A 56,193-nucleotide genomic window follows, 5' to 3' on the forward strand; every position below is an offset into this window, starting at 1 on the left:
GCCGCGGCGGCCGCGGCGCCGGCCGGGCCCCTCGCCTACGAGGTGATCGAGGAGCTGCCCGCCATCCTGCACGCGGATGCCGCGCTCTACGAGGACTATGCCCTGGAGACCCTGCGGATCGAGGGCGCCCACCCGCACCCGACCAGCCTCGTGCAATCGACCGCCATGGCCTCGGTGCGGCTGCCCCGGCCGGCCTACGCCCCGCACCTGCCGGCGGCGGTCGTGTCCGGCGGCCTGCTCTCGGATTGCCAGCTCGAGACCGTGATCTATGCCGGCGCGGCCCATACCCGCCACCTCCCGGGCTGGTGGACGCTCGACGAGACCGGCACGAAGCTCTCCGCCGCGGCCCAAGGCGCCGAGGGCGCCGTGCGCTTCCGCCAGGGCTTCTTCCTCGGTGACGGCACCGGGGCGGGCAAGGGCCGCCAGGTCGCCGGCATCATCCTCGACAGCTGGATGCAGGGGCGCCGGAAGGCGCTCTGGATCTCGAAGAACGAGGCGCTCCTCGAAGACGCCCAGCGGGATTGGCGCCACCTCGGCCAGGAGCCGCTCCAGATCGTACCGCTGTCGCGCTTCGCGCCGGGCAAGCCGATCGTCCTGCCGGAGGGCATCCTGTTCGCGACCTTCGGCACCCTGCGCGGGGCCGGGCGCAACGGGTCCGGCTCGCGCCTCGACCAGATCGTCGACTGGCTCGGCGCGGACTTCGACGGGCCGATCGCGATCGACGAGGCGCACTCGCTGGCCAACGCCGCCAGCGGCTTGGGCGAGCGCGGCGTAGTCGAGGCCTCGCAGCAGGGGCGGGCCGGCCTCAGCCTCCAGCACCGCCTGCCCGACGCCCGGGTGCTCTACGTCTCGGCCACCGGCGCGGTGACGGTCGAGAAGCTCGCCTACGCCCACCGGCTCGGCCTGTGGGGCGGCGGCAGCTTCCCGTTCCCGACCCGGGCCGACTTCGTCACCGCCATGCAGCAGGGCGGGCTCGCGGCGATGGAGGTGCTCGCCCGCGACCTCAAGGCGCTCGGCCTCTACACCGCCCGCTCGCTGTCCTATGCCGGCGTCACGGTCGAGATGCTCGAGCACGCGCTGACCCCTGAACAGACGGCGATCTACGACGCCTACGCCGACGCCTTCCAGATCATCCACACCCACCTCGACGCTGCGCTGAAGGCGTCCGGCGTCACCGGCGAGAGCGGCACGCTGAACCGCCACGCCAAGGCCGCGGCGCGCTCGGCGTTCGAGTCGAGCAAGCAGCGGTTCTTCAACCACCTGCTCACGGCGATGAAGTGCCCGAGCCTGATCGCGTCGATCGAGGCGGGGATCGCGGCCGGCCACGCCGCGGTCGTCCAGGTCGTCTCGACCGGCGAGGCGCTGATGGAACGCCGGCTCGCCGAGATCCCGTCCGACGAGTGGGGCGACCTCCAGGTCGACGTCACCCCGCGCGAGTACGTCATCGACTACCTCAAGCACGCCTTCCCGACCCAGCTCTACGAGCCCTACAGCGATGCCGACGGCATCGTACTGTCCCGGCCGGCGCTCGACGCCGACGGCCAGCCGATCCAGTGCCGCGAGGCGGTCGAGGCCCGCGACGGCCTGATCGAGCACCTGTGCGGCTTGAGCCCCGTGCAGTCGGCCCTCGACCAGATCCTCCACCACTTCGGGACCGGCGCCGTCGCCGAGATCACCGGCCGCTCGCGCCGGATCGTGCGACAGGCGGGCTCGGACGGGGTCGACCGGCTCGTGCTCCAGAACCGCCCGGCGGGGGCCAACCTGTCCGAGACCCAGGCCTTCCAGGACGACGAGAAGCGGATCCTGGTGTTCTCGGATGCCGGCGGCACGGGGCGCAGCTACCATGCCGACCGCGGCGCGAAGAACCAGCGCCTGCGCGTCCACTACCTGCTCGAGGCCGGCTGGAAGGCCGACGCGGCCGTGCAGGGCCTGGGCCGGACCAACCGCACCAACCAGGCGCAGGCTCCGCTGTTTCGCCCGGTGACGACCAACGTGAAGGGCGAGAAGCGTTTCCTCTCGACCATCGCGCGGCGCCTCGACACCCTCGGGGCCATCACCCGGGGCCAGCGCCAGACCGGCGGCCAGGGCCTGTTCCGCCCCGAGGACAACCTCGAGGGCCCCTACGCCGCGACCGCGCTGCGCCAGCTCTACTGGGCGATCGTGCGGGGCGAGATCGAGGGATGCTCGCTCCAGGAGTTCGAGGCGTCGACCGGCCTCTCGCTGACCTCCGACACCGGGGCGGTGCACGAGGAGCTGCCGCCGATCGGCCGCTTCCTCAACCGCGTGCTCGCGCTGCGCATCGCGATGCAGAACCGCCTGTTCGAGGCGTTCGAGGAACGGCTGGCCCAGGTGATCGAGGGGGCGATCTCGGCCGGCGTCTACGATGTGGGGGTCGAGGTCCTGACGGCGGAATCCTTCAAGGTCACCGCCCGCGAGGTCGCCTACACCCACCCGGCGAGCGGCGCGCATACCCGCCTCCTGACCATCACCGAGCGCCGCCGCCTCCAGCCGCTCGATCGCGCCGGCGCCCTCGACCTGATCGCGGCCGGCTTCCGGCCGGTCGTGAACGCCACGACCGGCCGGCCGGGGCTGATGGGGAAGGCGGCGAGCGAGACGCGCGAGGACGGCTCGGTGGTGGAGCGGGTGCGGCTGGTGCGCCCGCTCAAGCGCCAGCTCTTCGACCGGGCCCAGTACGCCCGGTCCTCGTTCGAGGAGGTGCCGGCCGAGGCCTTCCTGGCCGCCTGGGAGGCGGAGCTGGCGGCCCTGCCGGAATTCGACGAGCGAACCCTCTACGTCGTCACCGGCCTGCTCCTGCCGATCTGGGACCGCCTGCCCGGTATCGACATGCGCGTTTTCCGCCTCGTCACCGACGACGGCGAGCGGATCGTCGGGCGCGTGGTCGACCCCCACGACCTGCACGTCACCCGCGAACGGCTCAACCTCGGCGCCGGACCGGCCATGGACCCGGCCGAGGCCTACGCGGCGGTGCATGGCGGGCGCACGAGCCTCCAGCTCTCCGGCGGGCTCCAGGTGCGGAGAGTGAGAGTGATGGGCGAGCACCGCATCGAGGTGATGGGTGCGAGCGAGAGCGCGCGGGCCGGCTTGAAGTCGATCGGGCTGTTCTCCGAGGTGATCTCGTTCCGCACCCGCCTGTTCATCCCCGTCGGGGAGCGCGGGCCCTCGATCCTGGCCGCGATGATGGAGCGACATGCGCTCTTACGTTGCGTCGCCGCCGCCGCTCACGCTCAATGATCGAACCTGTCGGAGGCTGACCATGACGACCCGTCCCACCCTCGCGGACCTCTCCCGCCAGCTCGCCGACCGCGCCGAGGCGTTCTGCCGGCGCTACCTGTCGAACGGCTACCGCTCCGGCCGGTTCTGGTGCGTCGGGGACGCCTACAACTCCGAGGGGGCATCGATGTATGTCCGCCTCACCGGGCCGAGCACCGGCAAGGGCGCCCGCGGCAAGTGGACCGATGCCGCGACCGGCGAGCACGGCGACCTCCTCGACGTGATCGCGCTCCAGAACGGCAACCGCTGGAAGGAGGCCCTGGCGGAGGCGAGGGCGTTCCTCAGCCTGCCCGAGCCTGCGGTGCCCGAGCCGGCCCGCAACGTCTCGCCCGCCTCCGATACGACCGAGTCCGCCCGGCGGCTGTGGGGCTACGGCCGCTCGATCGCCGGCACCCCGGCGGCGGCCTACCTGCGCTCACGAGGCCTCGAGCATGCCGTCGGCGAGCCCTCCTTGCGCTTCCACCCACGCTGCCTGTACCGGCCATCCCAGAAGGAGCCGGGCCCCGACACCTGGCACCCGGCCCTGATCGCCCGCATCACCGACCTGTCGGGCGCCGTCATGGGCGTGAGCCGGACCTGGCTCGCTCCGGACGGGCGTGGCAAGGCCGCGCTGCGCGACCCGCGGCGGGGGCTCGGCCAGCAGCTCGGCCACGGCGTGCGCTTTCGCGGCACGGTCCCGGATCTGATGGTGGCCGGCGAGGGTGTCGAGACGGTGCTGTCACTCAAGCTCCTCCTGCCGGCGGTCCCGCACGTCGCCGGTCTCTCGGGGGGGCACCTCGGCGCCCTCATCCTCCCTCCCGGCCTGCGCCACCTCTACATAGCCCGCGACGCCGATCCAGCCGGCGAGCGCGGTGCCGCGATCCTGCGCGCGCGCGCCGAGGCCGCCGGCGTGCTGGTAAGCTACCTCGACCCCCGCGAGGACGACCATAACCGCGACCTGTGCCACCTCGGCCCGCGGGATCTCGCCCTGCATCTCGCGCCCCAGCTCGACCCGAACCACGCGGTGGCCCATCTCCGGTTCGAGGACGGGGAGGCGGCTGCCGCCTGAGGGCGGTGTCTTGGTAGGGTTTGACTCGCTTAGACATACGGAAAACAGGTGTTTTCCGACATCCAAGATGGCCAGCGGGGCATGTTGGCTGAGGCCTGAGAGCGCGTATGGGTCTGCTCCCGACCCTATCCGGTCATGCCCCGATCGATCCGTGGGGGGATCGGACAATTAATATCCCCCTAGGTCGTCTTCTACGTTGGCCTCTTTGCAGGGCAGGAAAAGCATATTATTATCTCTATGATTTAAATCATCCAACAGAACATTGAGATATAAAATGCAAATCGGCAATTTTGTCGCCATCGTATTGATGCTGCCCTTCGTCATGGTAGTTTGCGTGATAATGTCTAATGCTGGAACTCCCAATCCACCTCACGCGGGCGCGACAGCAATTCTTCTAATAATCAGCACTTTTACAATGTTGGGTAGCTTTATATATGTAATTGTAAAAAATGCGACATATTTGAATGATGTGTTTCTTATTCAGTGGTCATATAGGCACCCCATCGCTTTCAGATGCACACTTGCGATTTTGTGTCTCGTAGTTGTGCTTGTATTTTCTTTTTTGTCCAAAAAACATACGCCATTGCAAAAAGAAACACGTTTGAGCCTGATTTTTGACACGGCGATGTAAACCGTTGTCACGTCTGCTTCCCACCCCGTGCAGTCATCCCGCATACCAGGCTCAGGTGTACGGCAAACAAGTGTTTTCCGCACATCCAATATGGCCGGCTGTGTATATGGGCTGGACCCTGACGGAGGCCTCCAGGGGCTGCTTTCGACCGAGGCTGTGTGAAAACTCGGGTACGCCCTGAAATCGTGGAACAATCTTCCATATTGCTGGGTCCGAGCATCCTGGGTGGCCGCCGAGATGCCGACAAGATGCCCTTACTAGGGTTGTCTAGAGTGCAGCAGGGAAGATCCTTCTATAGGGGCTGTGTTTTCACACAGCCTCCACCCTTTCCCGATCCTTGGAAGGTCCGCTTTGGGGCGACTTCGTGGATGCCAGCCTACGACCGAAGCGGGTTGGAAGCAGAATATCAAATTTTAGGTTGGCCGAATTCGAGAGCAGATCTCCACCTGAGTGATGCTGTCGATAGCTTTACGACAGGTCCCTAGAGAGAGCTGGCATCTATAGGTAAAAACAAGGTGATACGAATGAAAGTGCTTCATATTTTCGGCATTATCGCACTTGTTTATTTCACGTTGTACTCAAGTTCGAGCGAAGCTTGTAGGCATGTCCTGCCGGGCGCGGGATCCAAATCAAACGAAGCGAATTTTTCCTACTTCGACCATGTCGTCGTCATAGAAGCGATCGAAATCGGGCATTCACACCTAGTATCCATGCCAGACCGCAATCCCAGGGAATATGCGAGATTGCGAGTTATAAAATCGTACAAGGGCAATCTTCCAAGAGAATTCGTAATTCTAAATAATTCGAGCGATACATGTGGTTATAGCTTTATAGAAGGCGAAATGTTTCTGGCATTTTTTGATGCCAGATCCTCTGCATTAAAGATAGCGGAATATCCTGAATTGCCGTTTCTGACTACAGGCCTATATAATACTTCGACATCGCAGATGATCCGGGTATCGGATCAATCTGTTGCGGACAAAATCATCGCGGATGCGAAGCAACGTTAAGCGACGCGGTTGGTCAGGGCGCACCACTATCAAGGCAAGGGTAAAAAAGTTCCGCTTTCTGGAACTAAGCATTCACGCCTCTACAACAAGGTTGGGTCGGAGGCGGAACGTCCTCTTGCGGGCGGTGAGCCAATCTCCGCTCCCCACCCCATGCGGTCATGCCGCATCTCAGGCTCGGATGTCGGAAACCATGTGTTTTCCGACACCCGAGATCGCTGGCTAGGCGACCTATCCCAAAGACCATTACCTACGCCGCCCAGCGGTCCAAAGTCGCCAAGAGCCTCAGCCATCCGGCACGGCATCGGCAAATGGCACGATCATCACAGGCTGCCCGTGCTCGTCGGCGATGTCGAACGAGCAGTCGAACCAGTCTCGCACACTATCCAAGCGGGTCCGGGTGATCAGGTCCAACGCCATTTCCAGCGCATGCTCTCGTGCCGCGGAGCTATCTGCCAGCTCATCGCCCTCGTAGTCCTCTGCGAGACCGCTCGGACCGGGATGGTGCCTCACGTGGAAGAAGTAGCGTGCCATCGTCAGGCACCTCCAATCAGCCGAGCGTACTCGGCCTCGGCCACGCCGTAACTGCCGTCCGCCAGCTGCTCCAGCTTGTTCCGGTCGAGGATCTGGATGCGCTTGCGCCTACTCTTAATCCGCCCAGCCCCCTCCAGGTTCTGCAGCGCCAGTGTCACGCCCGCCCGCTGCACGCCCAGCATCATCGACAGGAACTCGTGCGTCATCGTCAGCTCATCGCCGTCCACCCGGTCGTGGCACATTAGCAACCAACGCGCGAGCCGGCCCTCGATGTTGAGGGAAGCGTGTGCGTGGGCGGTCAGCGTGGCCTGAACCATAAGGGTATGGATGTAGCGCAGCATAACTTCCCGTAAGGTCGTGCTTTCTCGCACAGCAGCGCGTATTTCAACGGCGCCGATCATCAGAACTTCGCCGGCCATCTGGATAAATGATCGATGGGGCGTGCAGTCGGAAGCCAGAAGCACCGGGGCAGCACCGACTAAGCCCTCAGGTCCAATCAATCCAATTTCGATATGCCTTCCCATGGTTGCGGTAGCTACTGAGATAAAGCCGACCTCAGGGAAGTAAAGTTCCCGGACTGGAACATTCGCCTCGATCATCTCTTCGCGCAGTTGCGTCGTCATGGGTTCGAGGTGCGGCTGAAGCAGCGCGAAGTCGGCAGGAGCGAGTGCTCGGAGCAGACGGTTGCGGGTGGTGGCTTGTTGGATCTGTGACACGGCGCTCTCTCAAGGTGCGGCAAGGGTACAGGCACCCTCAAGCCCTGAGCCAAAGCATGATCAGCTTGAGAGGAGCCCATACGGTGAAGACCACAACAAAATACATCACATATCCAAACGTAATAACAACACGAACAAACATAGATCATACCGCCGCGCTTAGGTTTTGACTCGTTGGGGTTTTCACCGGCTTGTGGAGGTGATTCACTGCCTCCCTGGACCGGGGAGGAGCCTGTGACGCGAGCCGTCGAGATCCGGAGTGACGTGGCCACAGCCACCGAGCTCCGGCAGCAAGCCAAGCGGGAGCCGCGTCGGCGGACAGCTCTGCGCCTGCTGGCGGTCGCCAACGCGCTTGATGGCATGAGCCGGGCGGAAGCGGCGCGGGCCGCTGGCATCGAGCGACAGGCGCTGTGCGATGCCGTCAAGCGCTTCAACGCCGAGGGCCTCGCCGGTTTGATCGACCGCCCGCCCGGCCGCCGGCCAGAGCGTCTGAGCGAGGGCGAGCAGGCGGTGCTGGTCCACCACATCCTGCGGGGGCCCGATCCCGACCGGGGCGAGCCCGCCAGCTGGACCCTGCCGGACCTGTGCCGCTTCATCGAGGCCCGCTTCGGCAAGACCATGCTGCCCCAGTCGATGTCGCGCCTGGTGCGCCGGCTGGGCTTGTCGAAGCAGAAGACCCGCCCGGTTCACCCGCAGCGCGACGCCAAGGCTGCGCAGGCCTTCGCAAAAAGGGGCTCCGCGCAGCTCTAACGAGCGCCGCCGAGGCCCATCCCGGCCGGCAGATCCGTCTCTTCTTCATGGACGAGGCTCGGGTCGGGCAGAAGGGGCGCAGCGGCCATCGCTGGTGGATGCGCGGCCAGCGTCCGGCGGGACGCTGCGACGGCCGCTTCCAGTCCGCTTACATCTTTGCCGCCGTCGAGCCGCAGACCGGCTCGGCGTTCGGTCTGGTGTTGCCGCGCGTCTCGACCGAGGCGATGAGCCTGTTCCTGGCGCAGTTTGCGGCCACGCTCGAGCCGGACACGCAGGCCGTCGTGGTGCTGGACGGGGCAGGCTGGCACATTGCCAAGGATCTGCGCGTGCCCGACGCCGTGACGCTGGTGCGGCTGCCCGCCTACAGCCCCGAACTCAACCCGGTCGAACGCATCTGGCTGTACCTGCGCGAGCGCTTCCTCTCGGCACGCGTCTTCCCCGACTACGAGGCCATCCTCGACGCCTGCTGCACCGCCTGGAACGCACTCACCGCTGAGCCAGAGCGCGTCCGCTCCATCGCAAACTTCCCATACATCGCACGCGTCAATGCTTAGGCGCGGCGGTATCATACATAACATTCATTTATAACAAATGTTATATCCAACCTGATGGCAGGGCTTTTTTGTACGAAATAACACCAAGAGTCGTTCGGCGCTTAATTAATCTGGGTCAATGGCCTAAGAACAGCCCGTGTTCTTGGGAGAGCCACACGCAACCAGAGGCGCTGACGGCGCCAAAGGAGACGCCCGTGAGGTCCGACAGTAAGCCCCCTACGATCCTGCTCGTCGAGGACGATGCGCTCGTCGGATTGGACCTCGGCGAGGCCCTTGCACAGGCTGGCTACCGTCTTGCCGGACCAGTCGCCACCCTCGCCGAGGCCACCGCGCAGATAGGCCGGAGCACTCCCGACTTTGCCGTCGTTGATGTGCGCCTCAAGGATGGGCTGAGCACCGAGCTGGCGTGCGAGCTGCGTCGGCGCGGCGTGCCGTTCCTCGTCCACTCGGCCTGCCGTCGTGACAGCTTCCTCTGCCCCGAGCTACGGGAGGCGCCGTGGCTCGCCAAGCCGGCTTGGGCTCCCGACGTAGTTGCAGCAGTCCAGGATCTCGGACGCATGGGAGCACATCCATGAGCAGTGGCTTGGAGCAGGTCAGCGGGGTGCGTTGCGCATCGAGCGCTGGAAGCAGACACCACCACCCGCTCGTCCGGAAGCTCGCGCGGCTCGCACCGCTGACGGAGGCTGACGCAGCCGCCCTCAGCCATTTGAGCGCGGGCATGCGCCAGGTCGCAGCCCATACGGATCTCGTTCATGAGGGTGATCCTCTCACCGAGGCGGTTCTTGTGTTGCAGGGCTTCGCCATCCGCTACAAGCTGCGCGACACCGGCGCCCGCCAGATCCTCGCCTATCTCGTGCCGGGCGACCTGTGCGACCTGGACGCAGCGTTGCTGGGCGAATTGGATTACACGATCAGCACGCTCTCCGCCGGCTTCGTTGCTCGCATTCCGCGGGAGACCCTCTCTGATATCCTCGAGCAGCACCCGAACGTCGCTCGTGGGCTGCGCCTGAGCAAGCTGATCGAGGAGGCGACCACCCGCTGTTGGCTGGCGAATGTCGGCTGTCGCTCCGCCCTCGAACGCGTGGCGCATCTCCTGTGTGAATTGCAGGTGCGGCTCCAGACGGTCGGGTTCACGACGGAGAACGGCTACGAGTTCCCGATCACGCAGCAGGACCTGGGCGACACGGTTGGCTTGTCGAACGTGCATGTGAACCGCACACTGCGCGCCCTGCGTGAGCAGCACCTGATTGGCTGGCACAGCAAGCAATTGACGATCTTGGACCTGCCTCGCCTTCAAGAGATTGCCGAGTTCAAGCCGAACTATCTGCGCGCGACCGCCGATTATACACAATTATTTCTCTGATTAGCCGCACAATTAACTGAATGATAAGCCGGTGAAACGAGGGCTGCACAGCCAATTTCTTATCCGCAAAAGCCCAGTGCACGGAGCCATAACGACGCCAAGCTTCGGCGAGATAGTGTTTGTGCTCAGCCCCTACGCAGCCAGTGCCCTGATCTCTTCACTCTTGGCCCGAGCGGTCGGTTTCCGACCCTTGTAGCGGCTCTCGCCCATGGCTTGGCGATGCCCTCGCACCGGCGCTCCAGCATCAATCTGCGAACGAGGCCATGATGGTGTTGTCCGTCATGGGACCTTCCTGGCCAGTGACGGTCACCGGCCATGCCCTGTCCGGAACCGACCGGTTCTGGACAGGACGGCCCATCCTGTTCAAAACCTAGCTTCTGCAAGTTCCGGACAGGTGTCCAGTTCCGGTCAGGGTTTTCGGACGAAACTGCTTCATGCCGCGCACCTTCGCCTACCTCCGCGTCTCGACCCCTGGCCAAACCACCGACAACCAGCTCACCGAGATCCAGGCCGCCGGCTTCACCATCGAGCCGCGCCGCCTCGTGACCGAGACCGTCTCGGGCTCCACCGCGGTCGGGCAACGCCGCGGGTTCGCCCGCCTGCTCGACAGGCTCGAGGCGGGCGACGTCCTCGTCGTAACCAAGCTCGACCGGCTCGGCCGCAACGCCATGGACGTGGGCGCGACCGTCGCCAAGCTCGAGGAACTCGGCGTGCGGGTCCACTGCCTGGCGCTGGGTGGGGTCGACCTGACGAGTTCGACGGGCAAGCTGACGATGGGCGTGATCAACGCGGTCGCGGAGTTCGAGCGCGATCTTCTGATCGAGCGGACCCAGGCCGGGCTGAGCCGGGCGCGGGCGGAAGGCCGGCGGCTCGGCCGGCCGGCCAGTCTCACCGGCGAGCAGCGCGCGGAGGTCGCGCGCCAACTCGGCGAGGGTACGAGCGTGTCGGCCCTGGCGCGGAGCTTCAAGACCAGCCGGCAGACCATCCTGCGGATCAGAGACGCGGCCGTACCGGCCTGACCGCCCCGGCATCTCGCCCGCAACAGCTGAATGTCACAGCAACGCGCATCGACCTTCGCCGTAGAAAATATACGACAAACTCTGTCGGATTGACGGCATGTGTGGAAACGGGATTTGAGAGGTTTTCCGCACATGCTCGCAGGGTATGCAGGATAGGGGGGTCTTAGCGGCCCCCCGGCTGCGCCGGACTGTCCGCTCGGGTGATGTCCGTTTGCTTGCCTGTCCGTTGGTTCATACCTCCCTTGCGGACATATTTGGCGAGCCGTGGCAGTGTCCACTGCGGCATGCTCCGAAGGACGGCCGGAATAACGAACGATCCTCGAAGCGCCGCGCCTGCGATCCATAATGATGGTTTGCAGACGATCCGCTTGCAGCCTGATGGGCTAGTTCCATGCTCAATCCACGCACGCCTGTCGGTCTGCAGTCCCGCTCGCTGCACGCGCAGGCGTGGGTCGAAGCTTATCCCCTAATCGACAGACAGCTTTCACCGCTGGGGTTGGAGGCCATAGCGGCTCTTGCACCCTCGCCAGGAGCCACAGTGCTCGACATCGGCTGCGGCGCAGGCCAGACCCTCGGCCAACTCGCCGAGATCGTGGGAGCCAGCGGCCGGGTCATCGGCGTCGATGTGGCTGAACCACTCATCGCCATAGCCGCCCAACGCACACGCTCTCTTCCAAATATTAGCGTAATCGAGTCCGACGCCCAGACGATCGACCTGCCGTCCGAGAGCGCGGATGCGGTCTACTCGCGCTTTGGCGTCATGGGCTTTGCCGATCCTGTCGCGGCCTTCACCAACTTCCGCAGGATGCTCCGTCCGGGTGGGAGGCTCGCTTTCGTCTGCTGGCAGGCGTTGGACCAGAACGAACTCGATCACCTGCCGCTCACCGCCGCTGGTATCCCCGGCGTGAGCGATGATGCCCCCTTCAGCTTCGCCGATCCGCGCGTCATTGACGGCGTCCTGGGACAAGCAGGTTTCGAGGGTATCGGGGTTCGCGCCCACAGCGCGAGAGTGTCGAGCGGCGATCTCGATGCGATGACCGAGGTGCTTCTCAAGGTCGGCTCGCTCGGAAAGACCGTGCGCGAGCACTCGGCCCTGCGGGCGGATGCAGAACCACGATTACGGGCGGCATTGGCAAAGCTCGGCGACCACGCGCAGGTCAGCCTTACGGCGTCGGTTTGGATCGTGACGGCCCACGCCCCGTGACGACACTCACGCGGAGATGATAGATAGCTACGGCTGCTTAAGGCGGAAGGCAGGCTTCGGCTACACGCCTGTAAGCAGACGTTCCATTTCGAACCCAGACCAGTCGATCTGACAGTTAGGGGTGTCATGCAAGCCCCTATTCGTCAGCCCCATGAGAATTTCGGCGTAGACAGTTTGTAATCCTTTAGGTCAGAGGCTTAGCTAAGATCGTGGAGCTATCTCCGTCCATTGGACTATAGCCTTGAGTCATGTAGAACCGCTGCGCCGTCTTCGTACTTTCTAGCCGACACACGACGATCCCACGTTCGGCGCTGACATCCTCCATCGCCTTGAGGAGTGCGGTGCTAACCCCCTGATGTCTGGCTTCCGGCGCGACGTAGTTAAGCAGGATCATCCCCCCTGCGTCGACCATGCCTACCCCGATGATATCTGCTTCGCGCTCAGCTACCAGGAGCGACGCGCCCGGCTGCGACAGCCAGATCAGCCAACTGTCGGGGGTTTTATTGGCTGTCCATGCCGCGATAAAGGCTTGATCACCGCCGTGATCAGCGTGGCAGAGTTCGGCGATCGAGCGCCGGAGAACGCGGCTACCCGCCTCGGCGTCGGTAGGTGTGGCAAGGCGCACTTTCATGAGTCAATCATCTCAGCCTATCGTGCCATCAGCAATAGGGCATGCGTGCCATCGGAGACGAAGCCCGCTTTCATGCATCCCTATCGTAAGGAACATTGGTGAAAATCCATACACTCGGCCGTGCCCCTTCCTCATAGGCAGCCCGGAAGCGGACCTTTCCAGGGTCCGCAACGGATCGGAAGCCGCCCAAGACGACGCTCAAAATCCGATAGGGTATGCCCCTATGGACGGCCGTAATAACGAACGGGCTCAGAGCGCCGCGTTGCGGTCTGCTGCGGGCTGTTATCGAATTTTCGTCCTACCGACGCCTAATTTTTTAGCGACAACAATGGATGCTAATCATAATCGCAAGTAATGGTTATTATAATTACGTACGAACAATTCACTTTATAAAATTTCAATAATCAATCTAATTTCTAATAATTGTTTCGAGTATCAGAATAATTGTGAATGTAGAGCCTGCTAAAACCGTGTATTTTGTAAATTTACTTAGGGAATATCGACGTTCTAGTTGTGCTACTAATACAAATGAAATAAGCCCAGCGATGCCGCCACACAGTGCGTTCGTAACTATGTCGTTCATAACTATATGTCCTATGCATAGCGTTTTCCATAAGATATATCATTGAGAATACAAATCAAGGATATACAATAAACTTTATTTTTTCTGATTTGTTGCGTTAGATCTTGTTCAGCAATCTATTATGTATCGAAGATCGCACATGATATATAAAGCCATTGGCTCCCAAATATGAACTTGCGAGAGCCGGTGAAGGTCGAATGCGGCCCCCGACGGTGCCCGAAATCCGTTAGGGTATACCCCTATGGACGACCGGAATATCGAACGGACCACGATGTAATTCGTGTGTATGTATATTAATAATATGACGATGCGCTATACAAGTCATATTTTGCTTATACGCTACCATTTTATTAATCTAATACCAATAATAGATGCACAAACAGCAACGATAATCATGGCTATGACATACCATACAGCGACAAATAAGGCTGAATCGTTTGGACAATACAGCGCAAAGATCCATGCGCCCATTGCGCTGCCAGCCAAGCCCGCAGCCGCGCCAGCCTTGCCAGGATACCGGGGTGCACCTGCCCGCGCGGCCCACAGCAAGCTGAAAACAGGCAGAAGAGATGTCATGATGATCATCGCAAGACAGGTGAGCGGCGAGATCCCTGTTGCGGCCCGCGCCCACAGCGCTCGCGGCGTTACAACTGCGTCCACGGCGGTGGCTGCTGCGAGCAGCACCATCGGCACAAGCAAGAGCTTTACCGGCAAGGCTGTAGGCTCCGGCCGCAAAAGCCGTGTTGCCCCTATCAGGGCAGTAACCACCATCACTGCGGTAAACAGAAATTTGAACGCGACCCAGGGGTTAGCGAGCGCACCTGGCAGATCGCTTCGGACGCCTACCAGCGCGACGAACAGCAGGCCGGCAGCGATACCCCCACCAAGCCCTGCGATCAGCAATGACCTGCCGATGGGTCTCGCGGGTCGAATATCAGCGGCGAGCAGAGCGATGAGTTCGGGCGTCCTCATGACCGATCTTCCTGCCGGGCCGCCGCTGCAAGCCGCTTGAGTCCACGATGAAGTGCGACACGAACTGCCCCCTCCTGCATGTCGAGGGCCGTCGCTACGTCGCGAACAGAGAGACCTTCGACCGCTAGCCCACGGACCACATGCTGCTCACGGGGAGATAGCATGGCGAGGTGGCGTTCGAGATCGACACCAACCAGATCCTGCTCAGGCATTGGTGTAGTCTCAGCCAGGGTTTCAAAGTCGATGCCGTTGGCGATCAGCCGGTTGTGCCGTCCTCTGCGGCGCATCCAGTCGATCAACTTATGATCAGCAATAGCATGCACCCATGGAATGAGCGGACGCGATGGGTCCCATGTGCCGCGCTTCAGATGAATGCTGAGCAAGGTTTCCTGCACGATATCTTCCACATCGGCAAAGTCGCCGCTGACCCGTCGCCGAACCCGCGTCCTCACGAGCGCCGCGATGGCGCTCAGCGCCACTTGATAGGCTTCGGCCCTGCCGTTCAGGGCCGCCGTCATCGCGGCGGTCAGATCTGGCTCGCTGAGTGTCAACTGCTCACCCCTACGCGGGGTCGCGCCCCTACGTTACCAGTGCTAGCCAAAAAAATCCGGCGCGGCGCTGTAATACGCGCCCTGGCCGTAGCGAAGGAGATGACGCAGGCCAGCCATACACGGCCTTGCGGAGGAGCTATTCCATGCTGCGTCGTTCGGTCTTTCTCGCCTGCGCGCTCGCGCTCGCGCTGCCCGTCGCCCTGCCGACACTGCCTCTCATTACCATGGCGCAGGCGGCTGAGACCAAGGAGTTCACACCGGCTGCCTTTGAAGCAGCCAAGAAGGCCGGTGGGCCAATCCTGGTTGACGTGACCGCTCCGTGGTGCCCGACCTGCAAGGCGCAGAAGCCAATTCTGTCCGAGCTGCTTGCTGATCCCCGGTTTGCCAAGATGACAATCCTGCATGTCGACTTCGATAGCCAGAAGGACGCGCTGAAGGAGCTTGGCGTGCGGATGCAGAGCACGCTGATCTCATACAAGGGCGGCAAGGAGGTCGGCCGCTCCACGGGCGTGACCGACAAGGCTGCCATCGCGGCGCAACTCGACAAGTCCATCTAGGAGCTGATCCATGCTCGCGACGGTCGGCTTCGCGTTCATCGCGGGCATCCTCTCGATCCTGTCCCCCTGTGTCCTGCCGCTCCTGCCGATTGTGATTGGAGCGGCAGCCTCGCAGCACCGCCTCGGACCACTGGCACTTAGCTGTGGTCTCGCGATCTCGTTCACAGCAATCGGCATTCTTGTCGCCACGGTCGGATTTGCCGTGGGCCTGGATGCAAGTCTCTTCCGCACCACCGCTGCAATCCTGCTGGTGATCATCGGGGCCGTTCTGCTTGTGCCAGCTTTCCAGGCCCGCTTTGCCCTGGCTGCCAGCCCGATCGGTGCCTGGACCGAGAACAGGTTCGGCGGGTTCTCGACAGAGGGGTGGATCGGCCAATTTGGGGTTGGCCTGTTGCTCGGCGCCGTGTGGAGTCCCTGTGTCGGGCCGACGCTCGGCGCGGCGTCACTCGCGGCAGCGAATGCCAGCAACTTGCCGTCAGTGGCCGTGACGATGCTCGCGTTTGGGTTCGGGGCAGCGCTACCGCTGCTGCTGCTCGGGTTCCTGTCCCGGGAAGCGCTGATGCGCTGGCGGGATCGAATGCGCTCGGCCAGCGGTCCCGTCAAACAGGCGTTCGGCGTCCTGCTCGTTCTGGCAGGCGTGCTGATCCTCTCGGGTTATGACAAGCGGCTGGAGACGGCACTGGTTGATGCCTCGCCGGCTTGGCTCACCGAGATCACCACACGGTTTTGACCGCAGAGGTATGCCCATACGGACGGCATCGGCCGCGCATAGCTCGCGCATGACGAGGTTTGGGGAGCGCTGCGTCACCTGTTAAGGACGCGCCCGAAGCGAGGGCACCATGTCAGAGCACCGGGAAAAGCTCGCCGATCTCGATCGTCAGATTGCCGAGGCCGTCTCTGAGCGCGAGGGTCTGATCCAGCGCATCCCGAACCTACCGCCTCGCAGCCCTGAGAAGGCCGAGGCCGTGCGCCACCGCGACGCGCTCAACGAGGTTCTGGTGTCCCTGCGCCGCTACCGGCGTGCCCTGGACAACGTGCAGCGATAGAGCGCGCGACCGGAACGAACTCCTACGATGGGGGCACCCCATCTGGACCGGTCCACTAGGGCAGGCCCTATCGGACCACGTAGGGTCTGCTGGCCTTGTGAGGACGTCCGCTTCCTAGGCAGTCAGCAGGCTTCTAAATGCACCCAACGTAGCCAACCTCGATCTTGCGACTCCTCACACGAGACGGTGCCCATGCACGCTCTGCGCTAGAGCAGCCTGATTGGCCTGCTCAGGGGCCTTACGGCTTGATCACCCACACGTTCCACACAGGGTTATCCACAAAGAAAGCGCAGGCCCACAATCAGGGCCATTGCCCAGATGCGATCTGGGTGGCTTTCTGAAGATTGCGTCAATCTATCCGACTAGACACGCGGTATGCACTATGGCATACCTGCACCCGATGTCGAACGTTGAGCCTTTTCCGAAATCAGCTCAGGCGGAAGCGCCAAATCCGCGGATCACCGCCATGGTGTCCGCAATCCTGACGCTGGTTGATGGGTTCGGGCTTAGCGCTGCTGAGCAGGAACAAGTCCTCAAGGAAGTAACCGAGAAGCTGCGTCCTATAGCGGTACCACGAGCTGGCGATGTGCTTAGCACCGTCGTTAATCTCATCCCTCGAGATAGAGCCTGGACGGTTCGCGAACTCAAAAGCCGGGTAGAGGAATCAGGCTCTCCAGTCGCGGACAAGGAACTGTATAACGCAATCGGTTACCTGACTCGCAAGCATCATATCCAACGGGTTGGTCCGGGCCGCTATGTCATCAATGGCATCGGTGTAGTTACCGGAGACAACTTTGGTGGGCGGCCATCGATCACCGAGGGAGATCTGGACGACTGAGATATTTAAGCTTGAAGGGAATTTAGCTACTCATAGAGCTGATATCTCTACAAGCTTTCTTGGCTGATCTTTCGATATATCGACTGATCTGATCCAAGGCAGAATGCGCAGCCCATGCGCGTAACAGATTGACCTAGGAACGGAAAGGCCGTCGAGGATTGCGCCCTCGACGGCCCGGAAGTTCCGACCCGCACGACTGGGAAGCCGGGCGCGGGACAGGCTGTGTCACAGCGGGGGTCACTATGGCCTTCGCGAGCCCTTGGTCAAGCCCGGCTTTGTTACAAAGCTAACGGTGTTTGAACATGAGTACTCGCCCATACCCATCCTACTGGATGTACAAAGACAGAAAAGATGAGTGGCGCTGGACATACTACGCCAGCAACGGGCTTATCATTGCCGTCAGCAGCGAAAGCTATAAGCGGCGCGTCGATTGTGAACGCAGCATAGAAATCATGAAGGGCTCCCACAATAGCCCAACATGGATGCCGAGCGATCTCGTTCACGCAGCTTGATTTTCCATGGCTCAGCCTCGTGCTGGGCCATTTTCGTTTCTGACGGAGTCTTCTATGTCGACTTGGGATGTGGCTCTTGTCCGTGAGCAAGGTATTAGCTTCGCCGTGGTCGGCGTCCAGGATCGTGTGATCAACAGCCCATCTGACCGGGATCAGCTGGTACGAGCTTGGAGCTACAAGCTAGGTATACCCGCCGTTCTTATAGGAGCACGAGATCACCGGCTTTATGGCCGGACCGACATCGTGCGGTTCCTAGGGAACGTGCACCCGTCCCGTTTGCCGTGGCGGCGGATGACACTGGCGGCCTGATACAGGCCAAATAGAGCGAGCGCGCTCTGTAAATCCTTAAAATCTAGAGCGCGTTCGCCTTCATTGGACGGAATGAGAAGTGGTTCACTGTCTTTATCAGCAGGCATTCATTTATAACCCCCCGGTCGTTATCCCCCACGCCTTTCTCACTTCATCATGGATGGAAATGATGCCTTATGTCAATTCTTCCGCCATTGAGTGGATTGATTATGATCAACGCTCCAAGACTATGAAAATTCGCTTTCGCGGAGGGCATCAGTCGTACAGCTACTACGGCGTACCTAAATCAATCTATGAAGGATTAATCTCCGCTCCTTCAGCTGGCATGTACTACGATCAACACATCAAGGGTCGCTACAGTTAGCGCCAAGTTCATCGACTTTATCTACGGAGAGCAGAAGGTGTCCGAACTTTGGTTTCGCGCACCTTCAGGCTGAAGGTCGAACACTTGGTTCCATACGCCCCCTTATGCGACGGCGAGGAAGATCCGAAGGGCCGGCGCGCTCGGCCTCCATGGTGTCAAAGCCACAGGCACTCGTGCCCCAGCCGTTCGTGGTGGAGCGGACACGCTCGCTGCCCGAAGGCCCGCGACAGCATCGAGTCGGCCTGTCGCATGCTGTCTACGGCCGGCCGGTGCCCGGCACCGTCGCTGCGGCCTACCTGCGCTCGCGCGGGCTCAAGCACGCGGTCGACCAGCCTGCCCTGCGGTTCCACCCGCGCTGCCTGTATCGGCCTTCGGCCAAGTAGCCCCCGGGCCTGGACGCCTACTACCCGGCGCTGCTTGCCAGCGTCACCGACCTGTCGGGCACCGTCATGGCGGTAGGCCGGACCTGGCTCGCTCCGGGCGGCCGGGGCAAGGCCGCATTGCGCGACCAGCGGCGGACCCTCGGCAACCAGCTCGGCCATGTGGTGCGGTTTACCGGCACGGTGCCCGACCTGATGGTGGCCGGCGAGGGCGTGGAGACGGTGCTGTCGGTCCAGCGCGTCCTGCCGGCCGTGCCGCACGTCGCCGCCCTGTCGGGGGCCCACCTCGCCGCCCTGGTCCTTCCTCGGGGCTTACGCCACTTCTATATCGCCCGCGACGACGATCCAGCCGGCAGGCAGGCCGCCGCGACCCTGCGCCAGCGCGCCAAGGCCGCGGGCATCCTGGTGAGCGACCTCGATCCCCGCGAGGACAACTTCAACACCGACCTCTGCCATCTCGGCCCGCACGATCTCGCCTTGCATCTCGCCCCCCAGCTCGATCCGAACGACGCGGTGGCCTACCTCCAGTTCGAGGAGGCGATGGCCGCCTGACCAGCCTCCTGCCTGGTTAAGGATCGCACCACAGGCCGGCCCGGGCCGCGAGAGAGCCGGCGTCCACGGCCTTCTTAGAGGGCGACTGATGCCGGGTCGGGGGACCTTCGGCGCAACGGCCAACGTCCGACGATTTTCCGCCGCCGCCTACGGCGGTTTTGCATCGCGAAGCAAAATCGACGGCCTTCGAGCCGTCCTCCGCTGACGCTCCGGCCCGCGCGGCCGCATCGCCAGGATGCGATGCGGATCATCGCGCGGGTGCGCCAGGCCCCCGAGCCCGGCCTTGGGTCGCCATGAAGGCCGCGATGGACGCGGTCCCCGGACCCCTGAAGGAGCCTGCGATGCTCGACCACCTCACCCGCGACCTCGACGACGACATGCAGCCCGATCCGACCCTGCTCGAGGAACTCGCGGTCACCGGCTACCGCCCGTTCGAGGAGCACGACGATCCCCGGCCGCTACCCGGCGCCTTCCTGATGGACAGCGCCCTCAACGTCGCGATGTCCGCGCTCGAGGACGGGTTCGTCAACACCCGCCTGGAGGACGATCTCGAGGACGTGCTCTGGGGGTTCGTGAACGTCTTCCACCGCCGGGTCGAGATGATCGAGCGCAAGCTCGATGAGAACGAGCAGGCGCAGCGCCAGAGCCAGCGCGAGCAGGACGGCAGCGAGGTGCTCTCGGTCGAGCTGGAACGGCTGATCGCCCTCGGGCAGACCCTTTCGGAGCGCCGCAACGCCTTCGAGTACGCCCGCGACGCGGCCGCCCACCGGTTCACACGGATCACCAAGTCGCTCTGGCGCCCCCGCTCCGGCTCGCAGGTGAACCGCGCGACGATGACCGCGGCGATGATCGACTCGCGGGACTTCATCAACGCCCGGCGCCGGGCCGAGACCGAGATCCACCTGCCGCCGGGCACCCGGATCGCCTTCACCGGCGGCAAGCAGTTCCAGGACGTCACGGTGATCTGGGATACGCTCGACCGGGTCCTGACCAAGTACCCCGACATGGTGCTGATGCACGGAGGCGGCGAGGGCGCCGAGCTGATCGCCGCGAAGTGGGCCGAGAACCGGAAGGTCGCCCAGGTGGTGTTCAAGCCCGACTGGACGCGCCACCGCAAGGCCGCCCCGTTCCGGCGCAACGACCAGATCCTGGAGCAGATGCCGATGGGGCTGGTGCACTTCCCCGGCGGCGGCATCAGCGACAACTTCGCCGACAAGGCGAAGGCCAAGGGGATCCCCGTCATGCGGGGCGTGAAGGAAGCGGCGTGAGCCGCTACCCCGGGGCACACATCCAGGCCGCCGCCCGCGAGGTGGCGGCCTTTCCCATGGAAGCCGCCTCGATAGCGGCCTGAACGGCCGGATCCGCGATGAGCGTGGCAACCATGCCGGCGATCCGATCGTAGGCGACGCGGGGCATGCGGACGACGCGGTAGGCGGTCCGGTAGAGGACCTCGCCACCGTCGATCTGGACCACGGTGAGATGGGGCCCGACGCAAGAGACGGTCTCCCCTGCCGCCAGACTGAAAGCCTCGATCAGCGCGCCCACGTCGTCGACGCCGATCGCCGTGACGACCCAATCGCCCGACCCGATCAGAAGCCGAAGGTCGGCCGTTCCGGCCACGTCGAGATGGACGATCGTTCCCGCGTCGTAGACGGCCTTGAGCGGCGTCCAGACCGGCGGGGCCGAGCGTGACGCAGCCAGGGCCTCGACGAGGTCGAGCACCTGCTGACGGTCGGCCGGGTTCGTGATCGTCGACCAATCCCGCAGAAGGGAGGCGGTCTCGCGATGAGCCTTGAGCGGGCCCTCCTGGTCGGCAAAGGCGGCCGGTGGAACGCCGAGTTCTGCGGCGATCCGGTGGAGCGCCGCACCACCCGCCGGAAGGCCGATCGGTCGTGACGAAACGTCGGATGCCATGGCTGCCCTTAGGTTGTTCTGCTGCCGTAACGGTAGCACAGGCGGAGCCGGATGAAGAGGTTGCCGCTAGGCTGCGGCAGCGCCGCATTCGCTCGAACAGAGAGGGATCGGGAGAGCGGTTCGGGGTGACGGCGCTTGCCCGTTCTCAGGACCGCCGAACGCGGTCAGAGGATGAGGTTCGCTGCGGCGGCGGGCGCAGCGCTCGGTCCGATGGACCACCAGCGGGATCGCATCCTGAAGGACCATCCCAACACCGTATGCCGGACCGGAAAGCGGTGAGGGAGGTTCCCGCGCCGGACTGGAATGGCCCTGCCCACGCGAGGGAGCCCCAGGTGGCGAGGGCGGTGCCGGCGGCGGCCCGCGCGGGGCGCCATCGCGAGCGGCGGCGGTGCGTTGGAGGGCGCCCTCCCGCGCCAGTCTGGAGCCGCGGCGAGCGTGGGAGACGGTCAGCCCACCCGCGTCCTGCCCGCGTCTTGGCCAGTCGACGCGACCATGCGGAAGCGGCGGTGAAGCGCGGTAGTGAGGTCGCCACAGCGACGGACCGTCCCAACACGATGGCGACAAGGGAACAGACGGCGTCTCCGCCCGCAACCGTCCGGCCAGGCGATTTTCCCCTGGCGCTGCGCGCCATTCCTCGCGGGACAAAATCGCCAGTCCGGCCGATCCTCCGCTGCGCTCCGGCCCTTCGGGTGCGGGCGGAGCCACCGCCTGTTTGGGGGGGCGCATCGCGCAGGGACGGTCCCGAGCGCCTCAGGAAACCCCGACGATGCCGCGCCCCACCTCGACCCTCTCCGACACCGCCCGCTTCGCCCTCGTCACCCACATCGAGGAACTCAAGGCCGAGCTGTCCTCCCTCTCCTGCCCGCGCGAGCGGCGCGAGACCCAGGCCCAGCTGAAGGCCGCCCAGGCCGCGATCGACGTGCACTCCACGGAGGCCTGAACCCCTCCTCCAGGGCCGCCTTCGGGCGGCCTTCGTTCCCGACCGGGGGAAGGCTCGACGCTGGTTCGTGCCATGCGGCGTGCTCGATCGGGGAAGCTTGGAAAAGATCGTTCGGCCCCGTCGCCGCCCGCCCCTACGGGCGGACGCCGAGCCCGTCCGACGGACGGGTTTCGCCGCGACCGGGGCCGCGGCGAGCAGCCGTCAGGCCGCATGTTGCGCAGCTCCTTTTGCCTCTCGTTGCTCACTCTCGAACTCGGCCAGGTAGTCCTCCGCTTCCTTCGCTTCGCGCAGGAAGAAGCGGTTCTCACCGACGAGCTTCTTCATGTCGTCGCGCCTGAAATAGATCGCCCGCCCGCACCGGATCGGCTCGATCCCGGGCACGCACAGGATCTGCTCGTCGCGACGCATCGTGTTGATGATCTCGTCGGGCATGATGAGGGCCCGCTTATGCAGCGAGGTCGAGGCCGAAACGCTCACTCCGCCCGAGCCTTTGCCCGTCCGCGCCTGCTGGCTGAACGACACGACCTCCTGCGTGAAATACCCGCAACGCTCCGACAGCATCTTGGCCGTTTCGCCGTCGGTGACGGCGGAAAAACTCTGCCACGAGGTCGACTCGAACCACGCCGAGACGGCGTCCTTGTCGCCCCATTGCTGGCGAAGCTGGCCCAGCGCCTGGTACACCATGACGAGCACGATGCCGTATTTGCGGCCGGCGTCGCGGGCGACCTCGAGCAGGCTCATGTTGCCGAGCCGCGCCGCCTCGTCGAGGATGAAGGCGACGCGTTCCTTGATCTCGCCATTGGCGTGATAGAGGGCGTTCATGAGCCCGCCGATGATCACGCGCGCCAGGCCCGGATAGTCCTGGAGCGTCTGGAGGTCGAGCGCCACGAACACGTCGATGTCGCGGTCGATGAGGTCGAGGCTGGAGAACTTTCCGCCCGACACGATCGCGGCATATTCCTTGAACGACAGCCAGTTGGTCAGGTCGGCCGCAGTGGCGTAGACGCCCGAGAACGTCTGCGGCGTCATCGATATGAACGGGCCGAGGGCGAGGGCGGCAAACGAGTCGAGTTCCTCCGCACGAAGGATCCCGCTCAGCTGCTCGAGGAAGTCGGGTTCGGGCTGGGAGATGACCTCGCGCAGGGTGCGTAGCGTGCGTGCCCGGGTCGCGTCGAACCCCCTGTTTAGGACGATGTGGGCGAGCACTCCGCGGATGAGCTGGAGCGCCGAGTTGCGGAAGAAGTCGTTGGGATCGGCGCGCTTGACCTGGCCGGTGGCGATCCATCCGACCACGGCCGCGATGTCCTTCTCGGCCGAGTTCTCCCCCCGCCCGATCCAGTCGAGCACGTTGAACCCGCTCTCCAGATCCTTCGGCGTGATGCAGATCACCCGACGGCGGCCAGTGGGTCCGCTCATCTTCCGGCGATAGTCGGCGAGCATCGGAAACAGCTCGGTCGACGGATCGAGCACGACGCAGTTCCAAGGGCACGACAGCAGCATCGGGATCACGGTGCCGGTGGTCTTGAAACCCCCCGATCCGGAGAAGATCAGGCCATGCCCGGAGCCGAGATCGGCGTTGAACCCCATCAGGGGTTTGCGCCCACCCGAGCCCCAGGTCTTGCGATCACCCGGCTTGAAGATCCGCGACTGGCTCTTCGGGTCGAGGTCAGGCCGGTACAGCTCGCCGAGCACCAGCGCACCGTCCTCCGGAAACAAGTCGCCGGCGACCTCCATCGACGCCCATTCGGCATCGCCGTGGGCGGCCGATTTCGAGCGGATCGGCTTGTTGTAACCGCGCGTGGTCCTCCGCACCCGGACCAGCGAGACGACCGGCGCGACGAAGGCGACGAAGCCCGCAAAGCACACCGCGCAGAACAGCGGAATGTCGGTCTGGCGCAGGACCGCACGAGTGTCGGCGCCCGGGTTGAGCGCGCTCAGTCGGGAGATCTCCTCGCGCACCGTCCAGGCGCACAGCGCGATCAGGAACAGCGACGAGAACCCGGCGACCACACGGCCGCTGTCCCCGGTCCGGGCGAGCCCACAGATGGCAAACAGTAGGAGCGCAGGGAACGCGACGCTGGCCCCCCGCATGGCCTGAACCATTATCGAATGGCCAGGCTCGACGACGTAGAATGACACGACCAGGGGTGCGAGGACGAGCGAGAATGCGAGGTACAGCGCGAGCCCGATCGCGACGACGAAAACGCCGTTGATCCACTTCATGTCTTGAACTCCCTATCCCCGAGCCGGGCGAGCCGTTCGAACTCGCCAGGGTCACGAATGCGCTCACGCCCCTCGACCAGGAGCCCGAGCAGGACGTTGGTCGGAATGTCGGCGAGCTCCGCTTTGACGATCAGGCCGCCGAGCTTGATCTTCCTGTGAGCGTCCTGGCTCCGCTCCTCACTCCGCTTGGACATCAGCTCCCGCTTGAGCCGGTCCAGCGCTTCGACGTCCTTTTGTCTTTGGCTCCGCCACCGCCGGGTATTCCGCCTGAAATCGGGCCGCCAGTTCCTCGAAGGCCTTGAGCAGCACCTCCTCGGGCATGCTGATCGAAGCGAGGCCGGCCTTCAGAGCCAGGTTGCCGATCCGCTCGGCCTCGGCCTTGTCGTGAGCCTTGAGGCGCTTGGTCGCCTCCTCGATCTCGGCGAGGAGCGCCGCGCGCGATTTCACCCTGGCCATAGATGCCATTTCCCCTTTCCGTTGGAGATCGCTCGTTAACATCGGCGATGAGATTGGGAAACGCTACGTCATGGTATGACAGCTGCAGGATATATCGGACCTGCATTCCGTTGTCCTTGCGTCACACCATCCCATTGACCTTCCAAGGGGTGCCGTCCAGCGCTTCAGGCGCGTGACGGCTGAGGTCGGCAGCCGACGCTGGCGGTTCGTCCGAGCCACCAATCGCTCCTATGGCCACGCATCGGGCGCCGCCCGATGCGGCCAAGCTCCTCCTCCCGGCGGCACCCACATGGCCGCGGAGATCCGGCTGCTCCGGTCATGGCGCTCCCGTCCACGGGCCCGCCCAACCTCCCGGCAGCGGTGTCCGATTGCCCGTCGCGCAAACCGACTATGCCGGATTGACACTTCGGCCCCGAAGGGGCCTCTCCTAAGCGGAGCTACGGCGCACAGCGCCTCCGCAAAGTCCCCTGAGTTTCACGAAGGGGCGCACTTAATGGGAAATTCGGAATTTCCCTGCGTCAGCTTCGCTGATAAAAGCCAAGCTCTGGAGCCCTCGCTTGGCCATCTACCATCTCTCCGCACAGGTGATCAGTGCGGGCGCCGGCAAGAGCGCCGTCGCCTCCGCCGCCTATCGCCGTGCGGCCACCATGTCGCGCCATGCCGACGGAAAGATCATCTCCTACGAGGGCAAGCAGCACGTCGCCCACACCGAACTGAGCCTGCCGGCCAACGTTCCGGCCTGGTTTCGCAAGGGCATCGACGGCCGCAGCGAGAACGGCGCTTCGGCCTACCTCTGGAACGCCGTCGAGAAGAAGGAGGGCCTGAAGGGCACCGGCTTCGCGATGGAGATGAACATCGCCCTGCCGGTCGAGCTGGCCCTCGAGGAGAACGTCGCGCTCGCCCGGGAATGGGTCGAGGGAGCGATCACCGCCAAGGGGCTGGTTGCGGACTGGGCCCTACACGATGTCGAGGGAAACCCGCACATCCACGTCATGGTCCCGTTGCGGGCGATGACCGAGGAGGGCTTCGCGCGAAAGTACGAGGTGGCCCGCGACCGCGACGGAAACGTCGTCTACCGGCCGGACGGCAAGCCTCGCTACGAGGCGCTGGCCGGGCCGATGAAGCACCTGGTCGAGTGGCGACGCTCGTGGGCCGAAGTCACGAACGCCCACCTCGCCGCGGCCGGCCTCGACCTGCGCATCGACCATCGCTCCCACGCCGAGGCCGGCATCCGCATCGAGCCGACCGAGCATATCGGCGTCCACGCGGTCAACATGGCGGCGCTCGGCAAGATCTCCGATCGGGTCGAGGCCGAGAAACAGAAGCGGCTCCGGAACGCGCAGGCGATCATCGACGATCCCTCGACGCTGCTGCCGATCCTCTCGCGCGAGAAGTCCGTCTTCGATGAGCGCGACATCGCGCGCGTCGTCTTCCGCTACATCGACGATCCGGTCGCGTTCGAGGCGGTGCGGCTCAGGCTCGGTCTGTCGCCCGACCTCGTCGCCGTCGCCGAGGAGGTCTTCGACCCCGAGAGCGGGCGCGTCACGTCGCCGGCGCGCTGGACGACGCGGGCGCTCCTGCGGGCCGAGGTCGCGATGCAGGCCGACGTCGGCCGGCTCTACGCGGATACCAGCCACCGGGTGCCCGATCGCGTTCTCGACCGGGCCTTCGCCGCCCGGCCGGAGCTGTCGGAAGAGCAGCGCGAAGCGGTCCGCCACGTCACCGCGCCCGAGCGGATCGCCGCGGTCGTCGGGTTCGCCGGAGCGGGCAAGTCGACCATGCTCGGTGTCGCTCGGGCCGCGTGGGTCGGAGCCGGTCATCAGGTCGTCGGCGGCGCCCTCGCCGGCAAGGCCGCGGAGGGATTGGAGCGGAGCGCCGGCATCGCCAGCCGGACGCTGGCTTCGTGGGAGCTGGCCTGGAAGAGCGAGCGCGACCTCCTGAAATCCGGCGACGTCTTCGTCCTCGACGAGGCCGGCATGGTCGCCTCCGAGCAGCTCTCGCGAATCGTCCAGGAGGTGGAGCGGCGAGGCGCCAAGCTGGTGCTGGTCGGCGACGCGATGCAGCTCCAGCCGATCGAGGCCGGCGCGGGCTTCCGCGCGATCGTCGAGACGATCGGCTACGCCGAATTGTCGGAGATCTGGCGCCAGGTCGATCCGGCGATGCGGCGCACGAGCGTGGCCTTTGCCCGGGGCGAGGCCGCCGCCGCGCTCGGGGTCTACCGCGAGGCCGGCATGGTGCGGTTCTCGCCCGACCGACAGGCCGCACGGGAGGCGCTGATCGCGGCGTGGAAGCCGGACTTTCTCGGCCTCAAGCCCGACGGCCGGGCAAGCGAGACGCTGATCCTCGCCCAGACCAACGTCGACGTCCTGGCGCTCAACGCCATGGCCCGTTCCGCCCTCAAGGCTGACGGCGGCCTGGAGAACGAAGCCCGCTTCGTCACGGCCCGCGGCGAGCGGATGTTCGCTCCCGGCGACCGGGTGCTGTTCCTCGAAAACGATCGCCAGCTCGGCGTGAAGAACGGCATGCTCGCGACCGTCGAGGCTGCCTCGACCGGCCGGCTGACGGTCAGGCTCGACCGGGACGGACGCGGCGACGGCGAGCGGATCGAGGTGCACGCGGAACTCTACCGCAACCTCGATCACGGCTACGCTGCGACGGTCCACAAGAGCCAGGGCGCGACCCTGGATCGGGTCCATGTCCTGGCGACGCCCGGCATGGATCGCCACCTCGCCTACGTCGCGATGACGCGCCATCGCCACGCCGTCGTCCTTCACGGCGCACACGCGGACTTCATCCCGGAATGGCGCAAAGCCAAGCTCGGCCCCGAGCCCTCGCGGGACGCGCTCGACACGGCTGCGCTCGATGGATTGTCGCGCCGGCTGTCGCGTGACGGCTCGAAATCCTCGACCCTCGATTACGCCGACGAAGCTGCCTTCCGGGAGGCGGCGGTGGCGTTGACGCGGGCGCCCGAGGTGGTCGACGAAGCGGCCGAGTCGGCGATCCAAAACCCGGTTCCGCTGCTCGACGCGGCGCGCGTCGCCGCGGGGCTCGGTGCCCTCGCCGGCCGACTCGAAATCACTGGCACGATGTCGGGATCATCCGAGCCTGAGCCCGGCTCGATGACCGGTCGCCACGACCCGAATGCGCACTTCGCCCATACCTCAGTCTCGCCGGCTCTCCTCGCCCTCGAGAAGGCCCTCGACCGCCTCGAGCACGCCGAGCAGGACACCGCCGATCGCGTGCGGCCGCAGGACCTGCGGGCACTTGCTTCGGCCTTCGCGGAGCGCCGCGGGCTGAACGGCCATGCCGTTCTCGTGCCGGCGCTCGTGAAACGGGCGCGCAAGATGATCGTCACCGTGCAGACGCGGTGGCGCCGCCTGTATGGGCTCACTGCCAGGCTCGCCGCGGCCTGGCAGGCCGTGGCCGCGACCCATCCTGTCGCCGTTGCGACCGCGGCTCCTGTGGAACCCCTCAAGCCGTTCGTCGCCGCCGTTCCCTACGACGAGGCGGCGATCGAGGCGGTGCTGAGCAGCCGCGTCGATCCGGCCAAGCACTTGAAGCCGGAACTGGATGCGTTGCGCTACGAGACCCGCATGGCGGTCAAGGATCACGGCCGCCTCTACGATGCGATCTACGGCGAGCTTCGCACCCCTGGGAAAGGCTATAGGGAGCGGATCGAGGCACTGCTTACGGACGCAAACGCCTATGGCGGCCTGCGGGGACGCGAAGGCTGGCTCTTCGTCCCAAAGGCCGAAAAAGAGGAGCGCGAGAAGGCCAAGGCGGCCTATGCAGGACTCCGGCTGAACGCCATTGAGCTCAAGAATAGTTTCGCGGTCATGGCCGATAAGCAGCGTCCGGAGGAGGAGCGGTACCGCCGTCGCATCGCGATCGAGGTGCCGGGTCTATCTCCGGCGGCGGCCGCCGCGCTGGCGACGATCGCCCGGACTCCGATCTCGAACACTCAGGCGTTCGATGCCGTGGTTGCGAAGGCGGTCGCGACCTCCGAGCAACGGGCGGAGATCGAGGCCTTCGCCGAGGCCGTGGCGCGCCGGTTCGGCGCCAGCGGAGCGATCGGCCGGACGGCGGAGAAGAACCTCGGGCCGGGGCAATGGCTCTCGCTCGAGGATCGCGAGGTTCTGTCCGGCGGCGGGTTCGTCGCCACCTACCTCAAGCAGGGAAGCCTCGATCACCTGATCGCCAAGGTCCTGCGCCGCGAGCTCGACCAGCGCCTCGACGTGAAGCCCCAGCAGGCCGAGGACGAACGCCGGGAACTCGACCGTGGGCGCGATCCCGGACCGACGTTGTAGCGCGCCCGCCTTCGGGCATCGGGGCTGAAGATTGCCTCAAGCACAATCGCCGGATGACGCTGTGACGATCAGGACACGCCGTCCGTATTGGCGCCGAGGCGACGATGGGTAAGGGTAGGAGAGAGAGGACAACCGAGAGTTTTTGCCGTCTTGGTGACGGATCGAGAGACGCTGCCTGCGAGCCGCCGGACCGGCCGGGCCGAACCGAGGAACGTGACCGATGAGCTATAGCGATCTGCCGGTGCTGGTGACCCGGCGCGAGGATGCCCTCACCCTGCTCGATGCCGTCGCCTCGGGCGTCGACGAGGGCGAGTTCGCGCCCTTCGCCCGTGCGCTCACCACCCCCGAGGATGAGCAGGCGGTCGCGATCATGCGCGGCTCGGCCAACGAGATGAGCCCGCCTGTCCACCTCGGCGCCCTCCTCGCGGCTGCCGGCCTGGTGACCAACGACGAGGTGTTCCAGGCCCTCGACGCGCGCCGGGCCCGTGCCAAGGGAGCGGTGGCGTGAGCGGCGATCCCTACGTCTACGAGGGCACCGACACCCTCCGGAACACCGCCGGCATCCGCGATCCCGAGGCGTTGGCCGAGCGCGAGCAGATCGTCTCGTTCCAGGCCCTGCGCCAGATGCTCAAGGAGCCGGTGCTCGGGAACTTCGATCAGGCGCATTTCGCGGCGATCCACAAGCGGCTTTTTGCCGAGATCTACCCGTGGGCGGGCGAGACCCGCACGGTCGAGCTGTGGAAGCCCGAGATCGTTCTGAACGGCCGCAGCGTCGCCTACACGCCGCCCTCGCAGATCGACGAACAGGTACGAACCGCGCTGTCGAGCCTGGCGCGCGAGGAGCCGGGGAACCTCAAGGAGAGCCGGCCGGCGATGAGGCTCGCCGGCACTATGGCGACGCTGTTCCAGGCCCACCCGTTCCGGGAGGGCAACACCCGCACCCTGCTGGCGTTCATGGAGCAGTACGGCCGCCACCATAAGCAGCCGCTCGACCAGGCTCTCATCAACCGGGTACCGAGCGAGACCCGCGACAAGCTCGTGCTCGCCACCCGCGGCCAGATCCACCCCCTGACCCAGATGGTGCGCAATGCGCGGTACTCGGAGGAGCAGCGCGCCCATCCGGTCGTCGGCCGCTTGTCGGCCGAGGCCTTCGAGGCCGTCCGGCTGATGGGCGCACCCCGCATCTTCCTGCCCGAGCCCGGAACCCAGATCCGCGGCCAGGTGGTCGCCACGAACTACGACCATGCCCTGGTGCGTCAGGACCGCGAGATCGCGGCGGTGCCACTCCCCAGCTTCCGCGCAATGCCGGAGAACAACGCGCGCGTCGACGTGCGGGTGCTGCGTAACGACGAGAGCCTGGACCGGACCCAGCCGCGAGAGGAGGCCGCGCGCAGTCAGGTGGTCGGGAGTGTCCTGATCCCGGCGAGCTACGTTCTGCTCGCCGGACAGCGATCGGGCGACGCCCTGCGCAACCGCATCGAGATCCCAGGCCCGAGCCCCGAACTCGCGAACGCGCTGAACACCCGGTCGGCTCGTGAAATCGTCGCCGATCCCGCGTTGGTTGCCGAGGTGCGCCAGATCGACAAGGCCCTGATCGGGCGCTTCGGTCGGGAGGGATCGGTGGCGCTCATCCAGGGCAGTCCGGACCAGGCCAGGAGCCTCCTGCCGACGGGCCAGGACCTCGACGAGGTTCGCGCCGTCCTCAAGCCGCTGATGCAGGCCGTCGTCGCCGACGACCGCCAGCAGAAGCTGTCCCAGCAGCAGACGCTCGGCCGCGACGAGCCCCAGCTCGGACCGTCCCGATGACGGCCCTGTATCGGAAGCCGATCGAGACCGTCTCGGCCGCCAGGATCGTCGGCCTCGGCGTCGTCGGGTTCACGACGTTGGCCGTGCTCAGCCTCCTGTGGTGGACGTTCTCGCCGATCCTCGGGCGGGCCTATGCCGCCCTGCGCCTGATCGAGACCATCAGCCTGTGGCGGTTCACGGGCTGGGGCCGATACTTCACCGGAATGCCGGCCGGCAGGCCGTTCGCGTTCGTGTCGATCTACCAGTCGAGCGTCGGCTTCGGCCTGGTGGCGGCGCTGCTGACCGCACTCATCGGCTACCTCGCCTGGCGCAAGCGCAGCCGGGACCACATCGACGCACTCATCACCCTACCATCCAAGGGCTTCACGCAAGGAGAGATCGCCGGCCGGTTCATGCCGGCCGGCCGACTGGTCCGGATGCCCGCCTCGGACGAGGTCATGATTCCTTCCCCGCCCGTGGGCCCCAACCGGTTCGGGGAGATCCGCGATCTCCTCGATGTCCCGGCCGTGGAGACGGTGCTGGAGGACATTCCCTGGCATCTCGCCGCCACCCTGTTCCTGACGATCGACGCGCTGGCACCGATCACCGATCGCAAGGCGCGCGAGACCGTCCTGAAGGCCGCCAGGACGGCCGCAGACCTCCAGATCGCCGATCCGCAAGCGGAACTGCCCGCTACCCTGCGGCCGACCCTGTACGGCCACCTGCTCGTCTCGATCACCGACCACACCGGACGGGAGGCCGCGGTGCTCAAACAGGTCCACGAGGTGCTCCAGAAGAAGCCAAATCTCGCCTCAGCCGTCTCGGCGCTCGCTTCCGCCGCTCTGACGGAGGGCCGTCTCTGCTTTCCCGATTACGCCTGGCTTCGCCACATCGATCCGAAGCTGCAATCAGCGATCACGGCGTATTGAGATCCCTTGATAGAAGGCGCCGAGCGGAACCGTCCGCTCGGCGCCTCTCGATTTTGTCACGTTGTACGGGCCGGACCGGCCCTCAGGAGGACGTCCCGGTCATGTAGTTCGTAACCGTACCGACGACGATACCCGTGATAGCGACGCCGCAGCCAACTACGAAAGCAATCACAGAACGGCCACCATCCTCCCGAGAATTTTCGTCTTGTGAAGCCTTATAGATCTTGATTCCCGAGAAGCCGGCCAGGGCGAAGCCTGCTATTGCAAATATAACGGATAAAACGATAACAACGTTGTTGCCGCCTGTAGAAATGGAGCTGGCGTTGAGTGCGGAGTTTGCCGCTTTGGACCTCGCGTTCTTCAAAAACTCGACTGGCGCTGCCGCGTCGCCTGTGGTGGAGCTACCCCCGGACGCCTGAGCAAGGGCTGCCATCGCGCTCGTGCTCAGCATCGTCATGCTCACGGCTGCGCGATAATAGATATCCTTGAAGTTCATTGTGGTCTCCTTGGTCATGAAGTGGTTCAGGATCGACCGATCAGGGGCTTCGCTTCGCTCATGATTTCGCCCAGGACTTGATCGACGATCGTTTTTGCGACCCGGTCATCACCGAACCGCGTGAGAGCTGCTACTCGCTCCCACATCTCGATGGCGGTGCCATCGGGAAACCGCGCAGCCAGGATGCGCAGCGCATCGTTGACCGCCATTCGACGGTACAGTTCGTCCCTGACGGGACGATCCTTCGGGTGGGTCGTCAGTGCCCACAGCATCCGAGGACCGAGCGAATTGTTCAGGACGACCCAGCGTTCCTCCTCGCGGAGCTTGATCCGCGCGAGGATGTTGGCGCCCCGCCGCCCTTGCGGGCCGTGAACCTGGCGCTCGAGCGCGCTCTTCACCGCCTGGTCGAACCCGAAGGTCTCACGCGCCTCCTCGCGGATCTCGTTCGAGTCTGCGTTGAGCACGAGCACGGTCGAGGCCATGTCGGCGAGCGAGCCGAAATCGGCGAGGAGCTGCGAGACCAGGATCAGCTCCAGGCCCCACTTGCGGCCCTCACGAGCGTCCGATTTCACCTGGCGGGCGATCGTCTCGACGCCACCGGTCAGGTGATACTCGTCCATGCACAGGCGCTTGGGCGTCTCTGCGATCTCATGGTAGCGCGCCTCCCAGTACCGGGCGTATTCCGCCCGGATTGCATCCTCGGGCGGGAAATCCATCTTCGTGATTTCCTCGGAAAAGCCGGAGATCTTCGACAGGTAGACGTGCCGCGCGATCATGAAGAACAGCGCGTTGTTGCGTTCGGCCTCCTGCGACTTGTGGCGCTGCGCTACGTCCTGGAGGTCGATCGACACCACCCGGGCCTCGCCGAGGTCGAGCCGGGTCGGGCGGGCGAAGATCGGGAACTTCTCGATCGCGCTTTCCAGCGAGCGCTGGACGTGGCGGACCAGCTCCGCGGGGAAGTCCTGCACCATGACCGGCTCGGCGAGCACACGGGCGAGGTCTTCCAGAACCGGCATCGCATAGCGCTGTGCGCGCTGCGCCGCCGTGTAGAGGCGGCGCTCGACCAAGGCGTCGACGATGCTCCACCACCGCGACCGGTCGGAGACGGGGATGCGGTGCCTCGTGATGAGATCGTCGATCTCCTTGTCGACGTTGGGCTGGTAGATCGACGGCGAGGACGAGAACTGGAGGTCGCTCTTGAGCTGGAAGACCCGCGTGATCATGCGCGGGATCAGGAGCGTCACTTCCGGGTTCGACACGTTGAGGAGCGTTATCAGGAAGTTCTCGGCAAAGTTTCTCTCGCGATCCAGCGGCATGCGCCGGCCGAGCCCCAGATCGAGGAAGTTGACCGCGTAGTCCGGTGTGTTGAGGAGTCGGACGTAGTACGCCTCGTGCCGGCGGTCGGACGGTAGCGCGTTGCGGATCAGCTCGATGAAGCCCGACGAGCTGACACCAACATCGATCACCGCGAGGAACGGCAGCGCCGCGCCCGCGGAAAACGCCGTGAACTCGACGTTGAGCCGGTTCATCAGCACCGACTTGCCAGAGCCTGGCGTGGCATAGATCAGCGTCAGCCAGAACAGCTGCTCGGGGCTCAGCGCCTCGTAGAGCATCGGCTTGCCGTCGGGCGTGACCAGCATGCTCTGGCCCTGCTTGAAGATCGGCGCGGTGCGGTGGAACGGCAGCAGGGCAGCGAGGTCACCCAGCGGCGCGATCGAGCCGGGCGGAATCACGGCCTGGACCGTCATCCCGGGTACGGTCTCGCACAGCGCCCGCAGCGGGTTGTAGGGCGCGTCCGACATCTGGGCTTCGCCCCAGGTCATCATCGCACTCATCAGGACCGAGCGGCGCCGCTCCAGCAAGGTCAGGTCCTCGCCAGGCTCGGTCCAAGTCGTCGCGATGACCCGGCCCTTGACGATCGCCTCGCCGTCCTTCTCCATCACCTCCTCGAGCTGGCGTAGCGCGCGGAAAAGGTTCTTGTTGCTGGGAGAGGAGAAAGTGAGAAGACCCGCCAACACCTTCCTGAGCTTGAAGCCGACATCGGCGTCGCGCAGCGCCTCGAGGTGGAAGCAGACTCGGAACGGTATGTCGGCAGAGCGCGACGAGCTCTGGAGCAGCGAGTCGAGCAGCCGATTGAACGGCAGGATGGTCGAGGGGAACATCCGCATGACGGCGAGCGCGTAGCGGCGCCCACCCATTTCGAGGGCGCGCATGTTGCTCGAGGCCTGCGCATTCGACGTCATGATCTGGCGCGCGACCGTCGGCGTGAAGAACTCCGAGACGTCGTCGTCATGACGCTCCTTGGCGCCCGGGTAGCGCCGGGTGCCCGGCCCGTATGGCGTCCAGCCGTCTGGGGTCTCGTGGTAGAGGACGGCCGCCCGGATCTGCTCGAGGTCGCGCCGACGGCCCTGGTCGTCGGGGCTGAGGATGCGCCCCTGCAGACGGGCCTCGCCGAGCGCCTCCATCACCCGGCGAACGAACGCCGCGTGCGCCCCGTCGAGGGAGCCCAGCCGCAGGAACGGGTTCTGCGCATCGCGGGCCGGGGGCAGCTCCTGCCAGGCCTTGCGGTTCTCGCGTTGCTCCTTGCGGACCTCCTCTGGCGTGCCGGCCGTCGGCCGGGTCCAGGCGGCGAGCAGGATCGTCTCTGAGCGCGCGCGCTCCTCCAGGACCGATCTGCCCTCCTCGATGAGCACATCGACCGCCAGCCCCTTCTGGCGCGCACGCCGGGTCTGACGCTCGGCGAAGGGGTCGATGACCTTGGTGGTGTTGAGCGAGGACTCGTAGGAGATGGAAAGCTGGTGGCCCGGTCGCTTGAGGATCTGCGCGATCCCGCCGGCGAAGCGCTCGACCACGTTGACGAGGTAGTCGTCGGCCGAGACGATCGATAGGACGCCGTCGATCTCGATCAGGGTGAGCTGCGAGCCGTCATGAGCGTAGACCACCGCCTCCTCGCGCTTCGGGTCGAACCCGGCGAGGTCGCAGAACTTGTCCGCCGTTCTCATCGGTTGAGCCCCAGCATCACGGCGAACTGGAAGACTGGTATCGACAAGGCGAAGAGCCACGCCCCGAGCACGGCCGGCACCGCCGCGCGCAGGAGCGGCGCTGGCCTGACATAGAGCGAGCAGTAGATTTGGGCCCCGGCGAAAACGACCGCCGCGACCGACAGCATGATGCTGGCGGGAAAGTACAGGTACATCAGCGGCCGGAAAGTAAGTGCCCCGTCCAATCCCCGGATGATACTGTCGTAGAACATGGCCGTTAGGATGAGGCAGCCGCCCGCCCCCCTCCCGGCGATCCGCAGCATGCGGCGCAGGGCCAGATCGGAAGTGACGAGTCTGGCCCATCCCGGCGCTGCGAACACTACGTAGCACCCGGTGGCGAGCGTCAGGGCGATGGCAACCTGGCTCACCGCGGGGTGGACGAGCAGGTACTCCGCGGCGTTGGCCGTCAGGGTGTCGTTGAGACGCTGGAGCCCCTCGATCATGCCGGCGGCCTCCTAGTCGGCGAAGTAGAACGAGATATTCGCGATGACGACTGTCGCGATCGTCATGGAACTGCCGATGACCGCGGCGACGATCCAGTTGCCCGCACTACCCTCGCCCGACGTGGTGGCCTTGTAGACCTGGATCATCGCGTAGCCGGCCAAGGCTATCCCGGCGACCGCCGCCAGTACGGTCACGAGCCAGGCCAGGATCGGCACGAGCTCGATCAGGCCGCGCAGGACGTCGGCCAGCCCCTTCGAGCCACCCATCACGGCTTCCTCGCGTAGGAAATCGGCAGGGTCTCGGGGCGGTAGCCGGCGCCATAGGCCGGGTCCGGCCCATAGCCGTTGCCGGCCCCGACCGTGACCCGGGCGGCATCGAGCGGCACCACGACCGGCTGCAGGAAGACGATGCCGATCGGGAAGTTGACCGATGAGGACAGGGTCGGCGGCCGGCTGAACGAGCGCGCCGCCGCGGCCGTCATTGCCTGCCCTACGGGCAGCGCTGCGCCCATGCCGGCGGTCAGGTAGTCGATGTTGCGGCCGGACTGGACCGCGAAGCCGTTGCCCAGCACCGTCTGGGTGTTGAGCTGGGTGAGCTGCTGGCCGACCTGGCCGACGCCCTGGATCAGCCCGGCGATGACGAGGCCGCCGTAGCGCTCGAGGACGTGGTTGTCGACATCCTCGGCGACGCCGGTCCGGGCCTGGTCGACCGTGATCGCGATCGCCTGCATCGGCCCCTGGCGGCCGTCCTGCAGGATCATGGTCGAGAACCGGATCGAGGCCTGCGTCGGCGTGTAGACGATCTGGCCCATCAGCCGGATGCCGTTGAGCGGACCGGGTTGCTGACGCTCGTCGAGGTCGACGATGGTCGCGAAGATCGGCGCCGCCGGATCGTCGGAGTTGAACCCGCGGTCGAGCACCGCGTAGGCGACGTCGCCGGCGCGCGCCACGGTCGCGTGCCGGACGCCCGGTCCGAACGGGCCGGTCGGCAGCGGCGGGGCAGCCGCCGCCGCCCGCGGCTCGGGGGGCTTTGGCCGCTCGCCCTTGCCGAACGAGCGAACTAGGAACCCGCCCGGGGTGGGCTTGAGGAGCGCCTTGATCTGATCGTTGATCGCCGCGACCTGATCGGGATCGGCCGTCGGCTGCACCGGCACGTCCCGGTAGACGGTGTGGATGACCGGCCGATCCTGGTAGACGATCTTCTCGATCACCTGCGGCGGCGGGGCGGGCTCGGGCAGCTTCGGCACTGGGGTCTCGTCGGGCATCTCGCCCATCTGGGCGCCCCGCTTCTCACCGATCACCGTCGGCGCGACGTAGGGCTTGCCGTTCTCGGCCTTCGCGTCGGCCGCCTGGCGGTTGACGCCCGCGCGCCGGTCGGCCTCGGCCTTGCCCACCGGCGCCATCATGTCGTTCTGCGGGTTCGGGGTCTGGCCCCGGATCTCGGACGCCATGCCCACACCCTGATCGGGGCCGGGGGCGTCCCGCAGGACGAATGCAGCCGAGCCGAGCCCGGCGACCAGGAGGCAGCCTCCGACCGCCGCTTGGGCTTTCCTTGAGAGCATTGGTGTCCCCTTAGAAATCGACGCTGATGGCGGTCTCGGCGCCGTCGCCGCGCTCGGCGACAAGGCGCGAGGCCGGGCGCAGGAACTCATAGATCCGGTAGCCCTCGGGGGCGTCGGCCGAGGCGACGGGCTGCGGGCTCACCAGCGTGCCCTGGAGCCGGACGTACATCCGCTCGCGGTAGAGCCATGCCTGCGCGCCGGTCGCCACGAGCTTCTGCGCGCCCGCGGGCGGCGTGCCGGCGGCAAACAGGTGGAGCAGCGCCGAGGTGTCGACCGGGTTCGCTGCGCCCCGCGGGCGCGCGGGCGGGCCGCCCTTGCGGACCGGAGCGCTTGCCGTCACCACCTTGACGGGCGTGAGCGGCGAGGTTCCGGCAACCCGCACCGTGACCGGGATGTCCACCGTCTCGCTCTGCCCGGACAGGATCATCAGCGGGATCGGATAGGGCACGGCCTCGAGCCGGATCAGGATGTTGCCCCAGGTGTCGTACCGGCACGGCATCAGGTTGATCGAGGTCGGCCGGTCGGCGCCCACCGGCGCCGGGACCTGCGTCGCTCCCATCGCGGTGTCCTGGCCGCAGCCGGTCCCGTCCTGCGCGAACAGGCGCGGATCGTAGGCGACGGAGGCGATCGGCCAGGGCGCGCCCTGGCCGTCCACGAAGGTGATTGGCGAGACGACCCCGTAGGCGAGATGCAGCGTCTCCGGCGCGGAGCGGCTGATCTCCTGGGTGACGCTCAGCAGTCGCGGCTCGGGACGGGGCATCCGTCCGTCGCGGCCCGGAAAATTGCCGGCGCCCTGCGCGTCCTGGACCGACCGGCGGACGTTCTGGATCTCGCCGGGCTTCAGGATCACCCGCTCGGTGTTGCCGAGCATGCGCTGGCGCAGCTCGTCGAGCTCGGCCGGGGTCAGCGGGCGCGGGGTAGGCGGTGGCGGCTGCGCGACGGGAACAGCCGCGGCGGCTCCCGCCGGCGGGACGCCGGTGGCAGGAATGCCGAACGGCGGGACGCCGGCCGGCCGCCGCACCCCGGATCCGGCAGCCGGATCCGTCCCTTGGCCGACTTCATGCGCTGCCGCGGCGCCCGCCCAGACGGCGACCGCGGCAAAGCCCGAGGCCCACACTCGCATCATGGGCGTCATGGCCCCACCTGATTGGTCAGCTGCTGCGTCGAGATCACCGAGTCGATCGCGATGCCGTTCGGGTTGATCGGAGAGGGGTCGACGCGCACGATCGTCATGGTCAGAAGCCGCCGCTCGACGCGGGTCTCGACGTTCGTGCGGTAGAAGATCTGAAGCGGGACCTCGACGCGCCAGTAGTAACGACCGGCTGCCTTGCCTTCCTCCGAAATGTTGGCAGGGTCCGTCGTCACGGCCGAGACCGTCTGATATCCCGTCACCACCTTCTGGATGATGCCGCTCTCCTGAAGGGCGGCACGGTAACGATCACGCCCTTTAGGCGTGAACGACTGGGACAGCGCGTTGTTGATGAGCGGGCGCCAGTTGGCGTAGTCGTAGGAGTTGAGCTCGACGGCCGACGAGACCGCGAACTCCTTCAGCCGCGCCTGGGAAATGTTCGGCTCGGAAAGCGGGATCGCCTCGCAGACGGCCTGCGCGTCCGAGGTCCAGATGAACTGCTTGACCGGAAACCGGATGAACGCATTGTAGAAGAGCAATGCGTTGACCGCGAGCGACATGACCAGGAACAGCGACAGCAGCAGGATCCAGGACCACTGGTTGCGCAGCATCATCCGGCCGGCATCGATCTCGCGGGAGATTTGATCGGCGGACTTCATGTGTGCGGCCTTCCCGCGATCGGCGGCGCCACGATCTTGACCTCGCAGCCGAACACGCCGCCGTCGGCGACGTAGGGAATCACCTCGGCCCGCTTGATCGACAGGTAGGCGAGCCACATCATCGCCAGCAGCGAGGCGAAGACCGCCCCGGCCAGGAACGACGAGACGCTCGCGTAGCCCGCGATCCGGTCGCCGAGCGCCGACGGCGACAGGCACCCGCGGGGCGAGGGCAGGCTGAACGCCCCGATGGAGGGTCGCCGCCCCATCGTCAGCTGCCGGCCAGGACGGCGCGCATCTTGGCGTCGTCGCCGGGCTCGTAGCCCACCATGATCGCGACGCGCCCGTCGGGCCGGGGCACGAACATCGTCGGCACGCCCGGGCGCAGGGCCGGGCTCGCGGCGAAGATCGAGGCGAACGCCTCGAAGTTCTCGGCGAGCTTGGCCGCGGTCTCGGCGCCGATCTCGCCCGACATGCCACCCTTGCCCTCGAAGGTCGCCTTGAGCGCCGCGACCGGAACAGCGGCGGTGAGGATGCCGGCGGCCAGGCGGTTGCCGTTCTCGGGCTCGCCGAGCACCGCGACTGGAACCCAGCGCGCCGCGATCCGCCCATGCAGCGCGTCGAACGCCTTGTGGCAGTACGGGCAGCGCGGATCGAAGAAGATGGTGGCGATCTTACCTTCCGGGGTCCCCGCCGGCGCGTCGACGACCGACGCGAGCTTGGCCATGATCTCCGAGACCTTCCGGGCGCGATCGGGATTTTCGATCGTCGCATAGCTGAGGCTTCCCGCCTGCAGCTGCGGCAGGATCGGTGCCGCCGTCGGCAGGGGAGCCGAGGCAATCGCCAAGGGTGTGTTGGCAGGCGCTAACGCAACCTGTGGGGCGGGTTGCTGAGCGCCTGCTAATGGATTGCCGGGATTGGCGTTTTTTCCGGAAATAGAATTGTTGGGGGCGGCGATTGTCGCGGATCCACTAGCGGTCCCGGCGACGATCTGGAGAGAGATGGGCTGCCAGTTGTTAGAGGTTGCAAGATAGACACAGGCAACCATAGATCCGGCCCAGGCGACGTGTTTAACTGCGTTCTCCATGCAAGCACCGCCCAAACAGAGTCATTGACGTTCGTGACGGCGCTCTTATTGCGAACCTGTGGTCAACGTGTCAATAAATGGTTCTCGATGCCGTAGCAGAAGGCGATTGATGTGTATGGGTAATGGCTTCGAGGACACACTCATTCGTGTGTCAACGATCGATATGCGTCGCAATTTCCTAAAATCAGTCGCATGTTATCACGCATACCCTGCGTTAGTGGGCGCAGTAGGGATCAGGTAAGCGTCCCGTTGAGATTTGAAGGGGTGGCGGACAATGGTCGAGAAAAGCTTCGTTAGGGTGTCGTTAAGGAATGCAACCCTGGCGGCTTTACTCGTGGCCTTGATACCAAGCCTGGTGGTAGCCGCTTCCGATGACGTAGAGAACCCAGAGTCGAAGAAGCAGAACAGATCGAAATTCGAGTATAATAACGGGAGTCCTGAGGAGAAGCGGCCCTATCGGCGGCCAAATCTCGACGCTGACCCCATGAACCTCAGATACGAGGAGCTGCGGGAGCGCTTCAACGAATTGGAGGATCGTGTCGAGCGGCTCGAACGCCAGGACCGATCTTCGAAAAGGGGTCAGTGATGGCTGTACCGGACCTCGGGAGTGTCCTCGCCTCGTTGAGCGAGGTGTTCCCGCTCGTCGTCAACCTCGTCTTCCTGCTGATCGCGCTCCTCGGGATCGTATACGGCACGATCGGCCTCTACGGGCTCTACGGCGTCGCTGCCGGGGAGTACAAATTCTCGAACCGTCCTACGACCCTCGATGGCGCGGTCGCCAAGATCGCGCTCGGCGCCGCGATGATCGTTGCGCCGGTCCTGCTCTGGAAGTTCGCCAACTCGTTCGTCCTCGGCGGCGATCTCACCTTCAATATGTTCAACTATGGTTCGACGCCGCGAGGCTCGACCTGCGAGGATATCAAGCTCGCGATCACCTATTTCTTCATGTGCCTCGGGTCGCTCGCCTGGCTGATCGCCGGCATGCGGCTCTACAACGCCGCGTCGGGTCATCACGGCGGCGCCGGCTCGGCCGTCCTCTATCTCGTGGGCGGCACGCTGGCCTTCTTCGTCAACGACGTCGCGAGCCTCGTCGGCAACACGATCAAGATGGACGTGTCGCTGTCGAACGTCTGCACGATGATCGGGGGAAGCTGACGATGCGCCTCCCCACCTCCTCATTGCCGCTCTCGCCCGAGAAGCTCGTGCAGCTCCGCCGCCACGAAGGCGCCGATCGGAGCGCGGTCCTCGAACATCCGCCCCTGGTCGAGCTGCCAGGCTCGGTAGCGCTGCACGAGCGCGCTCGCCAGGACCACGATGCACAGGAGCAGCGCGCCGAGCAGCGTGAGCCAGGAATGGGCGTAGACCGCCCAGGCCGCCGCCAGGCAGCCGATCACCACGGCCGCCAGGAACAGGGACCAGGCCTGCCGGCGCGCGTCACGCGCCAGGTCGCGAGCGTCGATGCCTTCGAGCGCGAAGGTGCGGCCCATCTCGGCGAGCGTGAACGTCGCCCCGCAGGCCGGATCGTCGCACCTGCGCAGGGCCGGCGACTCGGGGTCGTTCATGAGACGGCCCCGCCGGCAGGCCGGGCAGGTCGCGTGGGTGCCACCCAGCACGGTCCCGCTCATCGCCGCGAAGGTTTTGTGCTCCGGCCCGACCCGTCGCGCGAGGCGACCCGCCAAAAACGTCAAGATCCCCATGCGTCCAGTCCATCGCAGGTGTGCATCGGATCTGGCTTGTGGATCATTCGGCGTTGGGCCGGCAAGGCCAATATCAAGAAAAATCTATGGGGCTCGGATATGGATCGCGATCGTATTGTGTACATTATCAAGCTGGCGCTTGTTCTGATCGGTATGTCCGTTTTGTTGCCTGCCTGTGTCAGCACGGGCAGCAGCACTTCGGGCCATGTCGACGCCCGGCTTCGCGAGCACGGGGTCTGACATGCGTCTGAAGGGCTTGATCCTCTCCACCGCTCTCTGCGCCGCGGCCTATCCGGCAGCGGCACAGGTCGCCAATACCTACTGCGCCCAGAACCCGGCCGCTTGTGCGCCCGTCGCGGGAGCCGGCGGATACGGCTACGGCGCCGGCTATGGCGTGCCCGGATATGGCGCGGGCTACGGTGCTCCGGGCTATGGCGCGGGCTACGGGGCCGGTTACGGCGCACCGGGCTACGGGGCCGGTTACGGCGCGCCGGGCTACGGGGTCAGTTACGGCGCGCCGGGCTACGGGGTCAGTTACGGCGCGCCGGGCTACGGGGCCGGTTACGGCTACGGCGCTCCGGGTTACGGCGGGGGCTACGGCGGGGGCTACGGCGGCTATCCGCCCCCGGGCTATTACGGTCCCGGCGGCGCGGCCCAGGCCAATGCCCTCAACGCCATCGCCAACGGCCCGCGCTCCCTGCCCGGCCAGGAAGGGCAGCCGTTTCCGCCCAACGTCGCCGACTCCGCCCCGGCGCCGGCCCCGCCCCACCCCTCGAACAGCGACTTTTCGCGCTACTCGGCGGCGATCTTCGGCGATGCGAACCGGCCGAACAAGGTCGTCCAGCGCACCGCGCGCTCGGCCGGCATCCAGGACGGCTACCGCGACGAGTCGCGGCGGATCGCCGACTACCTCGACACGCCCGGGATCTCGGCCCGCCTCGACGCGCGCTACCCCTTCCCCTCCGTGATGATCGGGGCCGACATCGTGCCCCCGGTGGTGTCGGAGCTGCGCGACGTGCGCCAGACCCCGACCCGCACCCTGCTCGTCACCACCCTCGGCTCGTTCGAGATCGTGCGCGACGCACGGGTCACCGTGCAGCCGCCGAACTGGCGCGACTACCTCACCGTCACGCCCCCGCCCGAGGCGAAGACCACCTGGACCCCGCCCAAGGGGGAGGTCGAGAAGAACAACTGGGAGGTGGGCTACGCCGGTGGGCTCGAGGTCGGCATCGCCCAGGCCCGCGCCGCCTTCGACGACGGGCTCGCGCGCCTCGACCGGGATTTCTCCGGCATGCGCCGCTACGGCGAGCTCGCCGCCGCCGGCGCGGTCAGCCTGCCGCTCGTGAAGGTGCGCGCCACCGGCCTCAAGGTCGGTAAGGACGGCCGATCGGCGGCGGTCGACCAGCGGCTCCTCAAGATCGTCGTCTCCCCGAAATTCGTGGGTGCGGCCGGCCCGGCCGCCGCGGTCGCGGCGGCGGAGTAGGGCGATGCGCTGGACCGGAGCCACCAACTACCCCGACGAGCCGATCACCGTGCATGGCCGCGAGGAGGTCACGCGCCTCCTCGTCCACGCCGTCTCGATCGGCGCGAGTGACGTGATCTTCCAGTCCGGACGGCCGGTGCTCGCCTCCGTCCACGGCCACCTCTGCGCGCTGACCCAGGTCTGGCTCCAGCCGACGACGCTCGCGCGCATCTCCGCGGAGCTAACCACGACCGACTCGATCATGTCGAAGCTCTACTCGGGCCATGATTTCGATCGCGCGATCACGGTGCTCGAGCAGGATCGCGGCGACCGCCACGCCGAGCCCATCAAGCACCGCTTCCGCATCAACGTGACGGCCGGCTACTACGAGGGCGACGTCGGCGTGCAGATCGTCTGCCGCCACATCCCCGCTGAGCCGCCCACCGTCGCCGCCCTCGGGGTCGAGCCCGAGATCGTCGCCGAGTCGACCCCGGCCCAGGGCGCCGTCATCGTCGCCGGTGAGACCGGCTCGGGCAAGACGACGAAGATCGCCGCCCTGATGCGCCGCATTCTCGAAGAGGACACGCCGATCCACGGCAACATCCTCACCTACGAGGCCCCGATCGAGTTCGTGTTCGAGACCGTGCCGTCGTCGACGTGCACGATCATGCAGCACGAGATCGGGCTGCACCTGCCATCCTTCGCTGCCGGCGTGCGCAACAGCCTTCGGCGCAAACCCGGCCTCATCATGGTGGGCGAGCTGCGCGACATGGACACGGTGCTGGCGAGCGTCGAGGCAGCCCAGACCGGTCACCCGATCTACACCACCACCCACGCCAACGACGTCGCCCACGTCCTGCGGCGCTTGACCCTGAAATTCCCGGCCGACCTCCAGGTCCAGGCTTTCCACGACGTTTTGTCGTCGACCCACATGCTGGTGTCGCAGCTCCTCGTCCCGAAGGTCGGTGGCGGCCGGGTCTGCCTGCGCGAATGGCAGGTCCTCACCGATCAGGTCCGGCGCGAAGTGGCCCGCTTCGGCATGGCCGAGGCGGTCGAGACGCTTCGCACCATCATCGGGCGCGGCGAGGACGGCCGCTCGATGAAGGTCACCGTGAAAAATGCCCTCGATCGGGGCCTCATCGACGTCAGGACCGCCAACCGCGTGCTCGACCGTTACGGATACCGCGATGCCCGTCTCGCGGCGTAGCCTCCTCGCTGGCCTCGCCGGCACGCTCGCGGGCGCCCTGCCCGGCCTCGATGGGGCCTACGCCGCGGCGCTCGCCGCCGTGCCGGTCGCGGCCGGGCCCACGCGGCTGTGGCTGCGGCGCCAGGGCACCGGCGAGGAGGTGAGCGCGATCGTCCGGACCCCGGACGGCTACAATACGCGCGACCTCCTGCTGCTGTCCTGGCTCTTGCGCGACGTCGGCGACGGTAGCTCGGCGGTCTGGATCGACCCGCCCCTGTTCGACCTCCTGGCGTCGGTCCAGGGGGCGATGAGCGCCGTCCACGGATCGGCCGTGCCGCTGATCGTGACCTCGGGATACCGGACCCCCAAGCACAACGCCGGCATCGAGGGCGCGGCCCGGAGCTCGCTCCACCTCGCCGGCCGCGCCGTCGACATCAAGGCCGTCGGCTATCGTCCGGACGCCGTAGCAGTCGCCGGCGCGCTCTGCGGCCGGGGCGGAGTCGGGATCTATCCGAGCTTCTGCCACCTCGACGTCGGCGCCGCGCGGTCATGGGCCGGCGGGCGCAAGGCGCGGCCGGCCGGCCATCCGGCGCCCGGGACCCCGATCACCCAACCGAAGGATCCCGCATGAGCGATGGACATATGCCCTGGCGATGGTCCGCCGTGCCGATGGAGTTCTTCGGTATTCATGGAAGCATCACGATTTTCTTGCCGTTGCTGATGGCCACGGGTCTCAGTCGATACACGTTCATTGCCATGGCGTTGTATGTGGCTTTTCTCGTGTACTGCAATCACCGCAAAATGACCCCAATGCGGTATCTGAAGTATATGTGGGCTAAATTTATAGAGGGTGGAAAATGGCCGGCGTTCTAGCTCGAACCCCGCGGATGCGGGCCTCCCTTCTCCTCGCCGCCGTCACCGGCGGGCTCGCGCTGACCGTGCCGGCGCCGGTCCGGGCCCAGTCGACCGGCAACAACTGTCTGGTGCGGCAGGCCGCGGACGCGGCCGTGCAGCGCCAGATCGCGCTGATCGACGCCGCCAAGGTCAACCCGTCGAGCTTCTTCAACGGCCCGAACTCCTGCATCGCCGGCGACCTGCTCAAGCGGTTCGACCTCTCGAACCTGATCCCGGACATACAGAGTGCCGTCACGGGCGAGGCGATAAGAGCGGTGACATCGTTGCTCGACCAGGCCAAGCGCCAAGTTTGCCAGATTCTGGACCAGCAGCTTATGAATACTATTGGAAGTATTAACAGTCAAATGAGGAGCTTTCAAAGTTCGATCTCAGGTGATTTATTCCGACAGCTCAATGGTTCGATCTCACCAATAACGTTGCCGAATATAGCTAATCTCGGGCAATACACGCATGTCACAAATGAGGGGACCGGCTCGGCGCTCAACCTGCCTCAGACGCAGACCTCGATACCGGCGGTGCAGACCGACACATCGCAGTCGAATACGTCCAGCACGATTGTAATTCCGCAGTCATCCGGCACCACGACCGGCAGCGGCTACGAGGGGATCATGCGATGAGCAGCCGTGTTGTAATGCTATCGATTGCGATCCTAACTGGCTACATGGCCGTGCCGGCCATCGGTGCGGCGCACGCTGACAAGCTGGCGCTGCCTGCGGGCGACTGGACATATCCGCCTGCCAAAGCAGCCGAATGCAAGAGCGCGCCGCTTACGATTGAAAACAATCGTTTGATCCAGCGTATCGATCAAGAGGGGATCCGGGGTGAAGCTCGTTGCAAGTTTTTGCGTATCAAGATGGGCCCAAAAGGCTATATCTACGTGAAAACGAAATGCGATTGGGATCGTAATATTCCTCAAGCCATGCAGGAAAGTCCGGATAATGACGACGATGAAGAATTCTCCGTCAAAATTTTAAGCAAAATCAAAATTCTATTTAACAATGTCGAGCATGAACTTTGCCCGTCTAGGATCGGAGATGTCCGATGATCAGAAGAGGCGCAATTATCCTGGCTCTGGGTGCGCTCGGTCTGACTCTCGACCCAGCAATAGCTGGCACCTGCCTCTCGGTCGACATCATGAACCCGGCAGGACAACGGGTCTCGTCGCCTTACGGCGTCAACCGGACCGGTTGGCCAGGCGCTTCGGCTGGCTATCACCAGGGTATGGATATTGTAAATAGTCAGGGCGCGGGAACCAAGATTTTTTCCGGATCGTCTGGCCCAGCTTCGTTTTATAACTTTACCGGCGGTGGGGTTATAGCCGACGTAACCTCTGGAGATACAAGATTTCTCTATCTCCATATGAACACATTGACGCTCAAGAAGGGCGAGGTCGTATCGAAAACGATTTCGGCCGGTGATCAGGTGGGGACGATGGGATGCGCAGGCATGAAGCAATGCGCTCCTCACCTACATCTCGGTACGCTTCTCAAGGGAAGCGTACTCGCCTCGACGGGGACGAACGGTCGTGCCTGGAAGATGGGATCAGGCAAAGGGGCAAGCCCCATGACCGCCGACGCCATCAAGTCGGCCCTTCCGCAAGCCTGGTACTACGTCAATCCCGAGCCCTTCCTGCCCCGGCAACTCCCGATTTCCACCAAGTATCCGGACATGGCAGGCGGGCCGCGGGACACGACTCTGCCAAAGACATGCTCGCCTGGGGCCAACGAGGGGGCAGCCTCCGAGACAGTATCCCGCTCTGATACCCAGTCTCGGCAGGCCTCTATCTCAGCCGCGGCTGAGAAGGCCACCGGGTCGGAGGATCACGCGGTCAAGGTCGCCAACATGCCGAACCGCAGCCTCTATATCGAGCTCGCCCGCATCAACGCGACCGAGCTGACCGCCAACACCTTTGATTACGATGCGCAGATGGATGCAGCCCTCGCCCAGCTCGTCGCCCTCTATGCCCTCGACGCTCGACCCGCGGAGGCCCGGCCGTGATGTTGGATCGCCTCGCCCTCCTTCCGGCCAGCGCCGCCCTTGCCGTCGTGTTGGCGTTCCCCGCCCAGGCGCAAGGGCTCTTCCCGCAGTGGGAGATTTCCCTTCAGCGTCTGATGAGCGGACTGAAGGTCTCTGGCGCGCAGTCGAGCGCTACGTCGCTGCAGACCACAAACGGGCACAAGGCCGCCGCCGAGGCCGCCGCCTCGGCCCTGGTGAGCCAGGACAACGCCCTTCGCCTCGCCCGCGTCCAGCACCAGTACGGCTATGACACCGGTACAGGCTACGCCGCATGCGACGTGTCACTGGCGATCGGGCAGGAGCGCGATAGCTACGCCTCGGCCGAGAAGGTACGACAGACCTTCCGTCAGGCAGACCAGCGCTGGTTGACCAGTGGCGGTGACGCAGCCGAGCGCATGGGCGTGAGCCTCGAGCAACGCCGGACCTTCTACTGCTCGCCCTCCGAGCAGGAGACAGGCTGGTGCACCAACGCCAAGCCCGGCGGCTTCGGCGCCGGCGACTCCGACGCATCCCCCTGGCTGCTCAACCGCGACTATGGCGCAGAGGAGGTCATGACCGCGGCCGACTACCTCGACGTCATCGCCCCCCTGCCCACCGTGAAGCCCAACACGTCCACGGCCGAGCACGATGCCGACCTCGTCATGGCCCGCCGGCAGGGCGCGATCATGAGCGGCGCCCGCGCCAGCCTCGTCGGCGTCATCGTCGGCGGCATGGGCGGCGACAACCGCCAGGGAGGCAGCCCGTGATCCGTCGCATCCTCCTCTCGGGCATCGCCGCCACGGCGATCGGCGCCGTCTCCCCGGCCCAGGCTCAGACCTGTTTAGGCGTCGAGGGGCGCGTGAACGTCGCGACCTCGACCCTCACCACTGCGATCACCGGCGCCATCACCACCACCGAGACGGGCCTGATCACGCAGGAGCTCGCCGAGCGCGCCCGTCTCCTGTCGGCCGTCAAGGTGCTCACCGCGCAGTCCGCGGCAGGGTCGGATCAGGTCTCGAACGGCTTGCGTGCCTCGAGCGAGGCGCTGGCCACCACCGTCGTCACGCAGGAACAGCGCCAGGCCGTCGCCCTCGCCGCCCACCGCTATGGCTCGGTCGGCTACGACCCGTGCGGCTCGAACACCAAGGCACAGGCCCTCTACACGGCGATGACGGGATCCACCGCCGCCCGCCAGCAGATCGTCACACCCGTGCGCGCTCAGCCCGGCCGCTACGCCGACCCGAAGGACTGGGTCGCCGACGTGAAGAACGGCGACGCCCCCGACGGTGCGGCGCTCTACAGCGGCGACGCCGCGGCCGCGGCGAAATTCATCAACACGGTCGTCGGGCCGCCGGACGAGCGGCCGCGCAACACCGCCGCCACTGCCACCAGCGACCGGGACCGTCTGGAGAAGACGGGGCGGGACACCTACCGCTCGATGACCGCCGTGGTGCTGGCCGACATCGCCGCCGACTACAGGGCCGACGGCCCGATCGCCAAGGCTCGCGCTCTGTCCGGCCACTGGCAGGGCAACGATGGTGGCGCCGCGTGGGCGGCCGGCGTCGCCGGCCAGCACGACCGCGGCATCATCCAGGACGCGGTGCGGATGGAGGCGGCGAACCTCGCCCTGCTCGCCCACCAGATCAAGCGCGGCATGCGGACCGAGGCCACGGCCGCGGCGCTGCTGCTGGCCATGGTCAACGCCCGCCTGACGAACAGCGTGCCCGCCCCGAGCCGCGGCCCCCTCACCCCAGCGAGCTACCAGGCGCCATGATGAAGCAGATCCTCTTCGCCGCCGCCCTCGCCACCAGTCTCGCCTCGCCGGCCGCGGCGCAGTTCTGTGGCGTCGTCGATCCGATCTGGATCGCCGGCCACAACAGCGCCACCACCACCCTGACCACCGGGGTGACCGCCCTGGGTACTGCCGTCGCAGCGCAGCGCAGCATCACCCTGGAGCTGCTGCTCTCGGCCATGAAGGTGCAGACCGCTCAGACCGCGACCAACGGCGAGCGCGAGGTCAACCTCGTCAGCAACACCCAGCAGGCCGTCGCCTCGACCCTGTCCCAGGTTGCGCAGCGCCGCGCCCTTGTCGACGCCCGCGAGCAGTATTCGATCGAGACCGGCCAGGGCGTGAACGCCTGCGGCTCGATCGACCTGATGAACTCGACGAGCCGCGCCATGGGGAATGTCGACATGACCGGCCGGGAGACCTACCGCAGCCTCGATGTTGCGCCGGGCAAGAACACCCCGGTCCAGCAGGCCGCCCGGGACCGCTTACGTGATCCGACCAAGACCGACTCCGCTGTGTTCTTCGACCCCACGGCCAGCGACGACGACCGCAAGGCCGTGATCGAGGCCATGGCCGGCCTGCCGATGCCCAAGCCGACGGCCAACATGCCCGGCGCCGAGGCCGACCTGATGATGCTGCGCGCCCGCCGCGTCGAGGCCCTGCGCTCGCCCGCACTCGTCTCGCTCAGCGCCGTCCGCTCGATGTCGTCCACCGACGACCACCAGATCGGCACCACCGCCGGCTCGCCTCTCGCCCAGCTCGACGCGCTCATCAGCCAGTACGGCGGCGGGCCACAGTTCGAGGCGTGGTCGGCCGGCCTCGCCGGCCAGTCCGAGCACGGGCTCCTGATCGAGCTCACCCGGATGCGCTCAATGTCGCTGGCGCTGCGCCAGCAGCTCATCGAGCAGCAGGCCCGGACCTCGGCGGTGTTCGCCACCATGCTGGCCACCCAGGCCGGCGGCAACCTCTAGGGGATTCCCGTGCTCCGCAGGATCATCGCCGTCGGCGCGAGCCTCGCCGCACTCGCCGCCGCTGGCGCCGCCCAAGCCCAGACGACGAGCAAGGAGGTCTTCACCCCGGTCACGAACGACCTGGCGCTGATCAACCTGCGCAAGCTCCTCGGCTGCGTGGTCGACGGCGTGTGGACCGCCGCGACCTGCTCGGACGATCGCCCGCTCACGGTGGCGCTCGGATACTTCAACGTCGGCTGCTTGATCGTCTCGACGATCCTCGCTTGTTACCTGCTCTACTCGCTCGTCGCCGACACCGCGAACGACGGCCAGGCCTTCGGGCGGAATTCCAGCGCCAAGTACACCATGCTGCGGGTGATGACCGGGGCGATCCTCAGCCTGCCGATCAAGAGCGGGCTGTCGCTGGTGCAGATCCTGGTGGTGCAGATCGCCGTATGGGGATCGGGGTTCGGCGACACCCTCTGGACCCGCGTCGCCAGCACCCAGCTCACCGGCATGTACGGCACCCTCGCGCAGCCGACCCAGGCGCTCGGCGATTTCGCCCTGCGCGGCAAGCTCGCCAAGGTGCTCGAAGCGCGCCTCTACGGTCACGTCTGCGCTCAGTCGTTGCAGCAATACGCCAACAACGTGTCGGGGCGCGACAATGCGGCCTCGATCGTCTCGCGCACCGCAACCGATACCGGCTTCTTCGGATCGTGGAGCACGCAGACAACGACTTATTATTTCGCCGACGCGAACGGTTATTTTCGTAAATCGAACAACCTGTGCGGCTCGGTCGTCTACGAACACCAGAAGGTCAACGTCAACCTCGCCGATACGAAGGACGCCAGTACGACGTCGCTCCTGATCGCGCTGGCCGAGCAGCAGAGCCAGCGCGCGTTCCAGGCCGCGATCAGCAGCCTCGACGGTGCCGCGAGCGGGATCGCCACCACCATCATGTCCGGCAGCCGCGACGAGGAGGCGATCCAGACCCGCATCAAGGAGGCGGTCGACGCGGCTTATACCCGCGTCAGCCAGAGCCTGACCCAGGGCAACAACGCCCAACTCGATCAAGTCCTGCGCAACTACCTGTCGAACTCGACCGAGAACGGCTGGCTCTCGGCCGCGTTGTGGCAGCGCTCGATGAGCCTCGTCCAGGCCAAGCTCCTCGCCGCATCGGCCGGGCCGAGCGCCTCGGTGACGGCTGTGCCCCCGGCCAGCATCGCGACCTACATGCCCTCTCTCGGCCAAAGCGCGTACTGGCCGCTCGCCCAGGAAGCACAGCGCAACGTCAACTATGTCGGAACTTTCAGCGGCTTCATTGCCGCGCAAGGCACCGGCAGCGTCGCGCGCATCGCCAGCGACGATCCGGTGGCGCAGGCCGACCCGCCGAATGTGTTCGCCCGGGCGCTCTCGGCGATCTACTCGGGAGTCCTCAGCGTCATCAGCCGGCCGGAGAGCACGACCTGGAGGGATCCGATCCTCGAGGTGCAGGAGATCGGCCAGAGTATCGCGAACTATGGTCTCGTCGCCACGGGAATGGGTGTGGCGTCTGATTTTGTTGGGTTTGGATTGGGGTTTGTCAAGCATCCATTGGCCCAGGTTGGACAGCAGGCCCTCGAAAAATCCTCTGGTATGCTCTATTTGCTGGCGACTATTCTGTTTGCGGCGGCCTTCATGCTGGTCGGCCTGGTGCCATTTGTCGTCATCGTCCACTTCTTGATGGGCACCTTCAACTGGTTCCTCGTCGTCGCCGAGGCGATGATCGCAGTGCCGATCTGGCTCCTCACCAAGTTCATGCCGGCCCGCTCCGACTCCTTCGTTGGCAACAGCGGCCAGGGCTACATGTTCTTCCTCGGTATCCTGCTTCGCCCACCCCTGATCGTCGTCGGGCTTCTCGTTTCGCTCCTGCTGATGCGGGTCGGCATCGACATCACCAACGTGTTCTTCCGCGGAGCGCTGGCGATGCTCTCGCCCGACGGCACCATCGCCTACGCGATGGTCGGGACCGCCGGACTGTTCGTCTACGCCGTCATCCTGTTCACGATCGTCGTGCTGTCGGCAGGCCAGATCAGTGCCCTACCCGAGACCGTGCTCTCCTGGATCGGGGCGCAGATCGAGCGGCGCACCGGCAGCAGCGCCGCGACCACCGCGGCCAGCATTGTCATGCCGAACTCGCCCAACCAGATCCCTGGCGGCAATGCGGCCAGAACAGCCGGCGCTCTGGTCTCTGGTACCCGGGCAGGCTCGCGTGCCGCTGGCAGGACCATGCTGTCGATGATCCGCGGCCGGCCCGGAAGTTGAGGGAGTGTGATCGATGAACAATGACTCCCCCAAGGAAATCGCGTGGCATTTCGGGATCGCGGCTGCCCTGTCCTGCTCGCTGATGGCTGCGCCGTTCGTGCCCGAAGCGATCCTGGCCTATGCCGGATATCGCTATCTGCGCCATTTCATCTACGGCTGGCGCACCTGGCGCGCGCCCGGGCGCGTGCCGCACCACCTCGGGCGCCGCGGCTACCGCGACGAGACCACGCGCCGGCGCGGCGAGGCCACTTGGCCTATCGGCCTGGCGCACACTGGTCAGGTCTGGCTGCGGCGTGAGGACCTTGTTCAAGGTGTGACGATCGAAGGCGACGTCCCGCAATGGCATGCCCTTGCGATCAACAACCTCGTGTTCGGGGCCTGCATCAACCGGATGGGGGCCATCATCGTCGAGGGTATCCCCAAACCCATGGTGAAGGATGAGGCCGATCCCGACGCCCCGGACGCCATCAAGAATGAGGAGATGCTGACCCAGTCGATAGCCCAGGTGGCACGACCCTTCGGTCGAGACAACGAGGTTTATGGCGTCGACCTCGCCGCCGTGCCTCAGCCACCCCTGCGGATCGCGGCATCTACCCTGGCGGCGGCAATCGCCGATATGCGCCTGGGTCCCGAGGCCGACGCCCTGAACCGAGCCCTGATGCCTTTCATCGAGCAGGTCGCTCAGCGCTCCGGTAAGAACCCGCTTGAGCTCTACGGGGCATTCCTCGATGAAGTGGCGCTCGAACGCCTGGTCGAGGGCAAGTACGAGATCGACCTGCACAACGTAAGCGCGGCCGATATGGCCACGGCCGACGGCGCCGCTCTCCTCCAGGCGATCAAGCCGATCCAGGCGATCCCAAGGGATAAACGCGATCTCGGCCGCGAGGCCCTTGTGGTCTACGCCGCCGAGATCGCCGGCCTCAAGAGCGTTTCGCTCACCGAAGGGTTCGAACTGCGCTCCGCCATCTCAGCACGGGGGATCGTCTGTATCCGACCGTCCTCTCTCCTCACCGCCTCGCTCGTTATCGCACGCTGCATCGAAGCTCTCATTGAGGGGGGGCCGGGGCACGCTGCCGACAACCTCGTCCACGTCGTCTATCCCGTGGACCTGTCGGGGGCCTCCGCACGGCGCTTCCGGGCCGCCGCCGTAAAGGCTGACGCGATCGGCACCCTTTCCCTTCATGCCAGACCACCCGCCCACATCCACCGCGCCGTCCGGAGGACCGCCGCCCTCCGCATCCAGGGTGTGGAAGGGCGCGCCGCCGACGCCGGTCAAGAGGCGAAGGTCATCTCATCTCTAAAGGATGTGCCGTTCGCTCTGCATGTCGAGCTGCCAGCGATATCGGCCGTCTAATGCGTAAAAGCGCTGACGACGGAGAATCTACGTTGAAAATACGCTTGAGCGAGACTCTCGACGTGAATCGGGTTGACAACGTTCAGCTTCGGACGGGAGATGTCATTTGGCCGGCAATACGGCCAGCGAGTCGCCACCAGGAGTCCACCGCCGCCGCAGAGCACCCCTGAAAAGCCATCGGCCCCCACCTCCCGGCAAGGAGATGAGGGCCGAGTGACCATCACAAGAAGGCTGTAGGAGCCCGAAAAACCAACTCCTACAAGCCATGAAACGCCCCCCGGCGTCAAGCGAGAAACGCTGTTTCTTGTGATGGAGAGGCTTTGCCTGGAGGAGATCGCCCCTATGGGGTGACCTCACGAGCTGTCGCGGCCCGACCAGAGAGGGATCGGGCGTAATGAAACAGACAAGTGGCCGCCTCGGAGAGGTGGCCGGGCGAATTACCGCGCCGTTCGGCTCGCGATCGCTGACTGCTGCGCAGATCGCAGCCCAAGCCGATGCTTCCCGGCCGGCCGACGGTGTTGTGGCTGAGAAGTGGCGCGTCCTGCACGACCTCACGACCGCGCGGGTACGCTACGGCTTGTCGTCCGCAACCCTCGTCGTGCTCGAGGCCTTGCTGACCTGCCTCCCCGAGAGGATGCTGGCTCCGACAGACGACGCGCCTGACTTGGTGGTCTTCCCCTCGAACCGCAGCCTTGCCGCTCGGGCGCGTGGCCTCTCCGAGGCAGCGCTACGCCGGCACCTCTCGGCCCTCGTCGAGGCCGGCCTGGTGATCCGCCGCGACAGTCCCAACGGCAAGCGCTACGTACGCCGTGGCGAGGGAGGACAGATCACCCACGCCTACGGCTTCGACCTCACCCCGCTCGCCGTGCGAGCGTCCGAGATCGCCGCCCTCGCCGATACCGTTCGCGCCGAGGCACTGGCCCAGAGCCTTGCCCGCGAGACGGTCAGCCTGCTGCGTCGCGACTGCGCCAAGCTGCTCGATGCGCTCGACGTCGCCGACGGGACCGGAGATCCCGGAGAGCCGACCCCGGCCGAGCTGCGCGAGCGCTACTGCGCCCTCGTTGCGAGTTACCCCCGCCGGCCGGAGCCAGCCGAGGTGGCAGCTCTTGGCGAGGCGCTCGAAGCCCTCGCCCTGGCTGTAAGCAGGGCCCTGATCTTTCGACAAGAATCCAAGAAAGTGAGCGGCAGTGCCGCTCATTTCGAGCGGCACATACAGAATTCAACCACTGAGAGGCCTGATTGTGAAAAAGCATCCCGGGATAAGGAGAAGGTAGTAGGCATTCCAGGATCACGCAGGGATCCCGCTGCGACCGCTCACACTGCAGTCCGGTCGACCTATCCGCTTCACAGCGTGCTTGATGCCTGCCCCCAGGTGCAGGACTTCGCGCGCTCTGGAATCCGATCATGGGACGACCTGATGGAGACGGCCGACAGAATCCGACCGATGCTCGGTATCAGCGCAGCGGCTTGGAGCGACGCCCAGGACGCCATGGGACCCGAGGCTGCCGCGATCACCCTCGCGGCGATGCTGGAGCGGTCTGAGAGCATCAAGAGCCACGGCGGCTATCTGCGAGCCCTGACAGAGCGTAAGCGCGACGGAAAATACTCGCTTGGGCCGGTTCTTCAGGCCCTGCGTCGATCGCGCATCAATTTCGAGCGTGTAACAGGATGAAGCAGAGCCTTTGTTAAAATATATTGTGCCTGCCGCCCGAGCTACGCTGAACAGATCGACGGTAATTTATGTCGTGTGAAAAAAATAAGAAATTGATTGTTGCAATTATGTCGGACATTGTGTTACAAAGTGTAGGGTCGGGTGTCTAATTTTTCTCAGTGGTTATGGGTCAAAGATAGAGAGAGTCTGTCATGTTTCTTGCTTGGCTAATCGGTCTTTGTATGATGGTGGCGGCTGGAGGTATTTTTTATTATTATCATGTAAATTACGGAATTCCGTACGAAAAATTTAGGTTTGAGAATTCCAATGAGTTTGGAATTCTTGCGCCGAAGGATTGGGAGGAATATCAAAATTTCAATAAAATAGAAATAAAAGCACAAATCGAAGGAGCTTTGCTTGGCAAGCCTATTGCTTACATGTTCGTTATAGGCATGATATTGTTTACAATTCCAACATTAAAGTTTTTATTTAAAATTTAGTCGTGACATG

57 protein-coding genes and 2 pseudogenes (1 of these 59 cut by a window edge) are annotated in these 56,193 nt (G+C 65.3%); 40 read left to right on the plus strand and 19 right to left on the minus strand.

Going from position 1 to position 56,193, the window contains the following annotated elements; genetic code table 11:
* The 3 genes from miv_RS32270 to miv_RS32280 all read left to right on the plus strand — a co-directional run.
* Positions 1-3,252 carry the 3' portion of a strawberry notch-like NTP hydrolase domain-containing protein gene (locus miv_RS32270; RefSeq protein WP_207184106.1) on the plus strand. Its footprint begins 1,116 nt before the window's first position, so the window shows 3,252 of its 4,368 coding nt (coding positions 1,117-4,368); its start codon lies beyond the left edge, outside the window; its stop codon occupies positions 3,250-3,252.
* A 22-nt stretch (positions 3,253-3,274) separates the two neighbouring features.
* On the plus strand, positions 3,275-4,339 hold the full coding sequence (locus miv_RS32275) for a DUF7146 domain-containing protein (protein ID WP_207184008.1): 1,065 nt from the start codon (positions 3,275-3,277) through the stop codon (positions 4,337-4,339).
* 1,155 nt (positions 4,340-5,494) lie between these two features.
* Positions 5,495-5,980 (plus strand): hypothetical protein, encoded by a 486-nt coding sequence (locus miv_RS32280; RefSeq protein ID WP_207184009.1) that lies wholly within the window; start codon positions 5,495-5,497, stop codon positions 5,978-5,980.
* Between the two features lie 282 nt (positions 5,981-6,262).
* On the opposite strand, the gene miv_RS32285 is transcribed toward miv_RS32280, so the two are convergent.
* Both miv_RS32285 and miv_RS32290 read right to left on the minus strand, forming a co-directional pair.
* Entirely contained in the window at positions 6,263-6,511 is a 249-nt protein-coding gene (locus tag miv_RS32285) for a DUF6894 family protein (RefSeq protein ID WP_207184010.1), read from the minus strand.
* A gap of 2 nt (positions 6,512-6,513) precedes the next feature.
* Complete coding sequence (locus miv_RS32290) at positions 6,514-7,227, minus strand: Crp/Fnr family transcriptional regulator (RefSeq protein ID WP_207184011.1); 714 nt, start codon at positions 7,225-7,227, stop codon at positions 6,514-6,516.
* Between the two features lie 264 nt (positions 7,228-7,491).
* Between miv_RS32290 and miv_RS32295 the strand changes: the two genes are divergently transcribed.
* From miv_RS32295 to miv_RS32320, 6 genes and pseudogenes are all read left to right on the plus strand, one after another.
* On the plus strand, positions 7,492-7,977 hold the full coding sequence (locus miv_RS32295) for a winged helix-turn-helix domain-containing protein (protein ID WP_158004083.1): 486 nt from the start codon (positions 7,492-7,494) through the stop codon (positions 7,975-7,977).
* 17 nt (positions 7,978-7,994) lie between these two features.
* Positions 7,995-8,531 (plus strand): annotated as a pseudogene (locus miv_RS32300) (IS630 family transposase); the annotation flags it as partial.
* A 194-nt stretch (positions 8,532-8,725) separates the two neighbouring features.
* Positions 8,726-9,106 carry a response regulator gene (locus tag miv_RS32305; RefSeq protein WP_207184012.1) on the plus strand — a complete coding sequence of 127 codons (381 nt, stop codon included), beginning with the start codon at positions 8,726-8,728 and terminating at the stop codon, positions 9,104-9,106.
* On the plus strand, positions 9,103-9,894 hold the full coding sequence (locus tag miv_RS32310) for a Crp/Fnr family transcriptional regulator (RefSeq protein ID WP_207184013.1): 792 nt from the start codon (positions 9,103-9,105) through the stop codon (positions 9,892-9,894). The genes miv_RS32305 and miv_RS32310 overlap by 4 nt, the downstream gene beginning before the upstream one ends.
* A gap of 434 nt (positions 9,895-10,328) precedes the next feature.
* Positions 10,329-10,913 (plus strand): recombinase family protein, encoded by a 585-nt coding sequence (locus tag miv_RS32315; RefSeq protein ID WP_207184014.1) that lies wholly within the window; start codon positions 10,329-10,331, stop codon positions 10,911-10,913.
* A 391-nt stretch (positions 10,914-11,304) separates the two neighbouring features.
* Complete coding sequence (locus miv_RS32320; protein ID WP_207184015.1) at positions 11,305-12,117, plus strand: class I SAM-dependent methyltransferase; 813 nt, start codon at positions 11,305-11,307, stop codon at positions 12,115-12,117.
* A 184-nt stretch (positions 12,118-12,301) separates the two neighbouring features.
* Here miv_RS32320 and miv_RS32325 read toward each other — a convergent pair whose 3' ends face one another.
* From miv_RS32325 to miv_RS32335, 3 genes are all read right to left on the minus strand, one after another.
* On the minus strand, positions 12,302-12,748 hold the full coding sequence (locus miv_RS32325; RefSeq protein WP_207184016.1) for a GNAT family N-acetyltransferase: 447 nt from the start codon (positions 12,746-12,748) through the stop codon (positions 12,302-12,304).
* A gap of 922 nt (positions 12,749-13,670) precedes the next feature.
* Positions 13,671-14,303 (minus strand): NrsF family protein, encoded by a 633-nt coding sequence (locus miv_RS32330; RefSeq protein WP_082743055.1) that lies wholly within the window; start codon positions 14,301-14,303, stop codon positions 13,671-13,673.
* The gene (locus miv_RS32335; protein ID WP_236993804.1) at positions 14,300-14,854 is read right to left on the minus strand and encodes a sigma-70 family RNA polymerase sigma factor; all 555 of its coding nucleotides are present in this window, start codon (positions 14,852-14,854) and stop codon (positions 14,300-14,302) included. The genes miv_RS32330 and miv_RS32335 overlap by 4 nt, the downstream gene beginning before the upstream one ends.
* A 143-nt stretch (positions 14,855-14,997) precedes the next feature.
* On the opposite strand from miv_RS32335, the gene miv_RS32340 reads away from it, so the two are divergent.
* From miv_RS32340 to miv_RS32375, 9 genes and pseudogenes are all read left to right on the plus strand, one after another.
* The gene (locus miv_RS32340; RefSeq protein WP_082743059.1) at positions 14,998-15,411 is read left to right on the plus strand and encodes a thioredoxin family protein; all 414 of its coding nucleotides are present in this window, start codon (positions 14,998-15,000) and stop codon (positions 15,409-15,411) included.
* 10 nt (positions 15,412-15,421) lie between these two features.
* Positions 15,422-16,141, plus strand: coding sequence for a cytochrome c biogenesis CcdA family protein (locus tag miv_RS32345; protein WP_060851255.1), 720 nt, complete (start codon positions 15,422-15,424; stop codon positions 16,139-16,141).
* Between the two features lie 109 nt (positions 16,142-16,250).
* Positions 16,251-16,457, plus strand: coding sequence for a hypothetical protein (locus tag miv_RS32350; RefSeq protein ID WP_207184017.1), 207 nt, complete (start codon positions 16,251-16,253; stop codon positions 16,455-16,457).
* 400 nt (positions 16,458-16,857) lie between these two features.
* The gene (locus tag miv_RS32355; protein ID WP_207184018.1) at positions 16,858-17,295 is read left to right on the plus strand and encodes a hypothetical protein; all 438 of its coding nucleotides are present in this window, start codon (positions 16,858-16,860) and stop codon (positions 17,293-17,295) included.
* 332 nt (positions 17,296-17,627) lie between these two features.
* A complete protein-coding gene (locus miv_RS32360; RefSeq protein WP_244749151.1) occupies positions 17,628-17,807 on the plus strand; it encodes a YegP family protein in 180 nt (59 codons plus the stop codon).
* A gap of 478 nt (positions 17,808-18,285) precedes the next feature.
* A complete protein-coding gene (locus miv_RS32365; protein WP_280529479.1) occupies positions 18,286-18,480 on the plus strand; it encodes a KTSC domain-containing protein in 195 nt (64 codons plus the stop codon).
* A 149-nt stretch (positions 18,481-18,629) separates the two neighbouring features.
* Positions 18,630-18,974, plus strand: a pseudogene (locus miv_RS33990) (DUF7146 domain-containing protein); the annotation flags it as partial.
* An 81-nt stretch (positions 18,975-19,055) separates the two neighbouring features.
* Positions 19,056-19,412, plus strand: a complete 357-nt coding sequence (locus miv_RS33625) for a toprim domain-containing protein (protein ID WP_425313000.1) — start codon at positions 19,056-19,058, stop codon at positions 19,410-19,412.
* A gap of 341 nt (positions 19,413-19,753) precedes the next feature.
* Positions 19,754-20,680, plus strand: a complete 927-nt coding sequence (locus miv_RS32375; RefSeq protein WP_207184020.1) for a DUF2493 domain-containing protein — start codon at positions 19,754-19,756, stop codon at positions 20,678-20,680.
* A 4-nt stretch (positions 20,681-20,684) separates the two neighbouring features.
* Here the strand turns inward: miv_RS32375 and miv_RS32380 are convergent, their stop codons facing one another.
* Positions 20,685-21,134, minus strand: a complete 450-nt coding sequence (locus miv_RS32380; protein ID WP_207184021.1) for a hypothetical protein — start codon at positions 21,132-21,134, stop codon at positions 20,685-20,687.
* A gap of 958 nt (positions 21,135-22,092) precedes the next feature.
* On the opposite strand from miv_RS32380, the gene miv_RS32385 reads away from it, so the two are divergent.
* Positions 22,093-22,266 carry a hypothetical protein gene (locus miv_RS32385; protein ID WP_167349684.1) on the plus strand — a complete coding sequence of 58 codons (174 nt, stop codon included), beginning with the start codon at positions 22,093-22,095 and terminating at the stop codon, positions 22,264-22,266.
* Positions 22,267-22,467: 201 nt separating this feature from the next.
* Here miv_RS32385 and miv_RS32390 read toward each other — a convergent pair whose 3' ends face one another.
* From miv_RS32390 to miv_RS32400, 3 genes are read right to left on the minus strand one after another with little or no spacing between them, the layout of a single operon-like run.
* Positions 22,468-24,489, minus strand: a complete 2,022-nt coding sequence (locus miv_RS32390; protein ID WP_207184022.1) for a type IV secretory system conjugative DNA transfer family protein — start codon at positions 24,487-24,489, stop codon at positions 22,468-22,470.
* A complete protein-coding gene (locus tag miv_RS32395; RefSeq protein WP_207184023.1) occupies positions 24,486-24,683 on the minus strand; it encodes a conjugal transfer protein TraD in 198 nt (65 codons plus the stop codon). Before miv_RS32395 ends, miv_RS32390 begins: the two co-directional genes overlap by 4 nt.
* Positions 24,667-24,987: a TraC family protein gene (locus miv_RS32400; protein ID WP_244749139.1), complete on the minus strand. Its 321-nt coding sequence runs from the start codon at positions 24,985-24,987 to the stop codon at positions 24,667-24,669. The genes miv_RS32395 and miv_RS32400 overlap by 17 nt, the downstream gene beginning before the upstream one ends.
* A gap of 515 nt (positions 24,988-25,502) precedes the next feature.
* Between miv_RS32400 and traA the strand changes: the two genes are divergently transcribed.
* The 4 genes from traA (at position 25,503) to miv_RS32420 (ending at position 31,966) form a co-directional block, all read left to right on the plus strand.
* On the plus strand, positions 25,503-29,252 hold the full coding sequence (traA, locus tag miv_RS32405) for a Ti-type conjugative transfer relaxase TraA (RefSeq protein WP_207184024.1): 3,750 nt from the start codon (positions 25,503-25,505) through the stop codon (positions 29,250-29,252).
* Positions 29,253-29,472: 220 nt separating this feature from the next.
* Positions 29,473-29,760: a hypothetical protein gene (locus tag miv_RS32410; protein WP_207184025.1), complete on the plus strand. Its 288-nt coding sequence runs from the start codon at positions 29,473-29,475 to the stop codon at positions 29,758-29,760.
* Positions 29,757-31,058: a Fic/DOC family protein gene (locus miv_RS32415; protein WP_207184026.1), complete on the plus strand. Its 1,302-nt coding sequence runs from the start codon at positions 29,757-29,759 to the stop codon at positions 31,056-31,058. The genes miv_RS32410 and miv_RS32415 overlap by 4 nt, the downstream gene beginning before the upstream one ends.
* Positions 31,055-31,966: a hypothetical protein gene (locus miv_RS32420; protein ID WP_207184027.1), complete on the plus strand. Its 912-nt coding sequence runs from the start codon at positions 31,055-31,057 to the stop codon at positions 31,964-31,966. The genes miv_RS32415 and miv_RS32420 overlap by 4 nt, the downstream gene beginning before the upstream one ends.
* An 82-nt stretch (positions 31,967-32,048) precedes the next feature.
* Here miv_RS32420 and miv_RS32425 read toward each other — a convergent pair whose 3' ends face one another.
* The 9 genes from miv_RS32425 to miv_RS33630 all read right to left on the minus strand — a co-directional run bounded on the left by miv_RS32425 (position 32,049) and on the right by miv_RS33630 (position 40,020).
* Positions 32,049-32,480, minus strand: a complete 432-nt coding sequence (locus miv_RS32425) for a hypothetical protein (RefSeq protein WP_082171981.1) — start codon at positions 32,478-32,480, stop codon at positions 32,049-32,051.
* Between the two features lie 8 nt (positions 32,481-32,488).
* The gene (locus miv_RS32430) at positions 32,489-35,464 is read right to left on the minus strand and encodes a hypothetical protein (protein WP_207184028.1); all 2,976 of its coding nucleotides are present in this window, start codon (positions 35,462-35,464) and stop codon (positions 32,489-32,491) included.
* On the minus strand, positions 35,461-35,946 hold the full coding sequence (locus miv_RS32435; protein WP_207184029.1) for a hypothetical protein: 486 nt from the start codon (positions 35,944-35,946) through the stop codon (positions 35,461-35,463). Before miv_RS32435 ends, miv_RS32430 begins: the two co-directional genes overlap by 4 nt.
* Positions 35,947-35,958: 12 nt before the next feature.
* Positions 35,959-36,213, minus strand: coding sequence for a hypothetical protein (locus miv_RS32440; RefSeq protein WP_207184030.1), 255 nt, complete (start codon positions 36,211-36,213; stop codon positions 35,959-35,961).
* Positions 36,213-37,397 (minus strand): DotG/IcmE/VirB10 family type IV secretion system protein, encoded by a 1,185-nt coding sequence (locus tag miv_RS32445; RefSeq protein WP_244749140.1) that lies wholly within the window; start codon positions 37,395-37,397, stop codon positions 36,213-36,215. Before miv_RS32445 ends, miv_RS32440 begins: the two co-directional genes overlap by 1 nt.
* A 121-nt stretch (positions 37,398-37,518) precedes the next feature.
* Entirely contained in the window at positions 37,519-38,643 is a 1,125-nt protein-coding gene (locus miv_RS32450) for a DotH/IcmK family type IV secretion protein (protein ID WP_207184032.1), read from the minus strand.
* Positions 38,640-39,296, minus strand: coding sequence for a DotI/IcmL family type IV secretion protein (locus tag miv_RS32455; RefSeq protein WP_207184033.1), 657 nt, complete (start codon positions 39,294-39,296; stop codon positions 38,640-38,642). The genes miv_RS32450 and miv_RS32455 overlap by 4 nt, the downstream gene beginning before the upstream one ends.
* Positions 39,293-39,562, minus strand: coding sequence for a hypothetical protein (locus miv_RS32460; protein WP_207184034.1), 270 nt, complete (start codon positions 39,560-39,562; stop codon positions 39,293-39,295). Before miv_RS32460 ends, miv_RS32455 begins: the two co-directional genes overlap by 4 nt.
* 2 nt (positions 39,563-39,564) lie before the next feature.
* Positions 39,565-40,020 (minus strand): thioredoxin domain-containing protein, encoded by a 456-nt coding sequence (locus miv_RS33630; RefSeq protein ID WP_244749141.1) that lies wholly within the window; start codon positions 40,018-40,020, stop codon positions 39,565-39,567.
* Between the two features lie 634 nt (positions 40,021-40,654).
* On the opposite strand from miv_RS33630, the gene miv_RS32470 reads away from it, so the two are divergent.
* The gene (locus miv_RS32470; RefSeq protein ID WP_207184036.1) at positions 40,655-40,966 is read left to right on the plus strand and encodes a hypothetical protein; all 312 of its coding nucleotides are present in this window, start codon (positions 40,655-40,657) and stop codon (positions 40,964-40,966) included.
* Positions 40,966-41,535, plus strand: a complete 570-nt coding sequence (locus tag miv_RS32475) for a hypothetical protein (protein ID WP_244749142.1) — start codon at positions 40,966-40,968, stop codon at positions 41,533-41,535. Before miv_RS32470 ends, miv_RS32475 begins: the two co-directional genes overlap by 1 nt.
* A 20-nt stretch (positions 41,536-41,555) precedes the next feature.
* Here the strand turns inward: miv_RS32475 and miv_RS32480 are convergent, their stop codons facing one another.
* Positions 41,556-41,942: a hypothetical protein gene (locus miv_RS32480; protein ID WP_244749143.1), complete on the minus strand. Its 387-nt coding sequence runs from the start codon at positions 41,940-41,942 to the stop codon at positions 41,556-41,558.
* Between the two features lie 33 nt (positions 41,943-41,975).
* Here miv_RS32480 and miv_RS32485 point away from each other — a divergent pair, with 33 nt between their 5' ends.
* The 15 genes from miv_RS32485 (at position 41,976) to miv_RS32555 (ending at position 56,183) form a co-directional block, all read left to right on the plus strand.
* On the plus strand, positions 41,976-42,317 hold the full coding sequence (locus miv_RS32485) for a hypothetical protein (RefSeq protein WP_207184115.1): 342 nt from the start codon (positions 41,976-41,978) through the stop codon (positions 42,315-42,317).
* 1 nt (position 42,318) lies between these two features.
* Entirely contained in the window at positions 42,319-43,560 is a 1,242-nt protein-coding gene (locus miv_RS32490) for a type IV secretory system conjugative DNA transfer family protein (RefSeq protein ID WP_207184038.1), read from the plus strand.
* A 4-nt stretch (positions 43,561-43,564) separates the two neighbouring features.
* Positions 43,565-44,746 (plus strand): type IV pilus twitching motility protein PilT, encoded by a 1,182-nt coding sequence (locus miv_RS32495; RefSeq protein WP_207184039.1) that lies wholly within the window; start codon positions 43,565-43,567, stop codon positions 44,744-44,746.
* Positions 44,727-45,356: a YcbK family protein gene (locus miv_RS32500; RefSeq protein ID WP_207184040.1), complete on the plus strand. Its 630-nt coding sequence runs from the start codon at positions 44,727-44,729 to the stop codon at positions 45,354-45,356. Before miv_RS32495 ends, miv_RS32500 begins: the two co-directional genes overlap by 20 nt.
* Positions 45,353-45,598 (plus strand): hypothetical protein, encoded by a 246-nt coding sequence (locus miv_RS32505; RefSeq protein ID WP_207184041.1) that lies wholly within the window; start codon positions 45,353-45,355, stop codon positions 45,596-45,598. The genes miv_RS32500 and miv_RS32505 overlap by 4 nt, the downstream gene beginning before the upstream one ends.
* Before the next feature lie 14 nt (positions 45,599-45,612).
* Positions 45,613-46,257, plus strand: a complete 645-nt coding sequence (locus miv_RS32510; protein WP_244749144.1) for a hypothetical protein — start codon at positions 45,613-45,615, stop codon at positions 46,255-46,257.
* Positions 46,254-46,685 (plus strand): hypothetical protein, encoded by a 432-nt coding sequence (locus tag miv_RS32515; protein ID WP_207184043.1) that lies wholly within the window; start codon positions 46,254-46,256, stop codon positions 46,683-46,685. Before miv_RS32510 ends, miv_RS32515 begins: the two co-directional genes overlap by 4 nt.
* A complete protein-coding gene (locus tag miv_RS32520) occupies positions 46,682-47,638 on the plus strand; it encodes a M23 family metallopeptidase (protein ID WP_207184044.1) in 957 nt (318 codons plus the stop codon). The genes miv_RS32515 and miv_RS32520 overlap by 4 nt, the downstream gene beginning before the upstream one ends.
* Positions 47,638-48,402, plus strand: coding sequence for a hypothetical protein (locus tag miv_RS32525; protein ID WP_207184045.1), 765 nt, complete (start codon positions 47,638-47,640; stop codon positions 48,400-48,402). The genes miv_RS32520 and miv_RS32525 overlap by 1 nt, the downstream gene beginning before the upstream one ends.
* On the plus strand, positions 48,399-49,409 hold the full coding sequence (locus tag miv_RS32530) for a hypothetical protein (protein WP_207184046.1): 1,011 nt from the start codon (positions 48,399-48,401) through the stop codon (positions 49,407-49,409). The genes miv_RS32525 and miv_RS32530 overlap by 4 nt, the downstream gene beginning before the upstream one ends.
* Positions 49,406-50,395 (plus strand): hypothetical protein, encoded by a 990-nt coding sequence (locus miv_RS32535; protein WP_207184047.1) that lies wholly within the window; start codon positions 49,406-49,408, stop codon positions 50,393-50,395. Before miv_RS32530 ends, miv_RS32535 begins: the two co-directional genes overlap by 4 nt.
* A 9-nt stretch (positions 50,396-50,404) precedes the next feature.
* The gene (locus miv_RS32540; protein WP_207184048.1) at positions 50,405-52,678 is read left to right on the plus strand and encodes a DotA/TraY family protein; all 2,274 of its coding nucleotides are present in this window, start codon (positions 50,405-50,407) and stop codon (positions 52,676-52,678) included.
* Between the two features lie 13 nt (positions 52,679-52,691).
* Positions 52,692-54,032 carry a hypothetical protein gene (locus miv_RS32545; protein ID WP_207184049.1) on the plus strand — a complete coding sequence of 447 codons (1,341 nt, stop codon included), beginning with the start codon at positions 52,692-52,694 and terminating at the stop codon, positions 54,030-54,032.
* A 394-nt stretch (positions 54,033-54,426) separates the two neighbouring features.
* Entirely contained in the window at positions 54,427-55,704 is a 1,278-nt protein-coding gene (gene repC / locus miv_RS32550) for a plasmid replication protein RepC (protein WP_244749145.1), read from the plus strand.
* Between the two features lie 191 nt (positions 55,705-55,895).
* Positions 55,896-56,183 (plus strand): hypothetical protein, encoded by a 288-nt coding sequence (locus tag miv_RS32555; protein WP_207184050.1) that lies wholly within the window; start codon positions 55,896-55,898, stop codon positions 56,181-56,183.
* Positions 56,184-56,193 lie beyond the last annotated feature (10 nt).

Origin of the sequence: Methylobacterium indicum (assembly GCF_017347565.1) — a bacterium.
GTDB lineage: Bacteria > Pseudomonadota > Alphaproteobacteria > Rhizobiales > Beijerinckiaceae > Methylobacterium > Methylobacterium indicum.

Bases quoted from the DNA above. Each gene is read 5' to 3' on its own strand.
- miv_RS32275 (WP_207184008.1), top strand. From the start codon at position 3,275: ATGACGACCCGTCCCACCCTCGCGGACCTCTCCCGCCAGCTCGCCGAC.
- miv_RS32280 (WP_207184009.1), top strand. From the start codon at position 5,495: ATGAAAGTGCTTCATATTTTCGGCATTATCGCACTTGTTTATTTCACG.
- miv_RS32285 (WP_207184010.1), bottom strand. From the start codon at position 6,511: ATGGCACGCTACTTCTTCCACGTGAGGCACCATCCCGGTCCGAGCGGT.
- miv_RS32310 (WP_207184013.1), top strand. From the start codon at position 9,103: ATGAGCAGTGGCTTGGAGCAGGTCAGCGGGGTGCGTTGCGCATCGAGC.
- miv_RS32315 (WP_207184014.1), top strand. From the start codon at position 10,329: ATGCCGCGCACCTTCGCCTACCTCCGCGTCTCGACCCCTGGCCAAACC.
- miv_RS32320 (WP_207184015.1), top strand. From the start codon at position 11,305: ATGCTCAATCCACGCACGCCTGTCGGTCTGCAGTCCCGCTCGCTGCAC.
- miv_RS32325 (WP_207184016.1), bottom strand. From the start codon at position 12,748: ATGAAAGTGCGCCTTGCCACACCTACCGACGCCGAGGCGGGTAGCCGC.
- miv_RS32330 (WP_082743055.1), bottom strand. From the start codon at position 14,303: ATGAGGACGCCCGAACTCATCGCTCTGCTCGCCGCTGATATTCGACCC.
- miv_RS32340 (WP_082743059.1), top strand. From the start codon at position 14,998: ATGCTGCGTCGTTCGGTCTTTCTCGCCTGCGCGCTCGCGCTCGCGCTG.
- miv_RS32345 (WP_060851255.1), top strand. From the start codon at position 15,422: ATGCTCGCGACGGTCGGCTTCGCGTTCATCGCGGGCATCCTCTCGATC.
- miv_RS32350 (WP_207184017.1), top strand. From the start codon at position 16,251: ATGTCAGAGCACCGGGAAAAGCTCGCCGATCTCGATCGTCAGATTGCC.
- miv_RS32355 (WP_207184018.1), top strand. From the start codon at position 16,858: ATGTCGAACGTTGAGCCTTTTCCGAAATCAGCTCAGGCGGAAGCGCCA.
- miv_RS32360 (WP_244749151.1), top strand. From the start codon at position 17,628: ATGTACAAAGACAGAAAAGATGAGTGGCGCTGGACATACTACGCCAGC.
- miv_RS32365 (WP_280529479.1), top strand. From the start codon at position 18,286: ATGCCTTATGTCAATTCTTCCGCCATTGAGTGGATTGATTATGATCAA.
- miv_RS33625 (WP_425313000.1), top strand. From the start codon at position 19,056: ATGGTGGCCGGCGAGGGCGTGGAGACGGTGCTGTCGGTCCAGCGCGTC.
- miv_RS32375 (WP_207184020.1), top strand. From the start codon at position 19,754: ATGCTCGACCACCTCACCCGCGACCTCGACGACGACATGCAGCCCGAT.
- miv_RS32385 (WP_167349684.1), top strand. From the start codon at position 22,093: ATGCCGCGCCCCACCTCGACCCTCTCCGACACCGCCCGCTTCGCCCTC.
- miv_RS32390 (WP_207184022.1), bottom strand. From the start codon at position 24,489: ATGAAGTGGATCAACGGCGTTTTCGTCGTCGCGATCGGGCTCGCGCTG.
- miv_RS32395 (WP_207184023.1), bottom strand. From the start codon at position 24,683: ATGTCCAAGCGGAGTGAGGAGCGGAGCCAGGACGCTCACAGGAAGATC.
- miv_RS32400 (WP_244749139.1), bottom strand. From the start codon at position 24,987: ATGTTAACGAGCGATCTCCAACGGAAAGGGGAAATGGCATCTATGGCC.
- miv_RS32410 (WP_207184025.1), top strand. From the start codon at position 29,473: ATGAGCTATAGCGATCTGCCGGTGCTGGTGACCCGGCGCGAGGATGCC.
- miv_RS32420 (WP_207184027.1), top strand. From the start codon at position 31,055: ATGACGGCCCTGTATCGGAAGCCGATCGAGACCGTCTCGGCCGCCAGG.
- miv_RS32425 (WP_082171981.1), bottom strand. From the start codon at position 32,480: ATGACCAAGGAGACCACAATGAACTTCAAGGATATCTATTATCGCGCA.
- miv_RS32430 (WP_207184028.1), bottom strand. From the start codon at position 35,464: ATGAGAACGGCGGACAAGTTCTGCGACCTCGCCGGGTTCGACCCGAAG.
- miv_RS32435 (WP_207184029.1), bottom strand. From the start codon at position 35,946: ATGATCGAGGGGCTCCAGCGTCTCAACGACACCCTGACGGCCAACGCC.
- miv_RS32440 (WP_207184030.1), bottom strand. From the start codon at position 36,213: ATGGGTGGCTCGAAGGGGCTGGCCGACGTCCTGCGCGGCCTGATCGAG.
- miv_RS32445 (WP_244749140.1), bottom strand. From the start codon at position 37,397: ATGGCGTCCGAGATCCGGGGCCAGACCCCGAACCCGCAGAACGACATG.
- miv_RS32450 (WP_207184032.1), bottom strand. From the start codon at position 38,643: ATGACGCCCATGATGCGAGTGTGGGCCTCGGGCTTTGCCGCGGTCGCC.
- miv_RS32455 (WP_207184033.1), bottom strand. From the start codon at position 39,296: ATGAAGTCCGCCGATCAAATCTCCCGCGAGATCGATGCCGGCCGGATG.
- miv_RS32460 (WP_207184034.1), bottom strand. From the start codon at position 39,562: ATGGGGCGGCGACCCTCCATCGGGGCGTTCAGCCTGCCCTCGCCCCGC.
- miv_RS33630 (WP_244749141.1), bottom strand. From the start codon at position 40,020: ATGGCCAAGCTCGCGTCGGTCGTCGACGCGCCGGCGGGGACCCCGGAA.
- miv_RS32470 (WP_207184036.1), top strand. From the start codon at position 40,655: ATGGTCGAGAAAAGCTTCGTTAGGGTGTCGTTAAGGAATGCAACCCTG.
- miv_RS32475 (WP_244749142.1), top strand. From the start codon at position 40,966: ATGGCTGTACCGGACCTCGGGAGTGTCCTCGCCTCGTTGAGCGAGGTG.
- miv_RS32480 (WP_244749143.1), bottom strand. From the start codon at position 41,942: ATGAACGACCCCGAGTCGCCGGCCCTGCGCAGGTGCGACGATCCGGCC.
- miv_RS32490 (WP_207184038.1), top strand. From the start codon at position 42,319: ATGCGTCTGAAGGGCTTGATCCTCTCCACCGCTCTCTGCGCCGCGGCC.
- miv_RS32495 (WP_207184039.1), top strand. From the start codon at position 43,565: ATGCGCTGGACCGGAGCCACCAACTACCCCGACGAGCCGATCACCGTG.
- miv_RS32500 (WP_207184040.1), top strand. From the start codon at position 44,727: ATGCCCGTCTCGCGGCGTAGCCTCCTCGCTGGCCTCGCCGGCACGCTC.
- miv_RS32505 (WP_207184041.1), top strand. From the start codon at position 45,353: ATGAGCGATGGACATATGCCCTGGCGATGGTCCGCCGTGCCGATGGAG.
- miv_RS32510 (WP_244749144.1), top strand. From the start codon at position 45,613: ATGCGGGCCTCCCTTCTCCTCGCCGCCGTCACCGGCGGGCTCGCGCTG.
- miv_RS32515 (WP_207184043.1), top strand. From the start codon at position 46,254: ATGAGCAGCCGTGTTGTAATGCTATCGATTGCGATCCTAACTGGCTAC.
- miv_RS32520 (WP_207184044.1), top strand. From the start codon at position 46,682: ATGATCAGAAGAGGCGCAATTATCCTGGCTCTGGGTGCGCTCGGTCTG.
- miv_RS32525 (WP_207184045.1), top strand. From the start codon at position 47,638: ATGTTGGATCGCCTCGCCCTCCTTCCGGCCAGCGCCGCCCTTGCCGTC.
- miv_RS32535 (WP_207184047.1), top strand. From the start codon at position 49,406: ATGATGAAGCAGATCCTCTTCGCCGCCGCCCTCGCCACCAGTCTCGCC.
- miv_RS32545 (WP_207184049.1), top strand. From the start codon at position 52,692: ATGAACAATGACTCCCCCAAGGAAATCGCGTGGCATTTCGGGATCGCG.
- repC (WP_244749145.1), top strand. From the start codon at position 54,427: ATGAAACAGACAAGTGGCCGCCTCGGAGAGGTGGCCGGGCGAATTACC.
- miv_RS32555 (WP_207184050.1), top strand. From the start codon at position 55,896: ATGTTTCTTGCTTGGCTAATCGGTCTTTGTATGATGGTGGCGGCTGGA.